This window comes from Streptococcus ratti FA-1 = DSM 20564, from assembly GCF_000286075.1.
In the GTDB taxonomy this organism is placed as follows: Bacteria; Bacillota; Bacilli; order Lactobacillales; family Streptococcaceae; genus Streptococcus; species Streptococcus ratti.
Window position 1 is genome coordinate 1 of record NZ_AJTZ01000002.1, and the last position, 57,671, is coordinate 57,671.

The window sequence follows — 57,671 nt, forward strand, 5'->3', positions numbered from 1 at the left end:
GTGAATCTATTGATTAGATTCTTTTTTAATACAGCCAAATTTTTTTATTATCATTTTGAATAGGTTAAATGATCGTAAACTCATGCTGCAAGGGTTCACGATCATTTTTTTTGCTCCTTGTCAACTGTAGTGGATGATGAAAAGCTATGCCCTGAAGAGAACACGATTGGTCTCTCCTTCTTGATGTTCAAGATTAAGAAAATGCGTTTCTTGAAGTTAGGGAAATTACGATGGCAAACCCTTGGCGCTTGATAGCCTTGATGAGTTTGTTGGTTGCTTTTCATTATAAGTCTTATGAGGCTTTTTGTGTATTCAAAAAGCCCTGTAACTTCTGGTGGGAATTCTGCCCACTACAGAAATTACAGAGCCAATTATTTTGCGTCAAAGGTATTTAAAGAATACAGTTAAAAGTTCAGTTATAGGTGCCGCAGATAGATCTTCTTCATTATCTGGGTTAGGATGGCAGAATGAGCAATGTACAGTTAGCCGTACTTTTTCTCATTTTTGTCTTTGTTTATCAATTTTTTCCTCATTAAATGTCTGTTCTCTTAGAGATTAGTGTCTAGCTCATGCGGCAGAAGAATCGTTTCTCTGCCGTTATTGTCAACTATTTGGACGATTTCCGGATAAAAAGGGTCATATTTAGCTGCATAATCAGACACAATAGCTGTCTGACTGTATTTATCATAATATCTGAAGCTCAGCTGGCCGTGATTATTGAGCAACCGAAAAGTTAATATATCATCTAGTATGAAGACATCCTTTAGATTATTATCAAGAATTTCCCAGAAAACATCAATTAATTCTGGCGGCAGGCTGGTAACAACTCCAAAGCTTGCATACCGCCCTTTTGTATTTGCAAATGCCATAATATGAAGCCTCCTTTTTGGTTCTATAAAAAGAAAGCACCTTGCAGTGCTTAGTGCTTTTTTGACAACCTTAACGATTCTTAAGTTCAAGATAACGTTTGTACCAAATATTGATATAGGATTGTGAAAAAGGTCCCTTACCATTGTTAATCCAATCAACTAAAATTTTAACATTTTCCTTTAAAATATAGTCGATGTCAGCAGAATAGCCCATTTTTTGTTTGTGTGTCTCATATTCATCAACGTCCAGAAGTTTTTTTTCGCCATCGGCAAAAACTTTAACATCTAAATCGTAATCGATATACTTTAACGCCTCCTGATCCAATACATGGGGACTGGCCAGGTTGCAATAGTAAGAAACGCCGTTATCTCGGATCATTGCAATGATATTAAACCAAAATTTTTTATGAAAATAAACAATAGCCGGTTCACGGGTTACCCAGCGTCTGCCATCGCTTTCAGTAACAAGGGTGTGGTCATTAACACCAATAACGGCATTTTCTGTTGTTTTTAGTACCATAGTGTCGCGCCAAGTTCGGTGCAAACTACCATCATGCTTATAACTTTGAATTGTAATAAAGTCGCCTTCTTTAGGTAATTTCATTGCCTTACCAACTTCCTACAATAAAGTTTGTCTTTTACAGTTTATCATAATTTTGCAAAAAAAGCACACTTTTCTGTAAGAAAGTCTACAAATACTCGCGCAGGGCACTTTTTATGGTATCAAAGTCAAAACCCTTGCGAGCTAAGGCTTGTGTCAGGCGCTGTCTTAGTTCGTAGCCATCATATTTTTTACTGTACTTGCGGTAATGTTTATCCAGCTCTTTGTAAATTAGTTCTTCTTCATTTTCAGAAAAGTCTTCCAACTGGAACTCCGCGATCGCTGCTTTAACTTCTTGATAAGAAAATCCCTTATTTGTTAATGTCTGGCTGAGCTTGTCTCTCAATGCTCTTTGAGGAAGTTTTCCTTGGTATCTTTTCGCGACTTTTTCAGCAGTTTTTCTGCAAACAGTTGAAAAATCCGTGTTTTCCAAAGCAGAATCAATAAGTTTCCGATCGATTCCTTTTTGCAGGAGCTTTTGTTTCAGCACATAAGGTCCCTTATCACCAGAATGAAGATTTTGCTGAATGACGATTTCTATATATTGCAGGTCATTAATCCATTTTTCATCTTTAAGTGTTTTAATGACTTTTGAAATAATATCTCTATCAAGATCATATTTTGTCAGGTAGTCCCTGATTTCTTTTTCTGTGCGCTGTTTAAAAGACAGATAATAAAGAGCCAGATTTTTACCGTAAGAAAACTGGGCAAAAGCTTTGATTTGTTCCAGATCTTTCGATGTGATTTCCTTATCTTTGCTCAGCATGAAACGGACAATGGTATCTTCTGTAACATAGAGTTTATCCCCTTCATCAATTTCAATCAGATAGAGTCTTTTTTTCTTTTCAATTTTGGTAATTTTCATGCCTTTATTATAGCAGAAAATGATAAAATAGTAGTATGAATTTACGTGTGAAACAAAAGATTCCCTTGAAGATCAAGAGAATGGGAATTAACGGCGAAGGGATTGGCTTTTATAAGAGAACTCTGGTTTTTGTTCCAGGTGCCTTAAAGGGTGAAGATATTTTTTGTCAGATAACCCGTGTCAAAGCTAATTTTGCGCAAGGCCGGCTGCTTGTCATCAATAAAAAGTCGAAATTTCGCATCAAACCTCAATGTCCAATCTATGAGGAATGCGGCGGCTGTCAGATCATGCATTTACGCTATGATAAACAATTGGAGTTTAAAGAAGATTTGCTCAGGCAGGCTTTGAAAAAATTTAAACCGCAGGGTTATGAAGCCTATGATATCCGGCCGACGATTGGAATGAATGAACCCAAGTATTACCGAGCAAAACTGCAGTTTCAAACGCGCAGGATTGGCGGTGTGACTAAGGCTGGTCTCTTTCAGGAGGGAAGCCACCGTTTAGTTGATATCAAAGACTGCTTGGTGCAGGATGAGCTGACGCAAAAAATTGTCAATTATGCCTGCCAGCTGTTGGATAAGTACAGCATTCCTATCTATGATGAACGCCGAAGTGCCGGCATTAGGACCATTATGGTTCGAAAGGCACAGGCGACAAAGCAGGTGCAGCTGATTTTTGTAACGAGCAAAGCGGTCAATCTGGCCCCAGTTATCAATGAGCTGACCGCAGATTTTTCAGAGATTAAGACCGTTGCGGTTAATTTTAACGCAAGTAAGTCCAGCAGTATTTATGGAGACAGAACAGAAATTCTTTGGGGGACAGATACTATAGCTGAAGAAGTTTTGGGTTATTCTTTTTCTCTGTCACCGCGCGCCTTTTATCAGCTCAATCCCACACAAACACAGGTTCTTTACAGCCAGGCGCTCAAAGCCCTTGATGCCCATGAAAATGATGAGCTGATTGATGCCTATTGCGGGGTTGGCACCATCGGTTTTGCTTTCGCAGAAAAAGTGAAATCAGTAAGAGGCATGGATATTATTCCTGAGGCCATTGCTGATGCTAAAGAAAATGCCAGACATATGGGATTTGATAAGACACATTATGAAACAGGCAAAGCAGAAGATATTATCCCTAAATGGTATAAAGAAGGCTATCGGGCAACAGCATTGATTGTTGATCCGCCGCGGACAGGGCTGGATAACAAACTTTTAGAAGTTATTAATCGATATCAGCCCGAAAAAATGGTTTATGTGTCTTGCAATGTATCAACACTGGCCAGAGACCTAGTCAAGCTGACTAGGAGCTACGACGTTGTCTACATTCAATCCGTTGATATGTTTCCGCACACAGCAAGGACCGAGGCGGTAGTGAAACTAATCAAACGTCAGAAAGATTTATCGTAAAGGAGAAAAGATGGCATCATCAATTAATTTAGTTTATATTAGTCTAAGCGGCAATACTCAGAGTTTTGTTAATCGATTAAAAACTTACTTGCAGTCAAAGACCGATATGCCTGTTAATACTGTTAATATTAAAGATTTGGTTAAAGATCAAGAAGATTTTTTTGCCATGACAGATTATTTTGTAGCTTTTCTGCCGACCTATCTTGAGGGAGGAAATGGTCTGGACAGCGGTGATGTGGAAATACTGACAACACCGCTGCGGGATTTTATTGCTTTTGCTGATAATTATCGCTATTGTTATGGTGTTGTCGGCTCCGGCAATAAGAATTTTAATAATCAATACTGTCTGACAGCTAAGCAGTATTCTCAAGCTTTTGGTTTTCCTATGCTGGATGATTTCGAACTGCGCGGTCTAACCGATGACGTCAAACGTATTGGTGAGAAGATTTTGAAATTGTATGCGGCTGTCTAAGCAAAAAGCTTTCCTTTCATTACTGGCTCAAAAAGTAAGATAGCAAATATCTGACTAAAAGAGCATGTACATTAAGGAAAGCTTTTTTTGTTTGCTTAGTACTAAGCAGCTTTTTTCTTTTTGAGGGCCATATAAAGAAAATCAAATGCTAAACCAATTAAGGCAAGAACGATGGCGACATAAAAGGTATTTGTAAAATTACCGTGATTGGCAGCCTGCATCTGCACAGCAACACGATGAGCAAAGAAGGCAGCTAAGGAATAACCGGTGAAAACAATACCGTAATTGACACCTTGATTAACTGGACCGTAGTTTTCCCTCACGATAGAAGGGGAAAACGCCCATAACACCGCCAAAACAAATACCAAGACTAATAATGTTGATGGCAAAGCCGGCTTGTCTGGCAACAATGATTAGAATCAGAAGCGACAGAGCAACAACAGTAAAATTGCTCCAGAATATCTGGACAAACATTAAATAAGAAGATTGAAGATGAATACAAAGATATTCAGGCATTATTATCTCAATTTTAGAATTAGAAAAATTGCCAAAAAGAATCAAAAAAACCGGCCTAAGAAAACTTAGGCTGGCTGAGTTTCATGCCACCACCGAGAATCGAACTCGGAACGGAGCATTACCATTGCTCTATTATACCATTTAACTATAGCGGCGACTTTTATATAATACTATAAAATATAAAAGAATGCAAGCTTGAAAGAAAAATAGCTGCTCTTCTTTCCTGCGAGCACTTTTTCTTTTATTTTTAGAAGGAAAGAGCTATAATATAGGAAATTTCCAAGGAGAAAGAATATGAAAGTTTTTGTCGCAGGAGCAACCGGACGTGTTGCCCAACACTTAATTCAGAATTTAGCTGAAAACCATTCTGTCTATGCAGCTGCCAGGAAACCTGAAAGGAACATTAAACATAAAAATATTACAGCGGTCCCTTTTGATCTTCATGATGATCTGTCTGTTTTGACTGAGCGTATCAAAGGTATGGATGCTGTTTATTTTACAGCGGGTTCCCGCGGTCAGGATCTGCTGCAGGTTGATGCCTTTGGAGCAGTCAAATTGGCTCAGGCTGCAGAAGGGGCAGGTATCAAGCGTTTTATTCTTCTGAGCTCTATTTTTGCCTTAGAGCCGGATAAGTGGCATTTGCCCGGTTTAGATAAGCTGACTAATTATAATATCGCTAAATTTTTTGCCGATCATTATGTGGTTCATCAGACAAGTCTGGATTATACTATTCTTCAGCCAGCCAGACTGACAGAAGAAGCTGCCAGTGGTAAAATAGCTCTAAATCCTGCTAAGCCCGGAACCAATAGTATTGCTGATGTAGCCCATGTTTTGGCAGCGGTTCTGGAACGTCCTAATACTTACGGCAAGGTCATCAAAATGTCTGCCGGCGATGAATTGATTGAAACGGCTCTTGAGCGTCTTTAATTTTTATCGATTTCTTGCTGTGTTTTGCTTGGCCACCTTGAATTCCTCTTATTTTTGAGATATAATGTCTACTGATTGAGTAATAGCTTTTATGCAGGAGGGAAAATGTCTTACGAACAAGAGTTTTTAAAGGATTTTGAAACTTGGGTCAATACACAGGTGATGGTCAATGAGATGGCCATGCAGGAAAGCCAGAAGGTTGTCCAAGAGGACAAGGATGAGCATGCAGCAGATGCCTACATTCGTTATGAGAGTAAGCTGGATGCTTATAAGTTTATTCAAGGGAAATTTGAAAACTATAAAAACGGCAAGGGCTTTCATGAAATGCCGGATGGTTTATTAGGTTCACGTGAGTATTGATTAGAAGAGGATAAAATGGCAAAGAAAAAGAATCGCAAAAAAGCACTGAAATTACAAATGAAGCGCCAAGGACTGCTGTCCAAGGCCAAAACAGCTGTTGAAGAGGCTGCCGCGACTATTGCAGAAACAGCCAAAACAGTGACAAAGGATGCCCAAAAAGCGCTTAAAAAACCAAGTTTAGAGGAATTTTCTGCACTTCCGGAATTAGCTGATATTCGGACAAATCTGGCAGAAACGCTGTACAATGAAGGAATTGTTTCAGTAGAGGGTTTTGCTGACTGGACTGAAAAAGATTTGCTTGCTCTTAAAGGAATCGGCCCTGCAACCGTCAAAAAACTGCAAGAAAACGGGGTTAGCCTAAAAGCTTAAGGGAGCTGTAAGCTAGTTGCTTTACAGCTAAAATTTTGCTAGAATAAAACCATTCAGAGGAATACTGAGCACTATCTGTTACAGGAAGCGGCCTTGCTGAGAAACCCGCACAGATATCAGTATGGGTTGCTGATGATGGTTATACGAAATATAAAGAGCAGCGGGTATGTGATTTAGAAATTTCACCAGCTTAGCAATTGCCGAGCTAAAGTGTTTTCTAGAACCCGAATGTGGGTGGTACCGCGGATTTAGAAATGAGTTCGTCCCTGTCGTTATGACGGGGGCGTTTTATTATGTTGCACCATATTGAAATCTATGTTTCAAATCTTGCGAAAAGTCGTGAGTTTTATAATTTTCTATTGCCCAAATTGGGTTATCATCTCTATCAGGAGTGGAATCAAGGATTTTCTTACCAAAAAGCAGAGCAATACCTTGTTTTTGTTCAAGTTGAAGATAAATATGCTGAACAGTCTTATCATCGGTGTCGGGTTGGTCTCAATCACCTTGCCTTTCATGGTGGAACAAGAGAAGAGGTGACATTACTAAAGAATGACTTACAAGCGTGTGGTATTTCGATGCTCTATGAAGACCGCTATCCCTATGCTGGAGGAGAGAGTCATTTTGCTTGCTACTTTGAAGATCCAGATAGGATTAAGATAGAAGTCATTGCAGAGCACTGACAGTAAAATAGTATTTGCAACAAACAAGGAGGACAGCCCATGATGAAGGTACTAGGACAATATGATGGCAAAAGGCTTCCAGATGTGGAAACTGACCGCTTGGTGCTGTGTCAGCGGACAGTAGCAGATGCAGCAGCTATCTTTGCTTATGCCAGCTTGCCCGAAGTTGCCTATCCAGCAGGTTTTCCGCCGGTCAAGACGGTTGAGGATGAAGTCTATTATTTGGAACATGTCCTGCCTAAAAGTCAGGCGGAGCAGCAACTGCCCTCTGGCTACGGCATAAGGCTAAAAGGAGAGGATAAGGTGATTGGTTCTGTGGACTTTAACCACCGTCATGCAGACGATGTCTTTGAGATCGGCTATACCCTGCATCCGGATTATTGGAAGCAGGGGCTTATGACCGAAGCGGTAACTGCCCTTGTGGAGCTGGCCTTCACGCTCCTTGACTTGCACAAGGTTGAAATTGCCTGCTTTGATTATAATCAGGCTAGCTGTCGCATTGCTGAAAAGCTTGGTTTCACCCTTGAAGCAGCTATTCGCGACCGTCGTGATGCCTTGGGAAATCGCTGCGCAGACTTACGCTATGGACTTTTGAAGTCAGAATGGGAGGCTCAGCATGGACGTGGATAAGGAACAGATTCTTACAAACACGCGCCAATTTGTAAAAGAAACTCTGACTGCTGAGGCCAGCGGCCACGATTGGTGGCATATTGTGCGCGTGGCTAAAACTGCTTTAACCATTGCAAGAGAAGAAAAAGCAAACCTCTTTATCTGTGAAATGGCTGCGCTCCTGCACGATATGGCCGACAGCAAGCTCTTTGATGAAAAAAAGTCTCTGGCTGAAGTGAGGAATTTTCTCAGCCAGCAAGGATTGAGCCAGGAGCAGATTGCAGATATTATAAGCATTATGACAGGCATTTCCTACAAGGGAGGTCACAACAGCGCTGACCTCAGTTTAGAAGGTAAGGTCGTCCAAGATGCCGACAGACTCGATGCTATCGGAGCTATCGGGATCGCGAGGACTTTTGCCTATTCTGGCAATAAAGGCAGACTGATTCATGACCCCAGCATGAAGCCGCGTGAGCACCTAACCCTAGAGGATTACCGCAAAGGCGAGGACACCGCCATCATGCACTTCTACGAAAAACTCCTCAAACTCAAAGATCTCATGAACACCGCTGAGGGCAAACGCCTAGCCCAAGGCCGCCACCGGTTCATGCAAACCTACCTCCAGCAGTTTTACGCCGAGTGGGAGGGGGAGAGGTAGGAACTCGTGCAAAATTTGCATGAAGTGAACTGTTCGGAAAAATCGAACAGTTGGGGGAGAAAATCACATAAACTGTTCATCTAAGAGATAATAGCAGTAAAAGCGATGCAGTAGAAAGGAGAGGAGATGAGTTTTTTGAGTAAGTTCTTTCGGAAAAAAATTAAACCAGTCAATCAACTCAGATATGATAAAGATGATTTATCAATAAGGCTATTTCTAGACGTTCCTTATTCTGAAAAAGATGAGGCAAAACAGCTAGGTGCTAAATGGCATCCACAAATGAAAAAATGGTACACTCAGTGTGAAAGAGAAGACTATGTTAGATTTTCAAAATGGCTATTGAAAAGAAGCGATGATGTTATTATTGCAACAGATTATCTATATATTATTGAGGGACATCAAGAATGCTGGAAATGTAAGCAATCTACTTTAGTCGTAGGACTAGGAATAGGTGAATATATTCATATCTTTGGGGATCTCTATAATGCAGAAATTGAAATTGTTGAAGATTCTGTGGGTGTAGGAGAAGAAGTGCACTTGGCTTGGACTGAGAAAGAATCTGATATACCTCCTAAATTATTGAATTATTTAAAAGAACATTATTTTGTCAAAATGATGTATTCTAAAACACTTGGGAAACACACTTTTGCTAACTATTGTCAGCACTGTAATGTTTTACAAGGAAATTGGTTTTTATTTTCTGAACCAGATAGCCCGTTGTCTACTTGTGTTGAAGGAGCTGAGCTAGAAAGCAGAATGAATAAGCTAAAAATAAGAATGATTCCAATTGAAGATGATTTGATTGTAAAATGGGACGTAGAATGGTGCAGTAACGATTTTGCCTATTTAAAATTTGGGAAAACAGAAGAACTAGTTCTATCAACAGTACCAAGTAATGATTGTGTTTCCTATGAAGAATTATATACTGTCGAATAAACAAAGGAGCAAAACTAATGTCAAAACAATTATCACCAAAATACAATCCAGCTGAGGTTGAAGCTGGGCGTTATCAGAAATGGCTTGATGAGGATGTTTTCAAGCCGTCAGGAGACAAGAAGGCGCACCCATATTCCATCGTGATTCCGCCGCCAAATGTGACAGGAAAACTGCACCTTGGTCATGCTTGGGACACGACTTTGCAGGATATTATTATCCGTCAAAAGCGCATGCAGGGCTTTGATACCCTCTGGCTGCCCGGTATGGATCATGCGGGGATTGCGACGCAGGCTAAGGTTGAAGCCCGCTTGGCTGAAGACGGGATTTCCCGCTATGACCTCGGCCGTGAAAAATTCCTCGATAAGGTCTGGGAATGGAAGGATGAATATGCGGCAACCATCAAGGAACAGTGGGGCAAGATGGGAATTTCCGTTGATTATTCGCGGGAACGTTTCACCCTTGATGAAGGCCTGTCCAAAGCGGTTCGCAAGGTTTTCGTGGAACTCTATAAAAAGGGCTGGATCTACCGCGGCGAATTTATCATCAACTGGGACCCTAAGGCCCGCACAGCTTTGTCTGACATCGAAGTCATCCACAAGGATGTGGAAGGTGCCTTCTATCACATGAATTATATGCTGGAAGATGGCTCGCGCGCTTTGGAAGTTGCGACCACTCGTCCAGAGACCATGTTTGGAGATACGGCTGTCGCTGTCAATCCAAACGATGAGCGCTACAAGGATCTGATTGGCAAAAATGTTATCCTGCCAATCGTCAACAAACCAATCCCAATCGTGGGCGACGAACACGCTGATCCAGAATTTGGAACGGGGGTCGTTAAAATCACGCCTGCCCATGATCCGAACGATTTCCTTGTAGGTCAACGCCACAATCTGCCTCAAGTCAATGTCATGAATGACGACGGAACCATGAACGAGCTGGCTGGTGAATTTGCAGGTATGGATCGTTTTGAGGCACGCAAGGCAACGGTTGCCAAATTAGAGGAAATCGGCGCTCTTGTGAGAATCGAAAAAATGACCCATTCAGTCGGTCACTCAGAACGTACCGGAGTCATGGTTGAACCTCGCCTGTCAACTCAATGGTTCGTTAAGATGGATGAGTTGGCTAAAAATGCCATTGCCAACCAAGACACAGATGACAAAGTGGACTTTTACCCGCCGCGTTTCAACGATACCTTCCTCCAATGGATGGAAAATGTTCACGACTGGGTTATCTCCCGTCAGCTCTGGTGGGGTCATCAAATTCCTGCTTGGTACAATGCCGATGGTGACATGTATGTCGGTGAAGAGGCACCAGAGGGCGACGGCTGGAAACAGGACGAAGATGTGCTTGATACTTGGTTCAGCTCTGCCCTCTGGCCATTCTCAACCATGGGCTGGCCGGACACGGACTCAGAAGATTTCAAATGTTACTTCCCAACCTCAACCCTTGTGACCGGTTACGACATCATCTTCTTCTGGGTGTCCCGCATGATTTTCCAATCCCTAGAATTCACTGGCCGCCGTCCTTTCAAGAATGTTCTGATTCACGGCCTTATTCGTGACGAGCAAGGCCGCAAGATGTCTAAATCGCTCGGTAATGGAATCGACCCCATGGATGTTGTCGATAAATACGGTGCTGACGCTCTGCGCTGGTTCCTCTCAAATGGCTCTGCGCCGGGTCAAGACGTGCGTTTCTCTTACGAAAAGATGGACGCTGCCTGGAATTTCATCAACAAGATTTGGAACATTTCCCGCTATATCCTCATGAACAATGAAGATCTTAGCCTTGACCAAGCGACTGCAAATGTTGACAAGGTCGCAGCAGGTACAGCTGGCAATGTGACGGATCGCTGGATTCTCCACAATCTCAATGAAACCATTGCCAAGGTCACTGAAAACTTCGACAAGTTCGAGTTTGGCGTGGCTGGTCATATCCTCTACAACTTCATCTGGGATGAATTTGCTGACTGGTATGTGGAGTTGACCAAGGAAGTGCTTTACAGCGACAATGAAGACGAAAAAGTCATCACGCGCTCTGTCCTCCTCTACACTTTGGACAAAATCCTGCGTCTCCTCCACCCTATCATGCCGTTTGTGACGGAAGAAATCTTCGGCCAAATCTCTGAAGGTACTATCGTGACAGCGGACTATCCGACGGTTAATCCTGCTTTTGAAAATGCCGCTGCGCATTCTGGCGTGGAAAGCCTCAAAGACCTGATCCGTGCTGTACGTAATGCGCGTGCAGAAGTCAACGTAGCCCCAAGCAAACCAATCACTATCCTTGTCAAAACAAGCGACAGCGAGCTTGAAAACTTCTTTAACAGCAATGTCAACTACATCAAACGCTTCACCAATCCAGAACATCTGGAAATCAGCTCTGCTATCGCCGCCCCAGAACTGGCCATGTCAAGCGTCATCACAGGTGCCGAAATCTTCCTGCCACTGGCAGACCTGCTTAACGTGGAAGAAGAACTGGCCCGCCTCAACAAAGAACTCGCCAAATGGCAAAAAGAACTGGACCTGGTGGCCCGCAAACTCAGCAACGAAAAATTCATCGCCAATGCCAAACCCGAAATCGTCCAAAAAGAGCGCGACAAACAAGCCGACTACCAAGCCAAATACGATGCCACAGTGGAGCGGATTAAAGAGATGGAGAGGTTGGTTAAGTAAGGTAAGATAAACAAAATGCCCAGCCTAGGAAGGTTGGGTTTTGTGGTATAATTAGGAAGAAATTTTTAATGAAATAGGTACTAATATGTTACAAAAAATTCAGTTTATAAACTATAAATGTTTCGAAGATTCTACGGTTGAATTTAAAGATGTTACAATTGCTGTAGGAAAAAATAATGCAGGGAAATCTACAATGATTGAAGGTTTGCGCTTGATAGCACTTGCGATTAGATACGGTTCAAGGCATAATTATGTAGATTTGCCGCTCTTTTTCCATCAGCGAAATAAAAAATCCAAAAAATTAAAATTGGATACATTAAAAATTGATTTACGAACAGTCTCCCATTTTTATAGAGAAGATTATATTTCACGAATTATCGCATATTTTGATAATGATTTGCGGATTGAAATTTATATTTCAGAGAATGAAGCGTATGCTTGTTACTATGAAAAGTCAGGTAAAAATATAAAATCTAAAGAAAAATTTTTATCAAGTGATTTTCCTAAAGTTGAAATATTACCACAAATAGGTTTAATAAAAGAGGAAGAGAAAGGCTTAGCGGATAGTACTATAGTAAATGGTAGAGATACTTATTTATCTAGTCGTCATTTTAGGAATGAAATACTATTTGAAAAAAAATTAAACAAGAATATTTATGATGAATTTTGTCAATTAGCCGAGAAAACATGGAACGGTTTAAAAATAAATGAATTAATCGAACCCTCCATCGGATTTAATGATGATACAATACCTCCGATTCAATTGATGGTAGAAGCAGATAGATTTACTTCTGAGATTGGTTTTATGGGGAGTGGATTACAAATGTGGCTTCAAATTATTTGGTTTATTTGTAAATCATTAGGATCTGATACGATAATATTGGATGAACCAGATGTATATATGCATCCTGATTTGCAGAGGAGCTTGGTAAAAATTGTAAAACAACGTTTTAAACAAGTTATTATTGCTTCTCATTCGGTAGAAATTCTTTCAGAGGTCAATCCAGAAAATGTTGTGATGATTGATAAGACGAGAAAATGGATGAAATTTTCTTCCGATGTCATTTCAGTTCAAAATGCATTGGAAGATTTGGGAAGTTCTCAAAATATAACCTTATTGAGAATTGCAAATGCTAAAAAGTGTATTTTTGTTGAGAATTCTAATGATTTGAAGCTTTTAAATAAAATCTATGAAAAATTTTATCCTGATAATAATGATTCATTACTTACACTTCCATTCGTAGAATTAAAAGGAGCAAGTAATCTTCCGCAAGCATTTGGACTTTCTAAATTATTTAAAAATGAAACAAATGGAGATATAAAAGCAATCTGTATTTTGGATAGAGATTATTTTCCACAAGAATATTTAGATAAGAAGTTAATTGACGCGACCAATGCCAGTTTAGATTTAAGGTTTTGGAAAAAGAAAGAGATTGAAAACTATTTTCTTATTCCAAATGTCTTATTTTCTATCTCAGGTATGAAAGATAAGAATGAATTCTTATCAACTCTTAATAAAAAAATTGATGAAAACTTTAGGGATGAAATTGCTGATTCATTGGCTAGTAAACTTCAGAGTATTAATCCAAAGTGGGATATATCTAAGGCTAATATGGAGGCTAGAAAAATCCGTGATGGATCGTGGAAATCATTAGATAATAAATTATCTATCGTTGGTGGTAAAGCTGTTTTAAAAATGTTAAGGTGTTGGTATCAAAAAGATTTTCAAAAATCTTGTTCGATTGACGATATAATTAGAAATTCAAAAGTAGAAGATTTTGATAGCGAAATTATTGAAGTTGTTGAATGGCTCAGAAATTAACTTTGAATAAGAGCAGTTCAGCTTATTTTTAACTTATCTTAGTAGTTGTTGCATCTATGATATATATCAAAGGTCTATGACTATTGTAAACCTCCTAACCAAGTCTAGTCGTAAGGCTGGACTTAGTTTTTTGGTATAATAAAAGGAAATCTTTGTGGGGTAAAACTTTGAGTAATACAATCTTAAAGCAACTGGAAGTTAAAGCGAATCGTATAAAAGAAGAAATATTAAAACATAATTTTTTTAAAATTAATAGGGAAGAAGCGATAATGTTTCTAATTTCTAGACTTGAAACATCGGTTAGAATTTCTGGTGGAAAATTATTTTCAAACTTTCAAAAGGATGATTTCTTCAGAGAAAATGAAAAATTGGTGAATATTATCCAAACTTCATTACCGTTTATATTTCGTAATTTAAAGGAAGAGTCGCAGGTAAATAATGTAAAGATAGAAGTTAATGAGCTGGTTTTATTAATTCAACAGATATATGATTATTTAGAGTTTAAAAAATATATTCAACTTTTTAAAAATAAAGTTGTAAATGTTGTTGTTAATAATCAAAAGATTCGTTTTGAGTATAAGAGTGATGTATGTAGAATAAATGAAATTTATAATGGTTATTGGCATATGAAGGAACAGCAGAATGCAATAGAAGGTGTTAGAAATCTTCAAGATATAACAGATAATATGTTTGATTTAACAGTTGATATTAATCTTGGTAATTTTACTTTAGAGAAATATAAAATATTCTGTAAAGGTATAGATATTCTTATGCAAGATGAGTATGCAAAAACTGTTATGATTGCTGGTGAGATTGGATATCTAAAATTTAAGAAAAAAGAATGGATTGCAAAGTTATCTCACTTGGTTCCTGAATTAGGTCAAGAAACAATAGGATATATTATTGATTTTTTGACATATGATTTTGAAGATATAAATAGTGATCCAATCCTATCGTATTTTATCCCAATAAAAGGTAATTTGATTTTGTCATTAAGCCTATTTAGCTCACAAAGATTGGATAAGAATATACTACGATTATTAAATCAAAAGAATCCTTCGCTTTATCAGAATGAACAAAAGAAATTAGAATTCCACCAAATTAATGAGCTGGAATCTCAGAAATTGAATATATACGATTTTGATACGGATAAAAATGGTAGTCCAGGTGAAGATTTAATAGTATATGATAAAGTGGCAAATGCAGTCCATGTTATTGAATTAAAGTATAAATTACCAGTGGATACAGTAAATGAGATTAGAAATCTATCGAATCTGTTAACAAAGGCTAATAAGCAAAATATAGTTGCTAGTGAATCTTTGACAGTTGATAATGTTTTTGAAAAGTATTTTGATAATAAATACAAGGGTTACAAACCAAATAAAATAATCTTTTTTTCTTTAACTAACTATTCAATAGATTATTTTTCAGATAACTCTATTATGTTAATTCAGCACTATGCTCAACTATTAAAAAAAGATAAGTGTTCAAAACGATTAGAAATGATTTTCAACGATAAATTTAGAGGTTTAAATTTGCAACCCAAAATCAAATTTAAAAAAATTAATTTATTTGGAAATAAAATTAAGATTCCATTCAATTATTCAGAATTTCCTCTCGGACAAGAGTTAAAATACTAGTACCGAGAATAGCAAGGTATTTGAATAGTGTTTTTAACATTTTCTCTGAACAAATAAAATTAAACTCTCCTCTCTAACATGTCTTCTATCTCAGGATGTAGTAAAATATAACTATAAGGTAAAAATTTTAAAAGGAATAATCTCATGGTTGTACCAACTTCAGTTCGTTTGTCGGATGAGTTAAATGAAAAGCTGACTTTGTGGACGAGTTCTTACAACATCAGCAAGTCCAAATTTATTGCGCAGGTTTTGGCAGAAAAATTGGAAGATCTTTATGATATTCAAGAAGCTGATTTGGCGATGCAGGAGTGGCTAGATGGCGATCAGGAAACTTATTCTCACGATGAGATGATGAAGCGCTATGGCTAAATATCAAGTTCGCTATGCTTCAACTTTTTTAAGGCTATGGATAAGTTGGATAGAGGAACGCAGAAGGTGATTGCCAAGTAGATTGATAAATATTTGGTAAATGTTGACTTTCCCAAAGCGCCAGGGAAATACCTAACAGGAAATCTTTCAGGTTATGTCCGTTTTTGTGTAGGTTCCTATCGCATTATTGCTCAGGTTGATGATGAAAATTTTATCATTATGAATGTTCCTGTGGCTATGCACTCAGCTGTTTATAAATTTAAAGAGAAAGACTGAAGTTAAGCTTTCTTTAAGAAATCTTTCAGTTCGTTTTAAGCTAGGATAGATACACTATACCTATCCTAGCAATAGGAACCCCAAAACTTTTCTTTTTCATAATCTCCTAAACAAGTCCAGCCATATGGTTGAGCTTGTTTTTTGGTATAATTAGGATTCATCCAATGTCGATGAGAAAATAATGGGAAACAGACGTTTAAGTTTACTGTATAATTTGCAGAATTTATACAATTCCCGCGATGTAGGAAGTGTGGATGATCAGCTTTCCGACTATTTAATTTATAATTATCAAGAGCTACGGAAAGACACTTTTGTCAACATTTAGATTACGATAATTTAAAGAATTTCCACTGCTGCAAGCCAAAAATCAACAAGAATTTCTGACTAATTTAGCTATGTCTGTAGTATAATAGAGGTAGTTAAAGTCGTCTGAAATTAAAATAAAAATAAACGACTGAAGAGTTTGATTTCTTCTATTATTTCAATTTCTTATCTATCTAATTTTTAAGGAGTTATTCAAAGGAAGGTAAGAGTATACTATTTTTATAAAGAACAGGGAGTTTTTAATGAAAAAGAAATTAGTAAAACTTGTTTTGAGTCTGCTGACTGTTTTTCTTTTGTCAGCTTGTCGTAGTAATAACACAGATCCGCAAGAGGCTTTTAGTCAAACGGAGGCAGAGCAGACTGAAAAAGAGACAAAAGAGCAAACCACTTCAAGCAGTTCCTCTAAGGAGGTTACTGAAGCGGAAGTGTCTGATGAGGAGCTCTATGCTTCCACTTTGGAAAAAGTGGCTGCTGATACTACAGAGGGTCATGCGACACTGTATAGCTTTTACGATATAGATAAAAATGGTAGCAGGGAGCTGTTGACAGGCCATATGGACAGTAATGGCAAGCCTGCTCTGCTGGCGATTTATTATCTTAAGAATGGTGTTTCCACCTATTTGTCGCGTTCTTATGTTGCTTCTGCTGGAGGTGATCGCGAAAGTACTGATATTTATGATGACGGTACAGTATATTTTGCTCAATGGTCGTCTGGTACGGGAGCTGGTACAGCTTATCTTTATCAACTGAAAGCAGATAATTCAGGCTATGATATCCTTAAAGAACAAGACTTTGACATGTCTGCGGGTGATGAAATCCCAACCTTTAAAGATGGCCGATCAGCAGTTGATATTTCACGACTCGATTGGAAGTCCTTCCAAGAAAAAACAAATGATACTAGTCAAAAAGATTTAAATATTGATGAAATTAATAGCGGTAATTTTCAATCCTTGGCTGGTATTTGGAAAAACGGCAAAGGCGAGACATTAGAAATTACTTCTGATGGTAAAGTAAACGGCACAATGACTTTACAAGGGGTTAAAGACTCTGGAAATAAGAGTGAGGTCCCATATGCCAGCTTAAGATCAGGAAATACAGGTGCAGCCTTGGCTTTATTTAAGATTGGCTTTAAGAATCCTCGAGGAGATCAATCAGATACAAGCAAACCTCGTATTTTAGTGACACAAAATGCTGGGAACTACCCGGCAGAAGAGTATTACTATCGCCAATAGAAAGTCCTAAAAAGGACTGCAATAATAGCTTATGCTGTCTGACATTTATCTTTTCAAAATAAGCAAGAGTATCTAACAAGCTGTCACGTTAAGCTATTTCACCATAAAAAATGAAGGTTTGAGACTTTTTGTTTCAGACCTTTGTTTGAACGCTTTTCATTATAGGTCATATGGTTTTTTTGTATACATTCAAAAAGCTCTATAATCTCTGCGGTGATTTTACCCATTACAGAAATTATAGAGCCAGTTTTTTGTGTGAGTACTGGGTCTGATCTCTGTTTGCGCTCATTTGAGGCAACGCTCAAAATTTGCATTGTGCAGTAATGCCTGTCTGTATTGGTTATTTTTGTTAGTAGGGCTGAGTATGTAGGGTGCAAGGATTCAAGAGGAAGGTTTATCTTCTCAATTTTATCTGCTCTGCTATTTAATCGGGTGGTTTGCTTTGCTTTTTGGTATAATAAAAGCATTGAAATGAGGAAACTATGGCACAAATAACGAAAAAAGCTTTGGAAGCGTCTCTGAAGAACCTGTTGCTGCAAAAGCCTTTACCCAAGATCACCATTCAGGATATTACCGACGACTGTGGGATTAGTCGGATGACTTTTTATTATCACTTCAAGGATATTTATGATTTGGTGGAGTGGTCTTGTGAGGAAGATGCGCAAAAGGCTCTTGGTGAAAATCGGCATTATGATAGCTGGGAGGAAGGGCTGCTGGATATTTTTAAAGCAGTCAGGGAAAATAAGCCTTTTATCCTCAATGTTTATCACTCGGTGAGTCGGGAGCAGATTGAAACCTATCTCTATCAGTTGACCTATCAGCTCATGATTGATGTGGTTGAGGAAAAGGCAGTTGGTTTACGCGTCAGCACTGAAGATAAGGACTTTATAGCAGACTTTTACAAGTATGCCCTAGTCGGGCTCATGTTGGATTGGATTAAAAAGGACATGAGAGAAGACCCTCAAGACTTGGTCAATCGTCTGGCCATCTTAGTGCATGGTAATATTGTGGCTGCTCTGCAACATTATGATACTAAAGGGAGATAGCTCTGCTTTTTATCAAATATGCTTAAATGATAAAAAAATTATCATTTAAGCTTTTTTGTTTATTGTTCTTAGGCAGGGAGGCTTTTACAATAGAGATAAGTAAAAAAGATGAGAGGTATCAAGATGTATTATTCTAGTGGTAATTATGAAGCTTTTGCTCGTCCTCAAAAGCCAGCTGGTGTTGATCACAAATCGGCCTATATTATTGGCTCTGGCCTAGCTGCTCTTTCAGCTGCTTGCTTCCTTGTCCGTGATGGGCAAATGCCTGGTAAGCAAGTCCATATCTTAGAAAAGGATCCGATTCCTGGCGGTGCCTGTGATGGTTATCAATACAGTGATATTGGTTATGTCATGCGGGGCGGCCGTGAGATGGACAATCATTTTGAATGCATGTGGGATCTTTTCCGCTCTATTCCTTCCATTGAAACGGATGGTGTCAGTGTCTTGGATGAATATTATTGGCTCAATAAAGCAGACCCTAACTACTCTCTCTGCCGTGCTACTGAAAAACAAGGTCAAGATGCTCATACAGATAAGAAGTTTGGCTTGTCTGACAAGGCAGCTATGGAAATTATGAAACTTTTCTTTACACCCGATGAAGATCTTTACAACAAACGGATCAATGAAGTCTTTGATGATGAAGTTTTTGATTCCAATTTCTGGCTTTATTGGCGAACCATGTTTGCTTTTGAAAATTGGCATTCTGCTCTGGAGATGAAACTTTATATCAAACGCTTTATCCACCATATCAGTGGTTTGCCTGATTTCACAGCTCTGCGCTTTACCCGCTACAATCAATACGAATCTATGATCTTGCCGATGGTCAAGTATCTGGAATCTTTTGGCGTTGTTTTCCATTACAATACCAAGGTGGTTAATGTCCTCTTTGACTGTCAAAAAGACAAGAAAGCCGCTAAAAAGATTGAAGTTATTCGTGATGGGCAAGAAGACAGCATTGGCCTGACTGAAAATGATTTGGTTTTCATCACCAATGGCGGCTGTGTTGAAAATTCAAGTTACGGCAGCCAAGATAAGCCGGCCAGCTTTAATAAGGAGATTCGTTCAGGCGGCGGCTGGGACATGTGGCGGAAGATTGCAGCTCAAGATGCTAGCTTTGGTCATCCAGACAAATTCTGCTATGATCCCGAGCAATCTAACTGGATGAGTGCCACAGTAACGACGATTGATGATAAGATACCAGCTTATATTCAAAAAATTTGCAAGCGAGATCCATTTTCAGGTAAGGTTGTTACAGGTGGAATTGTTACCGTTAAGGATTCAAGTTGGCTGATGAGCTGGACGGTTAACCGCCAACCACAGTTCAGAAATCAAGCTAAAAATGAATTAGTGGTCTGGGTTTATGGGCTATTTTCTGATAAGGAAGGCGACTATATCAAAAAACCAATGCGCGATTGCACTGGTCAGGAAATTTGTGCCGAGTGGCTTTATCATATGGGCGTACCAGTAGCAGACATTGACAATTTATCGCGTCACAGTGCCAAAACTGTTCCTTGTATGATGCCTTACATAACAGCATTCTTTATGCCACGTGAAAAGGGAGATCGCCCAAATGTCGTACCTGATGGCGCTCTTAACTTTGCCTTTTTAGGCCAATTTGCCGAAACACAGCGTGATACCATTTTTACTACAGAATACTCTATTCGGACAGGTATGGAAGCTGTTTACACCTTATTAGACATTGACCGTGGTGTCCCAGAAGTTTGGGGCAGCACCTATGATGTGCGCGACTTGCTTCATGCGACAGTTGCACTGCGTGATGGCAAGGCTATCACTGATATGAAGCTGAACTTTGTCGAAAAATTTATCCTGAAACAAGCCCTTCGTAAGACAGAAGGTACCGATATTGAAAAACTCTTGAAACGTTACCATGTCGTTTAAAAGGTAAGTACTTTAATCTAGTTGCTATACAAAAGCACCTACCTAAATTGAGAATAAAGTTTGAAAAAAGAAAGCCCTAAAAAATTAATCACTGTACTATCTGTAATAGCGAGTAATCAAAGATCTGAGGATAAAAAGTCTTGCCTCCTCTGCATATGTCTATTTGATACGATGAAACAACGGGCTGTTCGGTTGGTCAGCACAAAAAAATGTCACATGTGACATTTTTTTGTGTGTTTTTATTTTCTTGCACTATATTTTACGTTTATCAAATCAAAAAGCCAACATCTAAACGCAGGTTTTTGGCATATAAAGGTTATAAATTGTAAGTACCACGATGGCATATTGTATTATAAATTGTGAAATCTAACATGCAATCTTTCTGTCTTTATCAGTTGTTTTACAGATAAAAACTTAAAAATGCTTTTAAATACTTAAAAAATTTGCTATAATTAGTTGAAGGAGAAAGGAAAGCTATGTATCAGGAACAGAGATTGCAAAAAATTTTGGAAATGCTTGACAAACAAGGGCAGCTGTCTTCAAAGGAAGCCATGAAATTATTGGCTGTCTCACGCGATACGGTTCGCCGTGATTTCGCTCTTTTGACAGAGAGGAAACAGGTTTCGCGGACGCACGGCGGTATTTTACCTTTGCAGAAGTCCCAAACCATTTTGTCTTTTGAAGAACGCCTTAATAATTTGATGAAAGAAAAAAATGACATTGCGCAAAAGGCTTATCAATTGATTGCCGAGGGACAGTTATATTTCTTTGATGTTTCAACATCTGTTCTCAAGCTGGCTCAGCTTATTGATAAGGACATTACGGTTTATTCGCATTCTTTAGATAATGCTTTGGTCTTGGCTCAGCATGAAAGCGTTGATTTTCATCTTTTGGGGGGCAGATTCCATCGTAAAAATCGTTTTTATTATGCCTTAAATGAAGTGGATTTGCTGAAAGATATTCATTTTGATGTGGCTATTATTGGGGCTGCTGGTCTTAAGGATGGACAAGTTTCTTTTGAGGATGAAGCCGATACTTATTTAAAGAAGTTGGTGCTGGCTAATGCCAAGGTTAAGGTGCTGTTGGCAGAAGAGGATAAATTTAAAAAGCAATCCAATTACGTTTTAGCCAATATTGATGACTTTGATTACTTTATTACGGATAAAAAGCCAGGTAAAAAGATAGGTGCTGTTTTGTCTGATAAAGTTGACATTATTTTTTAAAGAGGTTTTGTGATGGTAGAGGCAATTAAACTGATTTTAAGTGATATTGATGGGACTATTTTAGACGACAAGCACCAGCTTGATTCTGATTTGAGTGGAACTGTGGCTGCTTTAAAGGTAAGGAACATTCCTTTTGTCCTGGCTTCAGCTAGGTCTCCTCATGGCATGTTTCCTATTGCTGAAGAACTTGACTTGGGAGACAGTCCTATTGCTTGTTACAATGGTGCTTTGATTGTTGAAGGGAAGAAAGATGATTATCGAATCCTCATTGAACACATCCTCAGTAAAACTGATGTTAAAAAAATAGTGGCTTTAATTAGAAAGCAGTTTCCGCATATTTCTATCAATCTTTATTCTGGCAGTAACTGGATTGTAGAGCAGATGGATCAATGGGTGCAGATTGAGGCTGCTATTACCAAAGAGAGTCCTGCTATTCGAAATTTAGATGCTCTGCTAAGAGATGATTCTATTCCCATTCATAAACTTCTTTTAATTGCTGAAGCTCATGATATTCAAGAGTTCTTTACTTACCTTAAACATGTAGATTTTGAAGATGCCTCTTTCTACCTTTCAAAAGACAACTACTTGGAGATTACTTCTCAGTCGGTGTCAAAAGAAAATGCTCTGCTTGAAATTGCAAAATATTACGGTATTTCCTTATCTCATACGATGGCTATTGGTGATAACTATAATGATATTCCCATGCTAAAGCTGGCAGGTTTGGGGGTTGCCATGGCAAATGCACCGCAGGCTGTTAAGGATGAAGCAGATATTGAAACGGCTTCTAATAATGATAATGGTGCTTCCAACATTATTGAAGATTATGTTTTAATTTAAATTAGATATCAAGCGGTGTTGGCTGCTTGATTTTTTGCTATAATAGGGCTAATAAGAAAGGAGTCTCCATGTCTCTTGAATCTGATTTTTTTAAGAAGAAACGAGTGAAATTTGAAACACTTCTTCCTTATGGTTTTTCAAAGGAAGGCGAAGAATATGTCTACAAAGAAAGCTTCATGAACGGTGATTTTGAGGCATACATTGAAATTTCTAAATCTGGGAAGGTATCCGGCCGTGTGATTGATACTGATATTGGTGATGATTATCTGGCCTTGCGGGCAGAGCATCAAACAGGCAGCTTTGTCGGTCAGGTCAGACAGGCTTATGCAGAAATTTTAAGTCGGATTGCAGGTGGCTGTTTTGAAACTCTGCCCTTTATCAAAAATCAAACCAATCGTTTGGCTCAATATATTTCGGACCAATACGGTGATCTTTATGACCACCCCTTTGCCAAGTATCCGGCTTTTTCTTCCTATCGGCATCCAGCTAATCACAAATGGTATGCGCTGATTATGACCATTGCACGCGCTAAGTTAGATTTGGGAAAGGAAGACTGGGAAAAAGAAGCGTTGGAACAGGAAGTAGAGGTTATTAATCTCAAGGTGAATCCTGCTGATCTATCTCAATTACTGTCTATTCCTGGAATCTATCCTTCCTACCATATGAATAAGAAATCTTGGATTTCTCTTGTTTTAGATGAGAAGGTTTCTGATGACATCCTTTTTTCTTTGCTGGACAATAGCAGAGCTTTGGTCAGCGGCAACAGTCTGGGAAATCCGGCTGGTCCTGATTTTTGGATTATTCCAGCTAATCTTAAATATTATGATATTGATGCCGAATTTGCTGCGCATAAAATCAATATATGGCCACAAAAAGCAAGTATTCAGACAGGGGATTACCTTTTCGTTTACATTACGGCGCCGACGCGGGCTCTTCGCTATGCCTGCAGGGTACTTGAGTCCGGGCTTCAGCAGCCTCATGCGAAGCGAAAACAAATGAAACTGGAGTTGCTTAAAAAATATGATGACAGCGACTTTCCTATTGACCGGCTTAAAGCGCACGGCGTTACCAATATCCGCGGACCGCGGCGGATGACTGCCAGTTTGATAGAGGACATCAAACCAAGTTTAAAAGACAGCTAATCCTGACAGCTGCTTACTTAGCAGCTGTCAGAAGGGCTGTTTATATATCAATAGTAAAGCCCAGCCTCCTATATTTGGAGGCCGGGCTTTTTAGTTGCAGGAGTTTTATTTTCTTAGATTCACTGATTTTTGGGACAGTAGCTTAGTTTTTTGCCGCAAGAAATGGCAAAAATATCTACTACCAATTAGCTGTTTTTCACTTTATACTAATAAGTAAGAAGGGAGTAAAAAATTGATGAAAGAACGTTCTGTCAGTATTTTAAACCGTATTTTAGTATCAACACTTCCCGTTCGCACAGATAGTCTGCAAAAAGAATTTAAGGTTAGTTCCAGAACCATTAGAAATGATATTTTAACCATTAATGATTTCTTAGCATCAATTCATCTACCGATTATTCAGAGCATCCGTTCGCAAGGGTTCTTTTTAAACCTGAGCGACGAAGAAGGAAAAGTTCTGCAAAGTGAGCTGTCAAATGAAGATAAGACAGATTATCTGGACAGAAAGGAGCGGATTTTAGATTTAATTTTGGATTTGGCCTTAGGAAAAGGTAAAGTTTTCCTGCATAGCAAAGAGACATTTTATGGGGTCTCTAAGTCGACCATTGATGAGGATATGCGGCAAATCAGGCAGGAGTTGGCCTTTTATCCTCTTGATATTATTAGCCATCCTAAAAGAGGTCTGCTGCTAGCAGGCAGCGAAGCTGCAATTCGTATCATGCTGTACAGCCTTCTCAGTCCGGAAATCACTAAAATCGGAAGGGCAGTCAGCTCTCATAAAAGCCGAATTATCAGCTACTACATTCCCAGTGAAACCATTTTAAAAATTAATGAGATTTTTGACCGCACCATTTTAACGGTTGAGGATGATATTCATAGAACACATTTTATCCTTTTTACCTGTATCTGGCTCTTAAGAGTCAAGCGCGGAGTCGAGGTCAGTCAGGAAGATCTCTCCAAAGATGCTGCGGCTAAAACAGCTGATGTTGACCATTATTTAAAAGCGGTCTGTCAGGAGTTTGCAATAGTCCCGTCAGCTTTAGAGAAGCAGTATATTCATTCGATTTTGCAGTCCTTTAATATCAAAAAGAATGACAGCCCGATTAACTGGATCCAGCTGCAGATACTAACGATTCAGCTCATTAATTTTGTTGAAGAGGAGACTAAGATTCCTTTTAACAGGAAAGACGGCGTATTACAGCAGGGGCTGTATCACCATATAGTCAGTATGGTTGCCAGAGTCAAAAATAATATTCAGCTGACCAATCCACTGACAGAAAGGATTAAGCAAAGTTACGGTAGTATTTATCAAGCCGTAGGTACATTTGCCCGTCAGCTGGAGAAAATGCTGGGTTGCAAAATTATTGATGATGAAATTGCTTTTTTAACGATTTATTTTTCAACTACTCTAAGCGAGATTAATCAGGACAATAAATATTGGTACCGAGCAGTTGTGGTCTGTAATCACGGCACAGCTACCGCCAAGCTTCTGGCTGAAAATCTCAAGGAATTTTTCAATATCGAAGTATTTGCTATTCTTAATTCCAGAGAGATAGATATTATTGATAAGCTGGATGTTGATTTAGTGTTTTCGACGGTAAACATTGCTTATCATAATAAGCCGGTCTTGGTTCTTGATTCTATTATTCAGGAGGATACCAAGCTGCGCATCAATCATTTTTTACAAACCAATCAAAAGGCTAGAAGAGTGACTCAGAAAAAAGAAGACTATACTAAAGTTTTTCTGGAGATTCTGCAGCTCATGGAGAAAAGCAGCAAGGTTGAAATTGATAAGGAGCTGTACGCAGCAATTGAAGGTATTTTTGCAAGAAATGGTCTGAGAATTAATAAGAGGGAGGTCCAACCAATGATTGAGGATATTTTAAAGGATGAACATATCCTAATTACTGATAAAAAATACAATTGGCGCGATGCTATCAAGTTTGTTTCTGCCCCCTTGTATAAGGATGGCATTGTCAATAAACACTACAGTGAAGCTATGATTGAAAGTGTGGAGAAATATGGTCCTTACATCATTATCGGTCCGCACTTGGCACTGGCTCACGCCAGACCGGAAGACGGAGCCAAACAGCTTGGGTTGAGTCTAGCCGTTTTTGAAGAACCTGTTGCATTTGGCGAAGAATCTAATGAGCAGGTTCAGGTCATCTTTTGCCTGTCAGCAGTGGACGCTTTTTCGCATTTAAATATTATGAAAAGCCTCGTTAATCTTATCAGAGCGACCAATAAGGTTGAACAGCTCTGTCAGGCAAGAGATGTTCAGTCTGTTAAAACTATTTTATTCCATTCAAAGGAGGAGTCGTGATGGGAAAACCAATCAATATTTTATTTGTCTGCGGTGCTGGCTTAGGCAGCAGTTTTGCAGCACAGATGGCAGCTGAGGATGTCCTGACTAAGTATCACATTGATGCAAAACTAGATCATGTGGATATTTCGACCGCTGCTTCGGTTCAGCCGGAGGTCATTATTACAGCTCAAAATTTCCAGAAACAGTTTGCTAATTTTGATATTGACACGTCTAAAACAGCAATCATTTATTTAAAAAATATTGTTTCCAGTCAGGAAATTGAGGAAAAACTCATTCCAGTTTTAAGAGAACGCAAGCTAATTTAAAGAAGGAGGATGACAATGAGTGTTATCAATTTTATTATTAACAATATTCTGACACAGGCCGCTGTCACCATTGCTCTCATTGCGATGCTGGGCTTGATTTTGCAGAAAAAATCAGCCGGTCAGGTAATCTCCGGAACCCTTAAAACCTTACTTGGTTTTCAGGTATTAAGTGCAGGTTCCAGTGTTATTGTAACGAGTTTAACTTATTTTGGAAAAATCTTTAAGACTGGCTTTCATACCCAGGGTATTGTTCCTTCGATTGAGGCAATCAATGGCCAGGCCATGAATGATTTGGGTCTTGGCAGTGATATTGCTCTGACCTTTTTAGCCATCTTTATTTTTAATATCATTTTTGCCCGCATTACTAAATGGAAATACATCTTTCTGACAGGTCAAGCTATTTTGTGGATGGCCACCATGACCACTGTTTTTGGTTATTTTGCAGGACTCAGAGGATTCCTGCTTATCCTTGTTGGCGGTATTGTCGGCGGGGCTTTTGCGGTGGCGATGCCGGCCATTGCCCAGCCCATTATTCGCAAGGTGACAGGTTCAAATGATATTGCTCTGGGACATTTTTGCACCATTGGTTATCTCTTTGAGGCAGGTGTTGCTAAAATATTTGGTGAAAAAGGCGATAAGAAAAAATCCATTGAAGACATTGAACTCCCTAAAGCTTTTGACTTCCTGCAAGATACTTACCTGTCGGTAATGGTTGTCATGGTCCCCTTGTTTATCATTACTGCCATCTTTGCAGGACCTAAGGCAGTGGATACGGGGACACAAAACTATATCATGTTTGCCTTTATGCAGGCTATCCAATTTGTTGTCGGTGTCTACATCCTTTTAGCCGGTGTACGCTTGCTCTTGGCTGAAATTGTTCCTGCCTTTCGCGGTATTGCCATGAAGCTGGTTCCGGATGCTATTCCGGCTCTGGATTGTCCCGTGCTCTTTCCTTATTCGCCCAATGCTGTGATTCTTGGTTTTATTACAACGACTATTGGCACTATAATTGCTATGATTATTTTGCCAATGCTAGGCTTAGCCATGATTTTGCCGGGCATGCTGACTAATTTCTTTGCAGGAGGTACTGCCGGTATCTTTGGCAATGCTGTCGGCGGTCGCCGCGGAGCCATTATCGGCGGTATTGCCCACGGCTTCTTTATCACCTTGCTGCCAGCTCTCTTGGTTACAGCTTTCAATCAGTTAGGCTTTGTCAATGCCACGGCAACTGATGTTGATACAGTTGTTGTCGCCCTGCTCTATGCTTGGCTGTTCAGTCCAATATTTAAAGCTATAGGAATCTGATAAAGGAGGTGATTGTGTGTTGCAATGGTTTAAGAAAAAAATAGCCAAAGATAAAAAATTTCTTACTGATCATGAAAAACCTCAGTTGACAGATGTAGAAAAGACGGCTCTCTTAGAGAAAATTAAAGAAGAGGAAGCGCTGATGCTTCAACAGCAGCAATCAGACAAGGAAAAAGCCCTGTCTTATGAAAAAATAGGCCTGTGTTATGCTGAACTGGATGACAGCGATGAGGCTATTGCTAGTTTGGAGAAGAGTTTGGAGACAAAATTATCCATGGGAGACGGCTATAAGAAGCTCATGAGTCTCTATAATGTTAAGCGGGCTCAAGCTGCCCGCAGTAAGGACAATGATGCTATTGATTACTATATGGCCAAGATGGATGAGATGCGAAATATCGCTAAAAAATTAACACTTTCCAAATAATAGACGAAGGAGGATGGATAATGTATAGCACTTTGAAAGAACTTACAGATAAGGCAGAGAAATTAAACATGACTATTGGCGCCTTTAACATGCACAACTTGGAAATGCTGCCGGATATGATGCGCGCTGCCAAGGAAGTGGGGGCTCCCATCATCATTCAGACCAGTGTTGATACAGCTAAATATATTGGTTACTCGGTTATTGCTGCAGTGGTCAAAGAATTGGCCAATCATTATATGATTGATGCGGCCCTGCATTTGGATCATGCTAGAGATTTGGATGCTATTCAGGATGCTATAGTGGCTGGCTATTCCAGCATCATGTTTGATGGTTCTAACTTATCCTTTAAAGAAAATATTTTAAAAACAAGATTAGTTGCCGACTATGCCCATGCCAGAGGAGTGAGCGTTGAAGGTGAACTGGGAACCATCGGAGGAACCGAAGAAGGTATTTCAGTTTCAGAAGACGACAAAATCTATACACGGCCTGAAGATGCCCTTACTTTTGTTCAAGAGACCAATGTTGATGCTTTAGCGGTAGCTATTGGAACAAATCATGGTCAATTCAAGTCTAAAACGGATGTCAAAATTCCTCTCTTGAAAGAAATTCATCAAGTAGTAGCTGTTCCCTTAGTTATCCATGGCGGAACAGGCGTAAAAGAAGCAGATTATCCTGAATTAATTAATAATGGTATTCGTAAATTTAATGTAGGTACTGACTTGCTGGTCAATTGGACACAGGAAGCTAAGGCAGCTTTTGGAGAAACTGCAGTTAATAAATCGCTGCGCTACAATGTCATTCCAGCCAATCAAAAAATTAAGGAAATTGTCAAACATAAAATGACTCTGTTTATGAATTTGGAGTCTCCTCTGCATGTGGAATAGAGCGATGAAAAAGTATCTTGTTTTATTAGCCGGTCCGCCGGCAACGGGAAAAAGCTATTTGGTGCGTTTGATACGAACAGCTCTGCCTCAAATCTATACTGTATCGCCTGATGAATTCAAAGAAGACATGGCTGAAAGTGTCGGCTTTGATAATTTGCAGGAAAAGGCAGCTTTAGAAAAATGGGTCTGGTCTTATTATTATCAGGCTTTGGAGCTTTACATGAGTGTCGGAAAACAGTTTATTGTGACAGAATATCCCTTTTCCTTTAAACAAAAAAAGCAGCTGCAGGATTTATCACAAAAGCATGATTATTCAGTTATCACAATCCGTTTGAAAGCAGACTTTGAAGTCCTTTGGCAAAGGCGTATGGCGCGTGACCTAGCCAATGACAGACATTTGAGCTTCATCATGACACATTTTCACCATGGGGATACACTTTCTAATCGCCGCTTAGCAGATGATCTTATTAGTAAAGAAGCCTTTAGACAAATTATTGAGGATCGGAAATATAATGACTTTTCCCTAGGAACTTTATATGAAATTGATGTCACCGATTTTACAAAAGTGGATTACAAGCCCTTGATTGATGAGCTGGTTAGGCTGTCGCATGATTAATTTTAAACTGGAGGTGGAAAAGAAGTAAAGAGAGTAAAATTTAAAAGCTGTTCTGGCTCAAGATGAGGCAACAGGAGTTCTGCAGGTATACCAGCTTAAGACAAGCGGTTTAAAACAGTCTGGAATATTTAAAAAAGTGATGGGAAATTGATTTTTGATTTCTCGTCATTTTTTGTTTATTTCATAATATCCTAAGTTTTCCGGCAAAATAGAATTACAGTCCCTCTTACTAAAAAATCTTACGGTTCTTCCTTGACAAATGATTTCCTTTTTAATATACTACACTATATAATAAGTAGTGTAGCACATTTAAAAGGAGGGATGTCCAATTAAACTGAATGACAGACAGTTAAAAATTATTGACATTGTTAAGGAAAATCAACCAATCACGGGAGAAAAGATAGGAGCTAAACTGAATGTCAGCAGGGCAACACTGCGGGTAGACCTGTCCATTTTGACTATGTTCCATATTCTGGATGCCAGGCCCAAGGTTGGCTATTTCTATTTGGGGAAAGGAGATTTTGATCTACAGCTTAGTGCAGTCAGTGATTTATCAGTCTCTGATGTCATGACCCTTCCCGTTATCGCGAAGCAGAATGATATGGTCTACGATTTAATTGTCAGATTGTTTTTGGAGGATTCTTCCAGCATTTATGTCTTAGATGATGAGGACTGCCTATGCGGACTAGTGTCTCGTAAGGATCTGTTAAAGGTTACCATGGGAGGTGCAGATGTCAGCCATTTACCCATCGCTGCGGTAATGACAAGAATGCCTAACATTTTGACAATCGAAGAAGAAACATTAGTTCCTCAGGCGGCTGCTCTTTTGGTCCGAAATAAAATTGACAGTTTGCCAGTTGTGCGAACCCAAGATGGCAGCAAAGGAAAGCTTAAAGTATTGGGAAAATTTTCAAAAACAATTGTTGCAAACTTATTTGTTGAAATCACACATCCTGAGTAAGTAGGAGGTCAAATGGCAGAAAATACGATTTTATATATTATATCAGATTCCTCTGGAGAGACGGCTCAGTCTATGGCGCAAGCTGGGATATGTCAGTTTCCCAGTCATAAAGACTGGGAGGTGAAACGGATTCCTTATGTTAATCATTTGGAAGCGCTAAAAGAGGCTTTAGCAGAAGCAAAATCCCGGCAGGCTATGGTCATGTTCAGTTTGGTAGATGAAAAGCTGGCTGATTTTGCCGGTCAGTACTGTCAAAATGAAATGCTCTGCTTTGTGGATTTGATGACTGACATGCTCAAACAAATGAGCCGGCAGGCAAAAGAAGCTCCTTTACGAGAAGCTGGAAAAATTCGTCAGCTGACTAAGTCGTATTTTAATCGCATAGAAGCTATTGAATTTGCCGTTAAATACGATGATGGAAAAGATCCGCGAGGTTTTCTAAAAGCTGATTTAGTGCTGCTGGGCGTCTCCAGAACATCAAAAACACCTTTGAGCATCTATTTGGCCAACCAACAGCTAAAGGTGGCAAACCTGCCTTTGCTCCCGGAAGTGCCTTTGCCTAAGGAAATTTTTGAAGTAGATCCTAAAAAACTTGTCGGACTGACCAGTTCGCCTGAACGCTTAAATAAAATGAGAAGTCAAAGGCTTAAGGCAATGGGCTTGGAGTCAACAGCTCACTATGCCCAGCAAAATCGTATTTTAGAGGAGTTAGATTATTTTTATAAAATAATGAAAGCGCTTAAGTGTCCGGTTATTAATACCGAGCACCGTTCTATTGAAGAGACGGCCGGATTAATCATAGCTAAGTTAAGCGATACAGATGCGAAGTAGATTGATTTGTTTTCAATCATTTTGGATTGAAATTGTCGCTTGTTTTAGAACTATAGGATAATGAAAGGAGTTCATATGTCAAAAAAATACGTCTACAGCTTTAATGAAGGCAGCAAGGACATGCGTGATCTGCTTGGAGGAAAGGGAGCTAATCTAGCAGAAATGACGCGGATTGGCCTGCCAGTTCCTCAAGGATTTACCATTACGACGGATGCCTGTAGAGACTATTACCAGCAAGATGAACAGATTAGTCAGGAAATGATAAGTCAAATTGATACCCAAATAGCTCAGCTGGAAAAAGAGCAGGGCAAAAAATTAGGAGATAATCAGAATCCCTTGCTGGTTTCTATACGTTCTGGAGCAGTGTTTTCGATGCCTGGAATGATGGATACGATCTTAAATCTAGGTCTGACAGATGACAGTCTTAAAGGTTTGGCTCTTGCGACAGGGAATGCATGGTTTGCCTATGACAGCTATCGCCGTTTTATTCAAATGTTTTCGGATGTAGCCATGGATATTCCCAAAGATAAATTTGAGGCTGTCCTTGATCGGCATAAAGAAGAGAATGGCTATCATGCGGATACCGAATTAACGCTTGAAAATCTGCAGGCAATTGTCCAGGAATTTAAAGCGATTTACCGGGAGGCCATCGGTCAGGATTTTCCGCAAAGTCCCAGAGAACAGTTATACTTGGCTATTGAGGCAGTCTTTAAATCTTGGAATAATCCCCGAGCCATTGTTTACCGCAATTTAAATGAAATAGATCATCATTTGGGAACAGCAGTAAATGTGCAGTCAATGGTTTTCGGCAATATGGGAGATACTTCGGGAACCGGCGTTGCCTTTACCAGAAATCCCGCAACAGGGGAGCATCGTTTATTTGGCGAATACCTTATTAATGCTCAGGGAGAAGATGTGGTAGCAGGCATTCGGACACCTCAAAGTATAGAAGTATTAAAAGAAGACATGCCAGCTATCTATCGGCAGTTTGCAGATCTTACACAGCGTTTGGAAAATCACTACAGAGACATGCAGGATATTGAATTTACGATTGAAAGGGGCAAACTTTATCTTCTGCAGACACGCAGCGGCAAGCGAACAGCCAAGGCTGCTATTCAGATAGTGACGGATTTGGCTGCCCAAGGACTGATTACTAAAGAAGAAGCCATAATGCGTGTTGAACCAAAGCAGTTAGAACAGTTACTGCATCCAACCTTTGATGAGAATTCCTTAAAACAAGCTAAGTTACTTGCTAAGGGCTTGCCAGCTTCTCCGGGAGCAGCAAGAGGAAAGGTCTGCTTTTCGGCAGAAGCAGCAACTAGGCTTACTAAAGAAGGAGAAGATGTTATTTTAGTGCGTCAGGAGACTTCCGCAGAAGATATCGAAGGGATGGCCAGCGCCAAAGGAATTCTGACTGCTCGTGGGGGCATGACCTCACACGCTGCCGTAGTTGCGCGCGGCATGGGGAAATGCTGTGTAGCAGGCTGCAGTGATTTAAGAGTTAATGAGATCAGCAAGACGATCACAGCTGGCGATTTATTGTTAAAAGAAGGCGACCCCCTCTCACTTGATGGCAGCAGCGGCAATGTTTATCTCGGTCTTGTGGATATGGAATCTGCTGACATCAGCGGCAGTTTTGAAACCTTTATGAAGTGGGTAGATGATGTTCGTGATATGGGGGTCCTTGCCAATGCAGACAATCCTAAAGATGCTCAAAAAGCAGTAGATTTTGGTGCAGAAGGCATAGGACTTTGCCGCACAGAGCATATGTTCTTTGACGAAGAAAGAATTCCGGCTGTCAGACAAATGATATTAGCCGATAATGTAGAAGACAGGCAAAGAGCACTGGAAAAAATTCTGCCCTTCCAAAGAGATGATTTTTATCAGCTGTTTAAAGTGATGGATAAAAAATCGGTAACGATTCGTTTGCTAGATCCTCCTTTGCATGAGTTCCTTCCCCATGACGAAGATACGCTGATCCGTCTAGCAGGAAAGTTGGAGCTGAGTCTTAGTGATATGCGGAAACGCGTGTCAGAACTGGCGGAATTTAATCCTATGCTTGGTCACAGAGGCTGCCGTTTAGCTGTTACCTATCCGGAAATCTTAATCATGCAGGTTAAGGCTATTGCCCAAGGCGCCAGTCTGGCTGTTAAAGAAGGGGCACAGGTCAAGGCTGAAATTATGATTCCTCTGGTGGGAACCGCTCAGGAATTAGCTTACTTAAGACCAATAGTTGACTCTGCTATGCAGGAAGAATGTGAGAAGACAAAGTGTTCAGTTGACTATAGAGTTGGAACGATGATAGAAATTCCGAGGGCTTGCATTACAGCTGATGAGATTGCGGCCTATGCTGATTTCTTCAGCTTTGGCACCAATGATTTAACACAACTAGGATTTGGCTATTCCCGAGATGATGCCGGCAAGTTTTTAGCAGAATATGTTGACAAGGGCATTCTTGAAAAAGATCCTTTCCAGGTGTTAGAACAAAAAGGAATTGGTCGATTAATGGAAATAGGCGTCAACTTGGGTAGACAAACAAAACCAAATCTTAAAATAGGCATTTGTGGAGAGCATGGTGGTGAACCCTCAAGTATTGCCTTTTGTTATGCGATTGGCTTAAATTATGTATCTTGTTCACCATTTCGTGTTCCCATTGCGAAATTAGCGGCAGCACAAGCTAAGATTAAAGAAGAAGGTAAGGCTGGTTTTGTAGACAAGTAAACTAAAGTTCGAGTGAGTTTAATATTTTTATTGACAGCTGACAAAGAAAGCTAGGATTTTTATCCCAGCTTTTTTCTTATTTTTGGTATAATGGAAGACATGAGAATTGTTTCCGGTAATTATGGTGGCCGTCCCTTAAAAACTTTGGAAGGCAAGACGACCCGTCCGACGTCAGACAAGGTTAGAGGTGCTGTTTTTAATATGATTGGCCCCTACTTTGATGGCGGCCGTATTTTAGATCTTTTTGCAGGCAGCGGCGGTCTTTCTATTGAAGCTGTTTCAAGAGGGATGACTGAGGCGGTCTTGGTAGAAAAAGACCGCAGGGCTCAGGCTGTTATTGAGGCCAATATCAGGATGACCAAAGAAGCAGATAAGTTCCAACTATTAAGAATGGATGCTGCGCGTGCTTTGACAAGTTTAAATGAACAGTTTGATTTGGTTTTTTTGGATCCGCCTTATGCAAAAGAGGAAATTGTAAAAACCATTGAGGAGCTCTGTCAGCGAAAACTCCTATCTGAGGAAGTAATGGTCGTCTGTGAAACAGATAAGGCGGTTGAGCTGCCGGAAGAAGTTGCAGAGTTAGGTATTTGGAAACAAAAAATTTATGGAATTTCTAAGGTAACAGTTTATGTCAGATAAAATTGGACTTTTTGCAGGTTCATTTGATCCTGTAACAAATGGGCATGTGGATATTATTCGTCGTGCTAGTAAACTTTTTGACAAACTCTATGTTGGTCTTTTTTATAATAAGAACAAGACGGGCTTGTTTGAGCCTGCCAGCAGGCAGAAAATGTTAAAAGAAGCGCTAGCTGATTTGAAAAATGTTGAGGTGATTGTGGCTCGGGATAGTTTGGCAGTTGATATTGCTAGGCAGCATGGTGTTACTCACTTGGTGCGAGGGCTGAGAAATGCCCAGGATTTGGAATATGAAGCTAATCTTGCTTTTTTTAACAGTCAATTGGCTCAAGAGATTGAGACTGTTTTTTTATTAACAGCCTTGGATTATCGCTATCTTAGTTCCAGCCGAATCAGAGAGCTTATCTATTTTAAGGCAGATATTAGCCCTTATGTCCCGCAAGCAGTTGTAAAAGAAGTGGAGCAAAAAAGTGAAAACAATCAAAAAATTTAAATGGTGGCTGATTAGCAGTCTGAGTATTATTTTGCTTTTGGTAGTCTTCTTTTTTCCTCTCCCTTACTATATGGAAAGGCCGGGCGGAGCTTATGACATTAGAACAGTCTTGACAGTCAATCATAAAGAAGATAAGGAAAAAGGCTCTTACAATTTTGTAGCTGTGTCTTTAAGCAAGGCAACACCGATACAAGTCCTCTATGCTTGGCTGACTCCTTTTACAGAGATTACCAGTGCCAAGGAAACAACAGGCGGAGTCAGCGATGCTGATTACATGCGTATTAACCAGTTCTATATGGAGACATCGCAAAACGGAGCTATTTATGAGGCGCTTACTCTAGCCAATAAAAAGGCCAGTTTGAATTATATGGGAGTCTATGTTCTGCAGGTCAGCAAAAATTCAACCTTCAAAGGCGTTTTAAATATTGCTGATACTGTAACTGGCGTCAACGGCAAAACCTTTCATAGTTCAAAAGAGTTGATTAAATATGTGTCTGGCTTAAAATTAGGCAGCAAGGTCAGTGTTCAATATACTTCTGAAAATAAGAAGAAAACAGCTAAGGGTAAAGTTATCAAGCTGTCAAATGGTAAAAATGGCATTGGAATTGGATTGGTGGATCATACCAAAGTCGTTTCTGATGACACTGTTGAATTTAGTACAAATGGTATTGGCGGTCCGAGCGCCGGTCTTATGTTTACCCTTGATATCTATGACCAATTAAACAAAGAGGATTTGCGTAAGGGGCGTGTTATTGCAGGAACGGGTACTATTGGAGAAAATGGAGAGGTTGGAGATATTGGCGGTGCTGGCATGAAGGTGGCATCAGCAGATAAAATTGATGCAGATATCTTTTTTGTCCCCAATAATCCTGTAGATAAGGCTGTTTTGAAAAATAATCCTAAGGCTGTCAACAATTATCAAGAAGCCAAGCAGGCTGCTAAAAAATTAGGAACTAAAATGAAAATTGTCCCTGTTAAAAATGTGCAGGATGCTATTGATTATTTAAGAAAACATCAGTAGACAGTCTGAAAGTACAGCTGTCTAAGTCTGCAAAAAAGATGAGCGGGAAATCATCGGTTTTTAAGAACTGACGGTGAGTCCCGCTCTTTTGTTTTCTCTTTTAATATCAGAGCTGAAAGTGCTAAAATAGAAGAATGAAAGAAAATCTTCGCATTCTGCATATCAATGATTTACATTCTCACTTTGAAGCTTATCCAAAGATTAAGCGCTTTTTTGATGAGCGTTCAAAAACAGCAAAAGAAGTTCTAAGATTGGATATTGGTGATAATGTGGATAAAAGTCATCCTCTGACAGATAGCACTGCTGGCAGAATTAATGTGGACTTGATGAATGCTTTAGGAATTGATTTTGCTACCATTGGCAATAATGAAGGTATTGGTCTGGCTAAAGATGAAATCAACCAGCTGTATGATGAAGTCGATTTTCAAGTTATTTTAGGAAATTTAAGAGATAAAAAAGGACGCCCTGCTTGGGCTCAGCCCTATATTATTTATGAGACCACGGCTGGAACAAAATTGGCACTTCTTGCCTATACTTTCCCCTATTATTTAACTTATAAACCTAATGGCTGGCAAGTTTTAGATGCTGTTGCCAGTCTCAAAAAAGATTTGGAAAAACCAGAGGTGCAGGCGGCAGATTTTCGCATTTTACTCAGCCATTTGGGGGTTCGTATAGATGAAAAAATAGCACATGAAATTCCTGAAATTGATTTAATTATTGGAGCTCATACGCATCATGTCTTTGAAGAGGGTGAGGTTATTAATGGAACTTATCTGGCTGCAGCAGGACGTTATGGCGATCATGTTGGACAAATTGATTTAGCCTTTGAAGACCACCGTTTGACTGATATCACTATTGAAGCAATATCAACCAGTGATCTTGATTATGAAAAAGGTGATAGGGATTTTGCTGTGGATCTTTTTGAGCAAGGAGAGCGTTTATTGGCAGCAGATGTTATCTGTAAACTTTCGCGAAAGCCGAACCTTGAAGAATGTGCAGAAATGGTCATGGAGGCCATGGTTCAATCAGCTGGGGCTGATTTGACTATTATTAATACAGGGCTAATAGTTGAACCGTTCTCTCCGACTGTCACCAAGGCCACTCTTCATAAGTCTTTGCCGCACCAAATGCGTTTAGTTACCCTCCAAGTCAATAAGGAGGAGTTGCTGGAAATTTGTCAGGATATTTTTGCGCAGGCTGATCTGCTGGCTAATCAGCAGATTCGCGGCATGGGTTTTCGCGGCAAGCAGTTTGGCAGAGTTGTAACGAGTGGTTTTACTTACAAAAATGGAAAAATAGTGTATAATAATAAGGTTACCAGTAAAAAAGATAAATTAAGTCTTGTTTTAGTTGATCAGTATTATTTTGCTCCTTATTTCAGCAGCATTAATTCACGTCAAGGCCAGCTGCTGTTTCCTGATTTGCTGAGACAGACAGTAGAAAAATATCTGAGAGGAGACCTATGAGAAAAGATATCTCTCCGGACATGTACAATTACAACAAATTTCCCGGGCCTCAGTTTATAACTTTTGACAATCATGTTAAGAGTGATGAGATAGACTTATTGATTTTAGAAAATGTCAAAAATGCTTTTAATGCGACGGTTTTCAGTCAGCGTTTTTCAGAAATTCTGCTGAAGTATGATTATATTGTCGGCGATTGGGGCAATGAGCAGCTGCGGCTCAAGGGATTTTACAAGGAAGAGTCTAAGTCTAAAAATAGGCAGCCTTATATCGGCTATTTAGATGATTACCTCAAGGAATACTGTAATTTTGGATGCGCCTACTTTGTTTTGGAAAATCCAAATCCCAAGGAAATCAAAGGCGAGGACAATGAGCCTCAAAGGCGTAAGCGCCGCGACAACCGTAAGAAAAAGCGTTTTAATAAAAATGAGAAAGTGAATCCTCAAGATAAGCTTCGCCGAGAAAAATCACAGACTCGACAAGCCATGAGAGAAATTCGTGATGCCAAGAAAAATTTTATTATTAGAAAAAAAGGAAATTAAATGAAATCATCTATCTACAGCTTAACCCGTGATGACCTAATTAATTGGGTAATTGAACACGGCGAAAAAAAGTTTCGTGCTACACAGATTTGGGACTGGCTTTATCGAAAACGCGTTCAGTCTTTTGAAGAAATGACCAATATTTCCAAAGACTTTATCGCTCTTTTAAATGAAAATTTTGTCGTCAATCCACTCAAACAGCGTATTGTCCAAGAATCTGCCGACGGGACTGTCAAATACCTCTTTGAACTGCCTGACGGCATGCTGATTGAAACGGTATTGATGCGCCAGCACTATGGCCTTTCGGTCTGCGTCACCACACAGGTTGGCTGCAATATTGGCTGTACCTTCTGCGCCAGCGGTTTGATTAAAAAACAACGTGATCTTAATAACGGTGAAATCACAGCGCAGATTATGCTGGTGCAAAAATATTTTGATGAACGCGGGCAAGGCGAGCGTGTCAGCCACGTTGTGGTCATGGGAATTGGTGAGCCTTTTGACAATTACGACAATGTGCTCAAATTCTTGCGGACCATCAATGATGACAACGGTCTTGCAATCGGTGCCCGCCATATTACGGTATCAACTTCAGGTTTGGCCCATAAAATTCGTGATTTTGCCAATGAAGGTGTCCAGGTCAATCTGGCTGTATCACTTCACGCACCTAATAACGAACTGCGCTCAAGCATTATGCGAATCAACCGTTCTTTCCCATTGGAAAAACTTTTTGCGGCAATTGAATACTATATCGAAACAACCAACCGCCGTGTCACTTTTGAGTATATTATGTTAAACGGTGTCAATGATCATCCTGAAAATGCTCAGGAACTGGCTGACTTGACTAAGAAAATCCGCAAGCTTTCTTATGTCAATCTCATTCCGTATAACCCTGTGACCGAGCACGATCAATACAGCCGTAGTCCTAAGGAGCGCGTGGATGCTTTTTATGATGTGCTTAAGAAAAATGGTGTGAACTGTGTGGTTCGGCAGGAACACGGAACTGATATTGATGCGGCTTGCGGTCAGCTGCGTTCTAATACCATGAAGCGCGACCGTCAAAAGTCTGTTGCTGAGGCTGCTCAATAATGTCAGGATTTTGGGAGAAAAGTGGCAACTTAACGCCTTTGGGTAAAAATACAGTCAGATGCTTGCTTTGTCTTTATGCACTTGCTGTCTGTGCTATGTGCTTTCTGCCGCAGCCTTTTAGGCAGGTAAAAACGCCGGGGATTGAGCATTATGGACGCCTTGTTGTTCTTTTGATTCCTTTTAATTCGCTTGTCAGTCTGGGAAAGATGAGAAGTTTATGGCAGCTCCTTTGGCTTGTAGGACAGAACATCAGCAATATTTTGCTGCTTTATCCCCTTGTTTTACTTTTGCTTTTGCTGAAAAAAGCACTCCGCAGTTTAAAAAGAACTGCGGTGCTTGGCTTTAGTATCAGTCTTTTTATCGAAGTCAGCCAGCTTCTTTTAGACTTCCTTTTCAATGTCAACCGTGTTTTTGAAATCGATGATCTATGGACCAATACCTTGGGCAGTATTCTGGCCTTTTACTCCTATCAGTGGCTGCAAAGAAAAATCAAGCAGCGAAACAGCAGTCAGCTTGCTTGACTTAGAGTAAACTCCAAGATTTATAATAGTAATGTGATTTTCCCTCATTGCGGGGGATTTTTCTTATGATGATTAAAAGAAAGGGCAAAGATGTCTGTTATTAAAAATTTATGGTGGTTTTTTAAACTGGAAAAGCGCCGCTATTTGATTGGAATACTGGCTCTTAGCCTAGTCAGTGTTCTCAACCTGATTCCGCCCAAGGTCATGGGGCATGTCATTGACCATATTACCCGTAAAAGTCTGACAAGAGAAACACTTTTGTGGGATCTTTTTTATCTGCTGTTGTCAGCTTTTGCCATGTATGGGCTGCGTTATGTCTGGCGCATTTATATTTTGGGGACATCCTACCGTTTGGGACAGATTATGCGTTCCCGTCTGTTCGATCATTTTACGAAGATGTCTCCTTCTTTTTATCAAAAATACCGGACAGGTGATTTGATGGCGCATGCAACAAATGATATTAACTCTCTGACACGTCTGGCTGGGGGCGGCGTCATGTCAGCCGTTGATGCTTCAATTACGGCTTTGGTCACCCTGATGACCATGTTTTTCAGTATTTCCTGGCAGATGACTTTGATTGCAGTGATTCCTCTGCCTCTGATGGCTTTTGCAACCAGCCGTCTGGGACGCAAGACACATGAGAGTTTCAAGCATTCTCAGGCAGCTTTTTCAGAGCTTAACAACAAGGTTCAAGAAAGTGTCTCAGGCATCAAGGTAACCAAATCGTTTGGCTATCAGGCAGATGAATTAGCTGCTTTTCAGGAAACAAATGAAATGACCTTTGCTAAAAACATGACGACCATGAAATATGATAGCATGTTTGATCCCTTAGTTCTCTTGTTTGTAGGGGCTTCTTATACCTTAACGCTTTTGGTCGGTGCTTTTTTTGTAAAAAATAATCAGGTGACAGTCGGAAGTCTAGTTACTTTTGTGACTTATTTGGATATGCTAGTCTGGCCCTTGATGGCGATTGGTTTTCTCTTTAATATTGTGCAGCGCGGTGCTGTTTCTTATGAACGGATTATGACCCTTTTGTCCCAGAAATCTGATATTAAAGATCCTGACAATCCTCTGCCTCATATTCAAAACGGTCGCTTAGAATATGCCATTGAACATTTTACCTATGATAATGAAGAGACCCTCAGCCATATCTACTTTACCTTGGAAAAAGGACAGACTTTGGGAATTGTCGGGCAGACAGGTTCAGGTAAAACCAGCCTGCTTAAGCTCCTTTTGCGTGAGTACGATGTCAATCAGGGCGCTGTCTACCTCAACGGTCATGACATTCGGGACTACCGTCTGACAGACCTGCGCAGTCTCATTGGCTATGTGCCGCAGGATCAAGTTCTCTTTGCCATGTCTATTTTAGAGAATATCCGCTTTGGCAATCCTCAGCTGAGCATGGCAGCAGTTGAAGAAGCTGCTAAGCTGTCTCAGGTTTACGATGATATTGCAGCCATGCCTCAGGGCTTTGAAACTATTATCGGTGAAAAGGGCGTCTCTTTATCAGGCGGACAAAAGCAGCGTATTGCTATGAGCCGTGCCATGATTTTAAATCCTGATATTCTCATTCTGGATGATTCCCTGTCAGCGGTGGATGCGAAGACTGAACATGCTATCATTGATAATCTCAAGCAGGTACGTAAGGATAAAACAACCCTCATAACAGCTCACCGGCTGAGTGCAGTCGTGCATGCTGATCTTATTCTGGTTTTGCAGGACGGTCAGATTATTGAGCGCGGCCGCCATGATGAACTTATTCAAACAGGGGGCTGGTATGCAAGAACCTATGAGGCTCAGCAATTAGAAATGAAAGGAGACCGTGATGAAGAATAACGAACACCAAGGCCGCGTTTTTCTGCGCTTGATGTCTTATCTAAAGCCTTATAAATGGCTGACCTTTTTTGCCTTGTTCTTTCTCCTTTCGACAACAGTGATTAAAAGTCTCGTGCCCTTGGTCGCCTCTTATTTTATTGACCATTTTCTGACAGATTTTAACCAAGCTGCTGCCTTTCTTTTACTGGGTTATTATCTCCTTTATGTTTTACAGACTATTTTACAGTATTTGGGAAACTTGCTTTTTGCCCGTGTTTCCTTCAGCGTTGTGCGCGACATTCGTAAGGACGCTTTTGCCAATATGGAGAAGCTGGGAATGTCTTACTTTGATAAGACACCGGCAGGCTCCATTGTATCGCGGCTGACTAATGATACAGAGAGTATCAGTGAAATGTTTTCAGGGATTCTGTCCAGTTTCATTTCTGCGATCTTTATTTTTAGCGTGACCCTCTATACCATGCTGATGCTCAATTATCGCCTGACTTTTCTCGTCATGCTCTTTCTTCCTTTTATTTTTATTTTGGTCAATCTCTATCGCAAAAAATCTGTCAGCGTCATAGCCAAAACTCGCAGTTTATTGAGTGATATCAATACCAATCTATCTGAAAGTATTGAAGGAATCAGTATTATTCAGGCTTTTGGTCAGGAAGAGCGTTTGAAATCGGAGTTCGAAACCATCAACGAAGAACATTTTAACTATGCCAATCGCTCAATGGCCTTGGACAGTCTTTTTCTGCGCCCAGCCATGTCTCTTTTGAAATTGCTGGCCTATGCTCTGCTGATGGCTTATTTTGGCTTTAACTGGCAGACAATAGGGATTTCAGCTGGTATGATGTATGCCTTTATCCAATATATTAACCGTCTTTTTGACCCCTTGATTGAAGTCACGCAAAATTTTTCGACCCTGCAAACGTCCATGGTTTCAGCCGGCCGTGTTTTTGATTTGATTGATGAGCGAGGCTATGAGCCCGTCCAAGATGAAAGCACTGCTGAAATTACTGCCGGAAATATTGAATTTAAAGATGTTTCTTTTTCTTATGACGGAGAAAATCAAATTTTAGACCGTATTTCATTTAAGGTCAATCAAGGACAAACGATTGCCTTTGTTGGTCCAACCGGTTCAGGGAAGTCATCTATTATCAATGTTTTTATGCGTTTCTATGAATTTCAAAAGGGGCAGGTTACCATTGACGGAACTGATATCAGAAAATACAGCCAGAAAGAATTACGAAAAAATGTCGGTCTGGTTCTGCAGGAACCTTTTCTTTACCACGGAACTATTAAGTCCAATATCAAGATGTACCAAGATGTAAGTGATGAAGACATTAAAGCGCCTGCTCAGTTTGTTGATGCAGATCAGTTTATCCAAAAACTGCCTCAGAAATATGATGAGCCCGTCAGCGAGCGCGGATCCAGCTTTTCAACCGGACAGCGACAGCTTTTAGCCTTTGCCAGAACAGTTGCCAGCGCTCCGAAAATTTTGATTCTAGATGAAGCGACAGCCAATATTGACTCAGAAACCGAGCAAACTGTTCAGAATTCATTGGCCAAAATGCGCCAAGGACGGACGACGATTGCCATTGCCCACAGGCTGTCAACTATTCAGGATGCAGACTGTATTTATGTCCTTGATAAGGGCAGGATTATTGAGTCAGGTACCCATGATGAACTCTTGGCCAAAGAAGGAACTTATCACAAAATGTATCAGCTGCAGGCAGGTATGATGGACTAGGGCAAGTCTGTTTGCAGGCTCTTTAGCGAAAAAAGAGTGGAAAAATTATCTGCTGGATAGGATTATCCTGCCTTGCGCACAGCTGGTTAGGATTGAGCAGCAAGGGTACCTTAAAACTAGGGCAGACACACATGATTGCTGAGCAATTATGGACATATACCCTAGTTTTTATATGAATAATCAGTAACTCAGGCTAAAAACCGTTTTTGTTTTCGGTCTGTTTGATAGCCACCTGCATCCTGATAAACATATCTCTCTTATTTTGATTGAGACGCGGATGTTCGTGGATAACCTCGCAGATATAATCGCCTGTAATATCATATCCCGTATTGATAATCATTTGATAAAAGAGATCCAGTTTTTCAATTTCTTCCTGAAAGGAAGTGCAGTAGGTCAAGGCATAAAGACTGGAAGGATAAGTCTTTATGGCAAAGTCAGCAGCTTCATCATTTGAAAACATAAACATTTGATGAGACAGCCAGTTTCTATTCTTGAAATCTTTCTGGGCAATAATCGAGCCGACGCGGGAAAAAATCGAATAGGAAAGCTTGCTTTTTTTCAGAGCCAATTTAAACTCTCGCAGGTGAAATTCATAGTCTTCATCAGTCATCTGATAAATATTCTGCTGCGTTTGATAAATAATCATTCTTCTGGCCGGCAGACTAAGAATTTCTAAATCATGGCAGTGCCTTTTATAATCATAAATCTGTGCACCGGTTTGGAAAGTATCTATCTCCTTTAAACGTTCTTCTAAGCGATGTTTTTCAGAGAGGAGATGCTGCCTATGCTCATTGATAAAATGATTGATTTCTGTCATATTTTCTTGAGTGGACAGGATAGCTCTTATTTCTTCTAGGGAAAAGTCAAGCTGGCGCAGATACTGGATCTCATCTACTATCTGCGACTGATTGATATGATAGTAGCGGTAGCCGGTCTCCTTATCAATAGAATAAGGACTTAGAAGCCCGATTTTATCATAATATCGCAAGGTCTGAATTGAGATGTTATTAATACGGGAGAAATCTCCGATTTTTAAAATGAGATTCATGATTTTTCTCCTTGACTCTATAGTTACTATAGATATTATAATATAGTTGTGAAAAAAATAACAATAAAAGGAGGACGGGCACATGCGAAATGCAAAAATTCGGGCTATCCAATATGGCTGTGGTAAGATGTCCAAGGTCATTCTTAAGAATCTCTTGGACCATGGTGTTGAAATTGTCGGAGCTATCGATACAAATCCAGCAGTGGTAGGACAGGATATTGGTGATTTTGCCGGTTTGGGTTATAAGACAGGTGTCATCATTTCTGATCAGGCTGATCAGGTCTTTCAAGACTGTGATGCGGATATTGCCATTGTAACCATCTTTTCTTACATGCCGGAAATGTATGTATTTTATGAAAAAGCCATCAAAAATGGAGTCAATGTTATTTCTACCTGCGAAGAGGCTATCTATCCTTGGACGACTTCCCCATCTGAAACTAACCGTTTGGATAAATTGGCCAAAGAATATGGTGTGACTATTATGGGTTCAGGCATGCAGGACATTTACTGGATTAATATGCCTTGTCTGGCAATGGCGGGAATGAACCGGATTAAAAAGGTTAAAGGAGCTGTCAGCTATAATGTTGAAGATTATGGTTTAGCTCTGGCTGAAGCTCATGGTGCTGGTTATGACATTGATCGTTTTGAGCGTGAAATTGCTTCTGCTGAAAGTTTACCGTCTTATATGTGGAATGCCGCTGAAGCTATCTGCTCTAAGATGAATTGGACGATCCAGTCTATTGGTCAAAAGAGTGTTCCTTATGTTTTGGAAGAAGATATTTATTCTGAAACCTTAGGGCGTACTATTCCGGCTGGACAGGTGACAGGCATGTCAGCGGTTACTCAAATAAAGACCCATCAAGGCATTGAATTGGAAGTTGAATGTATTGGTAAGGTTTATGGACCAGATGATGGGGATATGTGTGACTGGGAAATAAGCGGAGACCCTAATCTTACTTTTTCAGTTGCTAAACCCGATACTGTTGCCTTAACTTGCGCGACTATTGTCAATCGTATTCCAAGTGTCCTTGATGCCCCTGCCGGCTATGTGACTTCAGAAAAAGCACGTTTGTTAGCTTATCCGACTTATCCGCTTCATACTTATGTGGAAGGCTGGTCGTAAAAATTAATTTAAAAGAGAGCGGGATTCAAATGAGATTTGGCAGAAATCAATTTTTCCCGCTCTCTTTTTTTCGTGTTCCTATTGCTCTGCAACCTTAATAACAGGGTCAGCTGTGCTGTAATCTTTTAAATGATCCATTAGCTGAAGAAAGAGCGGATTGGTGTTGTGCTGGTCAATGGCAGCTTGGTTTTCCCATTCTTCAACCATGACAAATTGGTTGGGCAGATCCACAGCTTCATAAAGCTGGTACATATGGTTTCCATCCTCTGCGCGCGACGATTCAATCAGAGGCGTGACATCTGCTAAAAATGCTTGTCTTTTGTCAGCTTTAATAAAAAATACGGCATTGATTATTTTCATTGTAAGGCTCCTTTCTAAAGAGACTTAAGAGACGATTGTTTTCGCTTCCATTATATCATTTTAAAAGACAGATTGATATTTTAGTCTGAATAAAAAGAGAGCTTGAACGGTAACTATCTAGTTAATCTACCGTTTTAGCTCTCGCAATTGATTGCTTAATCTTAAAAGTTCACTGCACGATAAATATACTTAAACTAAGAAAGCAATTATCTCAATCAACCGCTGTGTCAACTTATTTCTAAAAAAGAAAGGCCTGAGACTTTTTTGTCACAGGCTTTTGCTGTTTAGTTTTTTACTTATTAGAAGCAGCGGAGAGTATATGGTTAAACTCAATTGGCAGCTAAGGCCGAGTTTGTCTGATCCTTAGCACTGTTATCGATTAGATTTTGGTAGAAGGCTGCAGTTGTTGTCTGTATATAAGGAATTAACCACAGATAGCCGATACCAGCTGTTAAATTAGCTAGGATAGCCCAGCCAAGGAAGCTTAACTGAAGAACAAAGTATTCCCATTTATGACCATCCATCAATTGACGGCTTTCAGTGATAGCCTGAGTGACGGTTACTGACTCGCCCTTTTCCAATTTATCTTTGAGGATATAATTCGTCATGCAATAACTGTAAGTTTTAATGATTCCAGGAATGACAAAGAGAAGTGACCATAGATATATAAAGATCAGCATGACCAGATTAGTAGGGAAGAACTTTCCAAAGCGTCCTTCTTTTAAAAGGTAAGTGCTGGCTTCAGTATAGGTTGGTCTTTTTCCTCTAAAAAAATCTAAAAATCCTAAAGTAATGCCAACAGTCACAATCAATGAAACGACCAACATGGCAAGACCAATAAGTATACAAAGGGGTACTCCTGTTAAGACAGCAGCTTCTTCACCGACAGCGACATCAAGTGATGCGACAAGTACAGCTACTATCAGCATACAGGCCCAAACAAGTGCTGAAATAGTGAGATTGGGCAGGGCATACAAGCCGACAGCATAGGCCCAGTTGTTCCGAAGGCGCTCTTTAGCCTGCATTTTTAATTGAGCTCTGGTTTTCGACATAGCAGAGAAACTCCTTAACAATTTAATATGAACTTAACTATAGCATATTTTGAGTGAGAAAACAATTTCATTATTCAAAGTAATAGGGTCTAAAAATTTTTTCATATGAAAATTCTGATTTTTTTGGAAATTCAGTAAAAAGTCGCTCAAAAAGGCTTGCATTTGTTTTTTAGAAAGTGTATAATCGTAAGCAAATCAGAAAAGTACCAGAATTTTATGTTTTCAGGGAGCTTGTGGTTATTGCGAACAAGCAGCAGAATTTTGGGAAGTGGGCTGATTTTCAATAAGGTGAAGATAAACAATATTCTTCAGGTGTGCACCCCTTACTGTGCGACTCCTTGTTGGAGGAGGCTGAGATGACGGGGAAAGACTATCCCGTTAACTGAGGTGGCACCGTGTTAGCTAGATGTAACGCCCTCATGCAGATTATTCTGTGTGAGGGCGTTTTGTATTTATGCAAATTTTTCTATGTAGGTGCAGTTATGACAAATATCCAGAGGCTGAGAAGCCAAATTGATCAGCTAGATTATCAATTACTTGTTCTATTAGCCCAGCGTCAGCAAATTGTCGAGCAGATTGGACGGTTAAAACCTGCTGGCAGTCATGCAGCTGTCACGGCTCCTGAGCGAGTCAAACAAGTTTTGCTAAGCAGACAGCAGCAGGCGAAGGAGCTGGGCTTATCACCAGATGTTGCGCTTGCTGTCTGGCAAGCTATGATTGAAAGCTTCACAGCTTTAGAGCTGAGTATCAATAGCAAAAATAGCAATCATAAAGGCAATAGAAAGTGAGACTAAAGATGAAAAAGATACTGAATGCTGATATTTTGACACCCATTCTTGCTTATATGCGCGTGCAGGGCGGGCACAAGGTGATTTTGGAATCTATCCCGCGTGAAAAAGAAAATGCTCGTTTTTCAATTGTAGCCTATAATCCTGTTTTTGAAATCAAATTTGAAGATGGACAGCTGATGGAGAATGGCAAAGTTATTGAAAGCGATCCTTTGGATTATCTCAGTCAGCTGACGGTCAAGTCACAGAAATCTCAGGATTTGCCTTTTAACGGCGGTGCCATTGGTTTTGTCGGCTATGACATGATTAGCCTCTATGAAACTATTGGCAAAATTCCTAAAGATACTATTGGGACACCAGATATGCAGTTTTTTGTCTATGAGTCTTACCTGATTTTCGACCATAAAAAAGAAAAAGTGGTTATTGTTGAAGATAATATTTACAGCGGCAGAAGCGAGGACGCTCAAGAGACTGCACTTGAAAAGGTTTTAGCTGATTTAAAGACACAGTCCGATGATGAATTTTCAGAACGTGACCTGCACCAGCTGACCTTTGAGAATCACTTAGAAGAAAGTGAGTTCAGGGATATGGTCACTAAGGCCAAACAGCTCATTCGTCAGGGAGACATGTTCCAGTGTGTGCTCAGTCAGCGCTTTTCAGCAGATATTACTGGTAAGCCGCTGGATTTCTATCGTAATTTGCGTATCACTAATCCTTCTAATTATCTTTACTTTTATGATTTTGGTGATTATCAGATTATAGGTGCCAGTCCTGAGAGTTTAGTGTCTGTCAAAAATAGGGTAGTCACCACCAATCCTATCGCGGGCACGCGCCCTCGGGGAAGAGACGAACAAGAAGACAGGACGCTGGCAGAGGACTTGCAGTCAGATGTCAAAGAGACTGCCGAACACCGGATGCTGGTGGATCTAGGACGCAATGATATTGGGAAAATTGCTAAAATTGGAACAGTCAAAGTTACCAAATACATGGAAGTCGAGTTTTTCCGCTATGTTATGCATTTGACAAGTGTGGTAAAGGGGCAGCTGTTATCAGAATTAAGTTCCATGGATGCTCTCAAATCAACACTTCCGGCGGGTACAGTATCAGGAGCACCGAAAATTCGCGCTATGAATCGTATTTATGAATTAGAAAAGGAAAAGCGCGGTATTTATGCAGGAGCCATCGGCTATCTGTCAGCAACCGGCGATATGGACTTTGCTATCGCTATTCGTACCATGGTTATCAAAAACCAAAAAGCTTATGTTCAAGCAGGTGCAGGTATTGTTTATGACAGTGTTCCTGAAAATGAATATTATGAGACCATTAACAAGGCCAAAGCCATGACTAGAATAGGAGAAGTTCTATGATTTTGCTAGTTGATAATTACGACTCTTTTACCTATAACTTAGCCCAGTACTTAGGACAGTTTGCTCATGTCAAAGTTCTTAGAAATGATGCAGCAGAGCTCTATAAAACGGCAGATGAAGCTCACGCACTTGTTCTGTCCCCGGGTCCCGGCTGGCCGGCTGATGCTGGAAAAATGGAGAGTTTAATTAAAGATTTTGCGGGGGAAAAGCCGATTTTAGGTATTTGCTTAGGTCATCAAGCCATTGCTGAAAGTTTTGGCGGCCGGCTGGGCTTGGCTCATCAGGTCATGCATGGCAAACAGAGCCAAATGACTGTCCATAAAGCTTGCCCGATTTTTAAAGGACTGCCTGAGACACTCGACATTATGCGCTACCATTCAATTGCAGTCGAAGAGATTCCAAAAGATTTTGAAATTGTGGCAAGAACCGCAGACGATGCAGAAATCATGGCTATTCAGCATAAGACGCTTCCTATCTATGGTTTACAGTATCATCCCGAATCAATCGGTACACCTCAAGGATTAAAGATGATTGAGAATTTTGCCAAGATAGCAGGAAGGATTTAGAAGGGAAATATCATGAAAGAAATCTTTGAAAAATTAGCTGTTCAAACAGATTTATCAGAAAGTCAGATGACAGCCGTTGCTGAAAAAATTTTAAAAGGCCAGCTGACAGAAGCACAGATTGCAGCATTTCTGATGGCTTTAAAAATCAAGGGTGAAACACCTGAAGAAATTTTAGGTTTGGTCAAGGCAATTAAAGAAAATGCTGTTTTGATTCCCAGTCAGGCAAAAAATGTCATGGATAACTGCGGTACGGGCGGTGACAAATCCTTTAGCTTTAATATTTCCACCACTTGCAGCTTTATCCTTGCTGGCGGCGGCATCCATGTCGCTAAGCATGGCAACCGCTCCATTTCTTCAAAGTCAGGTTCTGCTGATGTCTTGGAGGCCTTGGGGATTACCGTTGATCTGGCTCCGGAAAAGCTGGCACAAGTCTTAGATAAAACGGGCATTGCCTTTCTCTTCGCTCAGAAAATGCATCCGGCCATGCGCTATATTTCACCGGCCAGACAAGCACTGGGGATTCCAACTATTATGAATCTGATCGGTCCTTTAACCCATCCGATGGATCTGGAGACACAGCTCATGGGGCTCTATCAGGCTGATTTGCAGCGTGATCTGGCACAGGTCTTAAGGCTTCTTGGCCGCAGACGAGCTGTTGTTATCACAGGACCGGACAATATGGATGAAGCTGCGCTTTATGGCATCAATCACTATACACTGCTCAATGAGGGGGAAATTTCGCAAGGAAGTTTTAGCTTTAAGGATCTAGGATTGCCTGAGGTCAGGCTGGATGCCATTAAGGGCGGCGATGCTAAAGAAAATGCTCGGATTCTAATCAGTGTTTTAAAAAATGAACCCAGTCCCTACCTAGAAACAGCTGTCCTTAATGCAGGTCTTGGTTTTTTTGCTAATGGCAAAGCAGATACTCTGGCAGAAGGGATTGATCTGGCACGGGAGATTATTGCATCAGGGAAAGCCTACGCTAAGCTGCAAGCATTACAGGAGGCACAAGTTGACTAAAGAATTTTTACCTACTATTTTAAAACAAAAGCAAGAAGAAGTAGCTGGTCTAACTATGGAAGAGCTCAGACCGCTTCGCTCAACCTACAGTCTTTTTGACTTTTTTAAAGAGCATCAGGAGGAGCTGCAGATTATTGCTGAAGTCAAAAAAGCCAGCCCCAGTATGGGAGACATCAATCTTGATGTGGATATTGTCAAGCAGGCAGCACTCTATGAAGCTGCTGGTGCTGCAATGATTTCTGTTCTGACAGATGAGATTTTTTTCAAGGGGAGTATTGATTTTCTAGCTGAAATATCAAGCAGTGTCACTATTCCGACCTTGGCTAAGGATTTCATCATTGACGAAAAACAGATTGTCCGCAGCCGCAATGCTGGCGCAACAGTGATTTTGCTTATTGTTGCAGCTCTGCCCAAGCAGCGGCTCAAAGAACTCTATGATTTTGCGACTGGTTTAGGCCTAGAAGTGCTGGTGGAAACGCACAACTTGTCTGAATTAGAAATTGCTCACAAGATTGGAGCTCAGATTATTGGGGTGAACAATCGTAATTTAGTAACTTTTGAAGTTGATATCAATACAAGTCTGGAATTGTCAGCTCACTTTCGCGATGACCGTGTCTATGTGTCAGAGTCCGGTATTTTTAGCCGGCAGGACAGTGAGCTGCTTGCGCCGTATTTCAATGCTATTCTTGTTGGAACGGCTCTCATGCAAGCAGATAATGTCGCTGATAAGGTAAAGGAGTTGGCCATTGACAAAAGTTAAGATTTGCGGATTATCAACGCAAGAAGCAGTTACAGCTGCTGTTGATAGCGGAGCAGATTACATCGGTTTTGTTTTTGCTCCCAGCAAGCGTCAGATTAGCCTTGAGAAGGCTAACAAGTTAGCTAAAGACATTCCTGCGTCTGTTCAAACAGTCGGCGTCTTTGTCAGCCCGAGTTTGGAGGAGCTGGAAGGAGCCGTCAAAACAGTTCCGCTGGATCTTGTACAGGTGCATGGAGACTTTGATGAGGAGCTGATAAATCAGATTTCAGTGCCAATAATACGCGCGGTTCAGGTGACAAAAAAAGAGCCTATTTTATTAAGCAAAGCCAGATACTTGCTCTTTGATGCTCCGATGGCAGGCAGCGGTGAGACCTTTGACTGGCAGCTGCTTCGGGATAAGCATATTAAGCAGCCCTTCTTTATTGCCGGCGGTTTGAATGCAGACAATGTCAAGGAATGCATCCAACGTTTTTCTCCTTATGCTGTTGATGTGTCGTCTGGTGTAGAAACGAACGGTCACAAAGACAGTCAGAAGATTATCAAATTTATAGAAAGTGTGAAAAGATGACTTATAATCAGCCAAATGAAAAAGGATTTTACGGAAATTTCGGAGGACAGTTTATTCCAGAAACTCTGATGACAGCGGTTATTGAGCTGGACGAAGCTTATCACAAAGCTAAAGCAGACCCGAGTTTTCAAGAGGAATTAGCAGCTCTTCTTAAAGATTATGTGGGGCGGGAAACCCCCTTATATTTTGCTAAACGTCTGACAGATCATATTGGAGGCGCCAAGATTTATTTGAAACGCGAAGACCTCAATCATACTGGTGCTCATAAAATCAACAATGCTCTCGGTCAAGTGCTACTGGCAAAACGTATGGGAAAAAATAAAGTCATTGCCGAAACGGGTGCAGGTCAGCATGGAGTTGCCACGGCAACGGCCGCTGCGCTGTTTGATATGGAATGCACTATCTATATGGGGGAAGAGGATGTTAAACGCCAGGAACTCAATGTTTTTCGTATGGAATTACTTGGTGCCAAGGTTCATTCAGTGACAGACGGTTCGTGTGTGCTGAAAGATGCAGTTAATGCTGCACTGCGTTCATGGGTGGCTAATATTGATGATACACATTATATTATGGGATCGGCTCTAGGACCGGCTCCTTTCCCGGAAATTGTTCGGGATTTCCAATCTGTCATTGGTAAAGAAGCCAAAGGTCAGTACGCTGATATTTCGGGCGGTCAGCTGCCAGATGCGGTCCTAGCCTGCATCGGCGGAGGTTCAAATGCTATCGGCCTCTTTTATCCTTTTGTCAATGATAAGTCTGTAGCGATGTATGGAGCGGAAGCTTCTGGACTTGGACTTGATACCGATAAGCACGCAGCTACTTTTGCCAAAGGCCGTCCGGGAGTTCTTCACGGATCTCTCATGAATGTCCTTCAGGACGAACATGGTCAGATCATGGAAGCCTTCTCTATTTCAGCTGGACTTGACTATCCCGGTGTAGGACCTGAACATTCCTACTTCAATGAAATCGGCAGGGCAACCTATGATTCTATTACAGATGATGAAGCCTTGGAAGCCTTTAAACTGCTGTCGCGCTTAGAAGGAATTATTCCAGCACTTGAATCCAGTCATGCTATCGCATTAGCGCAAAAAGTTGCCAAAGAACTGGGACCGGATAAATCTATTATTGTCTGTCTGTCAGGCCGCGGAGACAAGGATGTTATGCAGGTCAAAGAACGTTTTGAGCAGGAAGGAAAATAAAATGATGGCAAAGACATTAACAGCACATTTACAGGCAATCAAAGAAGAAGGCAAAGGACTTTTTATTCCTTATATCATGGCGGGAGACCATCCCAAGGGTCTTGACGGTCTTTTTGAAACTATTTCTTTTCTGGAAGAACAAGGAGTATCAGCTATTGAAATAGGTATTCCTTGGTCTGATCCTGTAGCCGATGGTCCGGTTATTGAATTGGCCGGTCAGCGCAGCTTGGCCAAAGGAACTTCGCTGTCGGCTATTATCAGTCTGCTTCAAGAAAAAAGGACTGAGGTTCCGCTTGTCATTATGACTTATTTCAACCCTGTTTTTCAATATGGTGTTGAACGCTTTGTTGAGGAATTAAAAAAGACTTCAGTTAAGGGATTGATTATTCCTGATTTGCCTTATGAACAAAAGGATTTCATCGAACCTTATTTAGATAATGCAGATTTAGCCTTGGTTCCGCTGGTTAGTTTAACAACCGGTTTGGATCGTCAAAAAGAGCTGATTGAGAATGCTCAAGGATTTATCTATGCTGTAGCCATTAATGGTGTGACAGGTAAAGCTGGAAGCTACCGTGATGACTTGGATCAGCATTTAAAGCAGCTGAGCAGCTTTTCTTCCATTCCTGTGCTGACCGGTTTTGGTGTCTCTAGTTTTACTGATATTGAACGCTTTAATAAGGTTTCAGACGGTGTTATCGTAGGTTCCAAAATTGTTAAAGCTCTGCACGAAGGGAAAAAGCAGGAAATAGCAGATTTTATTAAATATGGCAGCCATTATCACAAATAAGAATACAAAGCGGAAAGAAGGTACTGATTGTGTTGACACTATGCTTAGCTTCCGCTTTTTGCATGGACTTCTAAAAGTTTAATAAACTAAAATAATGGAGGGCAATAAAACTAAGCGTCTCTCCCAAACGTAGAGGTCTGTGCTTCACTGCTTTTATTGCTGTTAAATCTAGATGATGTGACGCAATAAAATAAGAGAACTATAGGCTAGAAAAAGAAAGGGGACAAAAGGCAGTCTCTCCTTTTGTTTTTTGCGGAGCAAACAATAAGCGATTCCTGCTATGCTGGCAATTTGAATCAGCCATACTACTTCCTGAAAACTGAGTGATAAAGACAGCGTCGCCAGATAAAGAAAATCACCGCTGCCGATATTGATGTTTTTTAAAGCAGCAAAAATACCGAACAGAAAGAGGATGATGCTGATTAGATTCACAGGATAAAAGAGCAGCAGCAAAACAGTAAAGCCTAGCCATACAATAAAAGGATATGTCTGTTCTTTTAGGTCATAAAGTGATAAAAGAATTCCCATCAGGAGCAGCCATACTTGTGAGAGAGTTACTAAATGAAGTCCGAAACCTAGTCCAATGAGACCGCAGAAAAATTCTGTGAGGGCATATCTTAAAGGAATGGTGCAGCCGCAAAAGCGGCAGTGGCTTTTATTGAGCACTTGTGAAAATATAGGAATCAAATCCCGAACTGCTAAGTATCTGTGACAGTTATAGCAGTGGCTGCGCGGAGAGACAATTGATCTTTCTGGAAAACGGTCAAGAACCAACCCTAAAAAAGAACCCAGTGAAGCACCCAAGATAAAAAATAAAAAGAGTTTCATATCTAAATTATTCGTCAAAAAGGAGGCAAAATAGTTGCTTTTTAATTAGAATCATTCTAAAATATAAGTGTAAATAATTAATTTACAAGGAGGACTTACTATGACTAACACAAACACACTCGTTGAAAATATCTATGCATCTATCACGCATCAAGTTGAAAAGAAAGAAGCTTCAGGCAATGAAAAAACCAAAGCTGTACTCAATCAGGCTGTAGCTGACTTGTCAAAGGCAGCTTCCATTGTTCATCAAGTACATTGGTACATGCGCGGAGCTGGCTTTCTTTACCTCCATCCTAAAATGGATGAACTGATGGATGCCTTAAATGCCCATCTGGATGAAATCAGTGAACGCTTAATCACTATTGGTGGCAGTCCGTTTTCAACTTTGAAGGAATTTGATGAAAATTCTAAGCTGGAAGAAGAAGCAGGAAGCTGGGACAAAGCAATGGCTGACCATCTGAGCCGTCTTGTAGAAGTTTACAGCTATCTTTCTAATCTTTATCAAGTAGGTCTTGATGTGACCGATGAAGAAGGAGATGCTGTTTCTAACGATATCTTTACAGCTGCTCAGACTGACGCGCAAAAGACAGTCTGGATGCTGCAGGCTGAACTGGGTCAGGCACCGGGACTTTAAGCCGGCCATAGCTAGCTTGTAACGGTTTTAATCGGCAGCAGTCAGGTTAATCAGACTGATGTAGGTTAAAGAAGGGGGAGCAATTGTTTTGCTCTCCTTTTTCTTTTTGTGAGAAGAGGCAAACGTTTGCAAAAATATATTGAAAAGACAGGCTTTTTTTGGTAAAATTTGAGAGATGAAAACATTATATGATGTGCAGCAGCTGTTGAAACGGTTTGGCATTTATGTTTATTTGGGCAAGCGGCTTTACGACATTGAAATGATGAAAATTGAGCTTGAGAGGCTCTATGAAAACGGGCTGATTTCAAAAAATGACTACTTACAGGCTGAACTGGTTTTGCGCAGGGAGCACAGGATAGAAAAGGAAAAAGAAAATGAGTAAAAAGCTTTTGGGTATTGATCTTGGCGGAACGAGTGTTAAATTCGGTATTCTGACCTTGGATGGCCAAGTACAGGAAAAATGGGCGATTGAAACTAATATTTTAGAGGACGGCAAGCATATCGTTCCTGATATTATTGCTTCTATCAAACATCGTTTAGAGCTGTATGGCTTATCAAATGATGATTTTGCAGGTATTGGCATGGGCTCGCCGGGAGCAGTAGACCGCACTCAAAAGACTGTTACAGGAGCTTTTAATCTTAATTGGGCTGAGACACAGGAAGTTGGAGCAGCTATTGAAGCAGAACTGGGTATTCCTTTTGCGATTGATAATGACGCGAATGTTGCTGCTTTGGGTGAACGCTGGGTTGGCGCTGGTGATAATAACCCAGATGTTGTTTTTGTGACCTTAGGAACAGGTGTCGGCGGCGGCATCATTGCTGATGGCAGCCTTATTCATGGAGTTGCTGGAGCCGGAGGAGAAATCGGTCATATTATTGTTGAGCCGGAAGAAGGTTTTGACTGTACCTGCGGCAATAAGGGATGCCTTGAAACGGTTGCTTCAGCAACGGGAGTTGTTCGTCTAGGCCGTCTGCTGGCTGAAAACTATGAGGGACCGTCGGCCATTAAAGCTGCTATTGATAATGGCGACAGCGTGACAAGCAAGGATGTTTTTACTGCAGCGGCAGCCGGTGACAAATTTGCTGATTCTGTGGTTGAAAAGGTCGGATTTTACCTAGGACTTGCCACAGCCAATATCAGCAATATTTTGAATCCTGATTCTGTTATTGTTGGCGGCGGGGTATCTGCAGCCGGTGAATTTTTGCGATCACGCATCGAAAATTACTTCCAAAAATTTGCCTTTCCGCAAGTCAAAAAGTCCACTAAAATTAAAATTGCGGAACTGGGAAATGATGCCGGCATCATCGGAGCTGCCAGTCTTGCCCGTCAGTTTATTGAGGAATAAAGGAGTTATATGTCAACTGTAACGATTATTTTATGGATTATTGTTTTTGCCTTCCTTGCTTTCTTTGCGTGGAATTATATCCGTGTCCGCCGTGCGGCTAAGTATGTTTCTAATGCAGAATTTGAAAATATGATGAGAGGAGCGCAGGTTGTGGACTTACGCTCTCCTAGTGAATTCCGTCGCAAGCATATTTTAGGAGCACGCAATCTGCCGTCTGAACAATTTAAGGAATCTGTATCAGCTCTTCGCAAAGACAAACCAGTTCTACTTTATGATAATACCCGCGGACAGTTAGTTGCCCGCGCTGTTTTAACACTCAGAAAAGCGGGCTATAAAGATCTTTATGTCTTAAAAAATGGTCTTGATTACTGGAATGGGAAGGTGAAAGAACACGCCTGATTTTCTTGCGGCTTTATTATTATCAAACATGCTTTCGGGCATGTTTTTTCTTATTTTAAACGTTTACAGCTATCTTTCCTGCGCTTTTTCTCAAAAATTATGCTATAATTGGTAAGTTGAAATAAAATAATTGTAAGAGGAATCATGACAAAATTTAGAGAAGATATTCGAAATGTTGCTATTATTGCTCACGTTGACCACGGAAAAACAACTCTTGTTGATGAGCTTTTAAAGCAATCGCATACACTTGATGAACACAAACAGCTTGAAGAACGAGCAATGGATTCTAACGATCTTGAAAAAGAACGTGGGATTACTATCCTTGCTAAAAATACAGCTGTTGCTTACAACGGCACGCGAATCAATATTATGGATACACCGG

At 40.3% G+C, this 57,671-nt stretch carries 59 protein-coding genes, 1 tRNA gene and 2 pseudogenes (1 of these 62 running past the window's edge); 52 read left to right on the plus strand and 10 right to left on the minus strand.

All coding sequences use genetic code 11. From position 1 onward, the window contains the following. Positions 1-548: 548 nt before the first annotated feature. The 3 genes from SRA_RS00025 to recX all read right to left on the minus strand — a co-directional run bounded on the left by SRA_RS00025 (position 549) and on the right by recX (position 2,335). Entirely contained in the window at positions 549-869 is a 321-nt protein-coding gene (locus tag SRA_RS00025) for a DUF960 domain-containing protein (RefSeq protein ID WP_003086177.1), read from the minus strand. A gap of 70 nt (positions 870-939) precedes the next feature. Then, the gene (gene ntdP / locus SRA_RS00030) at positions 940-1,473 is read right to left on the minus strand and encodes a nucleoside tri-diphosphate phosphatase (protein ID WP_003086179.1); all 534 of its coding nucleotides are present in this window, start codon (positions 1,471-1,473) and stop codon (positions 940-942) included. 85 nt (positions 1,474-1,558) lie between these two features. Next, a complete protein-coding gene (gene recX, locus SRA_RS00035; protein WP_003086181.1) occupies positions 1,559-2,335 on the minus strand; it encodes a recombination regulator RecX in 777 nt (258 codons plus the stop codon). Positions 2,336-2,370: 35 nt separating this feature from the next. Between recX and rlmD the strand changes: the two genes are divergently transcribed. After that, complete coding sequence (rlmD, locus tag SRA_RS00040; RefSeq protein ID WP_003086183.1) at positions 2,371-3,738, plus strand: 23S rRNA (uracil(1939)-C(5))-methyltransferase RlmD; 1,368 nt, start codon at positions 2,371-2,373, stop codon at positions 3,736-3,738. A gap of 10 nt (positions 3,739-3,748) precedes the next feature. After that, on the plus strand, positions 3,749-4,210 hold the full coding sequence (nrdI, locus tag SRA_RS00045) for a class Ib ribonucleoside-diphosphate reductase assembly flavoprotein NrdI (protein ID WP_003086185.1): 462 nt from the start codon (positions 3,749-3,751) through the stop codon (positions 4,208-4,210). 101 nt (positions 4,211-4,311) lie between these two features. On the opposite strand, the pseudogene SRA_RS10425 reads toward nrdI, so the two are convergent. Beyond that, positions 4,312-4,657 (minus strand): annotated as a pseudogene (locus SRA_RS10425) (L-lactate MFS transporter); the annotation flags it as partial. 153 nt (positions 4,658-4,810) lie between these two features. After that, a tRNA-Thr gene (locus SRA_RS00060) sits at positions 4,811-4,881 on the minus strand. 139 nt (positions 4,882-5,020) lie between these two features. Here SRA_RS00060 and SRA_RS00065 point away from each other — a divergent pair. The 13 genes and pseudogenes from SRA_RS00065 to SRA_RS00125 all read left to right on the plus strand — a co-directional run bounded on the left by SRA_RS00065 (position 5,021) and on the right by SRA_RS00125 (position 17,597). After that, a complete protein-coding gene (locus SRA_RS00065) occupies positions 5,021-5,653 on the plus strand; it encodes an SDR family oxidoreductase (RefSeq protein ID WP_003086190.1) in 633 nt (210 codons plus the stop codon). A gap of 105 nt (positions 5,654-5,758) precedes the next feature. Continuing rightward, positions 5,759-6,013: a DUF1912 family protein gene (locus SRA_RS00070; RefSeq protein WP_003086192.1), complete on the plus strand. Its 255-nt coding sequence runs from the start codon at positions 5,759-5,761 to the stop codon at positions 6,011-6,013. A 15-nt stretch (positions 6,014-6,028) separates the two neighbouring features. Beyond that, positions 6,029-6,382 (plus strand): helix-hairpin-helix domain-containing protein, encoded by a 354-nt coding sequence (locus tag SRA_RS00075; RefSeq protein WP_003086196.1) that lies wholly within the window; start codon positions 6,029-6,031, stop codon positions 6,380-6,382. 293 nt (positions 6,383-6,675) lie between these two features. Further along, complete coding sequence (locus SRA_RS00080; protein ID WP_003086198.1) at positions 6,676-7,062, plus strand: VOC family protein; 387 nt, start codon at positions 6,676-6,678, stop codon at positions 7,060-7,062. 42 nt (positions 7,063-7,104) lie between these two features. Next, entirely contained in the window at positions 7,105-7,692 is a 588-nt protein-coding gene (locus SRA_RS00085) for a GNAT family N-acetyltransferase (RefSeq protein ID WP_162832734.1), read from the plus strand. Continuing rightward, entirely contained in the window at positions 7,685-8,329 is a 645-nt protein-coding gene (locus tag SRA_RS00090; protein ID WP_174267023.1) for an HD domain-containing protein, read from the plus strand. The genes SRA_RS00085 and SRA_RS00090 overlap by 8 nt, the downstream gene beginning before the upstream one ends. A gap of 126 nt (positions 8,330-8,455) precedes the next feature. Continuing rightward, the gene (locus SRA_RS00095; protein ID WP_003086202.1) at positions 8,456-9,265 is read left to right on the plus strand and encodes a DUF5710 domain-containing protein; all 810 of its coding nucleotides are present in this window, start codon (positions 8,456-8,458) and stop codon (positions 9,263-9,265) included. A 17-nt stretch (positions 9,266-9,282) separates the two neighbouring features. Beyond that, positions 9,283-11,934, plus strand: coding sequence for a valine--tRNA ligase (locus tag SRA_RS00100; protein ID WP_003086205.1), 2,652 nt, complete (start codon positions 9,283-9,285; stop codon positions 11,932-11,934). An 85-nt stretch (positions 11,935-12,019) separates the two neighbouring features. After that, positions 12,020-13,756 (plus strand): ATP-dependent nuclease, encoded by a 1,737-nt coding sequence (locus SRA_RS00105; RefSeq protein ID WP_003086206.1) that lies wholly within the window; start codon positions 12,020-12,022, stop codon positions 13,754-13,756. A 167-nt stretch (positions 13,757-13,923) separates the two neighbouring features. Then, complete coding sequence (locus SRA_RS00110) at positions 13,924-15,396, plus strand: hypothetical protein (protein ID WP_225310765.1); 1,473 nt, start codon at positions 13,924-13,926, stop codon at positions 15,394-15,396. A 144-nt stretch (positions 15,397-15,540) separates the two neighbouring features. Further along, on the plus strand, positions 15,541-15,765 hold the full coding sequence (gene relB, locus SRA_RS00115; RefSeq protein ID WP_003086209.1) for a type II toxin-antitoxin system RelB family antitoxin: 225 nt from the start codon (positions 15,541-15,543) through the stop codon (positions 15,763-15,765). Further along, positions 15,758-16,041: pseudogene (locus SRA_RS10505) on the plus strand (type II toxin-antitoxin system RelE family toxin). Before relB ends, SRA_RS10505 begins: the two are co-directional and overlap by 8 nt. 566 nt (positions 16,042-16,607) lie before the next feature. Further along, positions 16,608-17,597, plus strand: coding sequence for a DUF6287 domain-containing protein (locus tag SRA_RS00125; RefSeq protein WP_003086215.1), 990 nt, complete (start codon positions 16,608-16,610; stop codon positions 17,595-17,597). 98 nt (positions 17,598-17,695) lie between these two features. On the opposite strand, the gene SRA_RS10385 is transcribed toward SRA_RS00125, so the two are convergent. Further along, entirely contained in the window at positions 17,696-18,064 is a 369-nt protein-coding gene (locus SRA_RS10385) for a hypothetical protein (protein ID WP_174267021.1), read from the minus strand. Between the two features lie 15 nt (positions 18,065-18,079). Here SRA_RS10385 and SRA_RS00135 point away from each other — a divergent pair, with 15 nt between their 5' ends. The 23 genes from SRA_RS00135 (at position 18,080) to SRA_RS00245 (ending at position 43,444) form a co-directional block, all read left to right on the plus strand. Further along, the gene (locus SRA_RS00135; protein ID WP_003086220.1) at positions 18,080-18,643 is read left to right on the plus strand and encodes a TetR/AcrR family transcriptional regulator; all 564 of its coding nucleotides are present in this window, start codon (positions 18,080-18,082) and stop codon (positions 18,641-18,643) included. A gap of 123 nt (positions 18,644-18,766) precedes the next feature. Beyond that, positions 18,767-20,542, plus strand: coding sequence for an oleate hydratase (locus tag SRA_RS00140; protein WP_003086223.1), 1,776 nt, complete (start codon positions 18,767-18,769; stop codon positions 20,540-20,542). A 476-nt stretch (positions 20,543-21,018) separates the two neighbouring features. Further along, positions 21,019-21,765: a sugar-phosphate phosphatase transcriptional regulator SppR gene (sppR, locus tag SRA_RS00145; protein ID WP_003086225.1), complete on the plus strand. Its 747-nt coding sequence runs from the start codon at positions 21,019-21,021 to the stop codon at positions 21,763-21,765. Between the two features lie 12 nt (positions 21,766-21,777). Beyond that, a complete protein-coding gene (gene sppA / locus SRA_RS00150; protein ID WP_003086227.1) occupies positions 21,778-22,602 on the plus strand; it encodes a fructose-phosphate phosphohydrolase SppA in 825 nt (274 codons plus the stop codon). Between the two features lie 68 nt (positions 22,603-22,670). After that, positions 22,671-23,744, plus strand: coding sequence for an MmcQ/YjbR family DNA-binding protein (locus SRA_RS00155; RefSeq protein WP_003086229.1), 1,074 nt, complete (start codon positions 22,671-22,673; stop codon positions 23,742-23,744). Positions 23,745-23,979: 235 nt separating this feature from the next. Beyond that, the gene (locus SRA_RS00160) at positions 23,980-26,064 is read left to right on the plus strand and encodes a BglG family transcription antiterminator (RefSeq protein WP_003086230.1); all 2,085 of its coding nucleotides are present in this window, start codon (positions 23,980-23,982) and stop codon (positions 26,062-26,064) included. Continuing rightward, on the plus strand, positions 26,064-26,372 hold the full coding sequence (locus tag SRA_RS00165) for a PTS sugar transporter subunit IIB (protein WP_003086232.1): 309 nt from the start codon (positions 26,064-26,066) through the stop codon (positions 26,370-26,372). Before SRA_RS00160 ends, SRA_RS00165 begins: the two co-directional genes overlap by 1 nt. A gap of 15 nt (positions 26,373-26,387) precedes the next feature. Then, positions 26,388-27,677 (plus strand): PTS sugar transporter subunit IIC, encoded by a 1,290-nt coding sequence (locus tag SRA_RS00170; RefSeq protein WP_003086234.1) that lies wholly within the window; start codon positions 26,388-26,390, stop codon positions 27,675-27,677. Positions 27,678-27,693: 16 nt separating this feature from the next. After that, complete coding sequence (locus SRA_RS00175; RefSeq protein ID WP_003086237.1) at positions 27,694-28,101, plus strand: tetratricopeptide repeat protein; 408 nt, start codon at positions 27,694-27,696, stop codon at positions 28,099-28,101. A gap of 20 nt (positions 28,102-28,121) precedes the next feature. Continuing rightward, positions 28,122-28,985, plus strand: coding sequence for a class II fructose-bisphosphate aldolase (locus tag SRA_RS00180; protein WP_003086239.1), 864 nt, complete (start codon positions 28,122-28,124; stop codon positions 28,983-28,985). A 4-nt stretch (positions 28,986-28,989) separates the two neighbouring features. Further along, positions 28,990-29,601, plus strand: a complete 612-nt coding sequence (locus SRA_RS00185) for an AAA family ATPase (protein ID WP_037611153.1) — start codon at positions 28,990-28,992, stop codon at positions 29,599-29,601. 334 nt (positions 29,602-29,935) lie between these two features. Further along, complete coding sequence (locus SRA_RS00190) at positions 29,936-30,562, plus strand: helix-turn-helix transcriptional regulator (protein ID WP_496109292.1); 627 nt, start codon at positions 29,936-29,938, stop codon at positions 30,560-30,562. Positions 30,563-30,574: 12 nt separating this feature from the next. Then, positions 30,575-31,393 carry a pyruvate, water dikinase regulatory protein gene (locus SRA_RS00195; RefSeq protein WP_003086244.1) on the plus strand — a complete coding sequence of 273 codons (819 nt, stop codon included), beginning with the start codon at positions 30,575-30,577 and terminating at the stop codon, positions 31,391-31,393. A 75-nt stretch (positions 31,394-31,468) separates the two neighbouring features. Continuing rightward, complete coding sequence (gene ppdK / locus SRA_RS00200; RefSeq protein WP_003086246.1) at positions 31,469-34,114, plus strand: pyruvate, phosphate dikinase; 2,646 nt, start codon at positions 31,469-31,471, stop codon at positions 34,112-34,114. Positions 34,115-34,213: 99 nt separating this feature from the next. Further along, positions 34,214-34,753, plus strand: coding sequence for a 16S rRNA (guanine(966)-N(2))-methyltransferase RsmD (rsmD, locus tag SRA_RS00205; protein ID WP_003086248.1), 540 nt, complete (start codon positions 34,214-34,216; stop codon positions 34,751-34,753). Then, positions 34,743-35,243: a pantetheine-phosphate adenylyltransferase gene (gene coaD, locus SRA_RS00210; protein WP_003086251.1), complete on the plus strand. Its 501-nt coding sequence runs from the start codon at positions 34,743-34,745 to the stop codon at positions 35,241-35,243. The genes rsmD and coaD overlap by 11 nt, the downstream gene beginning before the upstream one ends. Next, the gene (locus SRA_RS00215) at positions 35,221-36,264 is read left to right on the plus strand and encodes a SepM family pheromone-processing serine protease (protein ID WP_003086253.1); all 1,044 of its coding nucleotides are present in this window, start codon (positions 35,221-35,223) and stop codon (positions 36,262-36,264) included. Before coaD ends, SRA_RS00215 begins: the two co-directional genes overlap by 23 nt. A 134-nt stretch (positions 36,265-36,398) precedes the next feature. Continuing rightward, entirely contained in the window at positions 36,399-37,730 is a 1,332-nt protein-coding gene (locus tag SRA_RS00220) for a bifunctional metallophosphatase/5'-nucleotidase (RefSeq protein ID WP_003086255.1), read from the plus strand. After that, entirely contained in the window at positions 37,727-38,269 is a 543-nt protein-coding gene (locus SRA_RS00225) for a YutD family protein (protein WP_003086257.1), read from the plus strand. The genes SRA_RS00220 and SRA_RS00225 overlap by 4 nt, the downstream gene beginning before the upstream one ends. Next, a complete protein-coding gene (rlmN, locus tag SRA_RS00230) occupies positions 38,270-39,355 on the plus strand; it encodes a dual-specificity RNA methyltransferase RlmN (protein WP_003086259.1) in 1,086 nt (361 codons plus the stop codon). After that, on the plus strand, positions 39,355-39,876 hold the full coding sequence (locus SRA_RS00235; protein ID WP_003086261.1) for a VanZ family protein: 522 nt from the start codon (positions 39,355-39,357) through the stop codon (positions 39,874-39,876). The genes rlmN and SRA_RS00235 overlap by 1 nt, the downstream gene beginning before the upstream one ends. A gap of 90 nt (positions 39,877-39,966) precedes the next feature. Beyond that, positions 39,967-41,712: an ABC transporter ATP-binding protein gene (locus tag SRA_RS00240; RefSeq protein WP_003086263.1), complete on the plus strand. Its 1,746-nt coding sequence runs from the start codon at positions 39,967-39,969 to the stop codon at positions 41,710-41,712. Beyond that, the gene (locus SRA_RS00245) at positions 41,702-43,444 is read left to right on the plus strand and encodes an ABC transporter ATP-binding protein (RefSeq protein ID WP_003086264.1); all 1,743 of its coding nucleotides are present in this window, start codon (positions 41,702-41,704) and stop codon (positions 43,442-43,444) included. Before SRA_RS00240 ends, SRA_RS00245 begins: the two co-directional genes overlap by 11 nt. A gap of 193 nt (positions 43,445-43,637) precedes the next feature. On the opposite strand, the gene SRA_RS00250 is transcribed toward SRA_RS00245, so the two are convergent. Beyond that, entirely contained in the window at positions 43,638-44,492 is an 855-nt protein-coding gene (locus tag SRA_RS00250) for a MerR family transcriptional regulator (RefSeq protein ID WP_003086265.1), read from the minus strand. A gap of 82 nt (positions 44,493-44,574) precedes the next feature. On the opposite strand from SRA_RS00250, the gene SRA_RS00255 reads away from it, so the two are divergent. Further along, positions 44,575-45,615, plus strand: a complete 1,041-nt coding sequence (locus SRA_RS00255) for an NAD(P)H-dependent amine dehydrogenase family protein (protein WP_003086266.1) — start codon at positions 44,575-44,577, stop codon at positions 45,613-45,615. A 78-nt stretch (positions 45,616-45,693) separates the two neighbouring features. Here SRA_RS00255 and SRA_RS00260 read toward each other — a convergent pair whose 3' ends face one another. Both SRA_RS00260 and SRA_RS00265 read right to left on the minus strand, forming a co-directional pair. Next, positions 45,694-45,975, minus strand: a complete 282-nt coding sequence (locus SRA_RS00260) for a putative quinol monooxygenase (RefSeq protein ID WP_003086268.1) — start codon at positions 45,973-45,975, stop codon at positions 45,694-45,696. Between the two features lie 329 nt (positions 45,976-46,304). Beyond that, positions 46,305-47,027 carry a DUF975 family protein gene (locus tag SRA_RS00265; RefSeq protein WP_003086269.1) on the minus strand — a complete coding sequence of 241 codons (723 nt, stop codon included), beginning with the start codon at positions 47,025-47,027 and terminating at the stop codon, positions 46,305-46,307. 482 nt (positions 47,028-47,509) lie between these two features. Here SRA_RS00265 and SRA_RS00270 point away from each other — a divergent pair, with 482 nt between their 5' ends. The 8 genes from SRA_RS00270 to trpA are packed head-to-tail and all read left to right on the plus strand — an operon-like array spanning position 47,510 to position 54,082. Beyond that, a complete protein-coding gene (locus tag SRA_RS00270) occupies positions 47,510-47,815 on the plus strand; it encodes a chorismate mutase (RefSeq protein WP_037611154.1) in 306 nt (101 codons plus the stop codon). An 8-nt stretch (positions 47,816-47,823) separates the two neighbouring features. Continuing rightward, the gene (gene trpE, locus SRA_RS00275) at positions 47,824-49,182 is read left to right on the plus strand and encodes an anthranilate synthase component I (RefSeq protein WP_003086274.1); all 1,359 of its coding nucleotides are present in this window, start codon (positions 47,824-47,826) and stop codon (positions 49,180-49,182) included. Next, complete coding sequence (locus tag SRA_RS00280) at positions 49,179-49,748, plus strand: aminodeoxychorismate/anthranilate synthase component II (RefSeq protein WP_003086276.1); 570 nt, start codon at positions 49,179-49,181, stop codon at positions 49,746-49,748. The genes trpE and SRA_RS00280 overlap by 4 nt, the downstream gene beginning before the upstream one ends. A gap of 12 nt (positions 49,749-49,760) precedes the next feature. Then, positions 49,761-50,768 (plus strand): anthranilate phosphoribosyltransferase, encoded by a 1,008-nt coding sequence (gene trpD / locus SRA_RS00285; protein ID WP_003086279.1) that lies wholly within the window; start codon positions 49,761-49,763, stop codon positions 50,766-50,768. Further along, complete coding sequence (gene trpC / locus SRA_RS00290) at positions 50,761-51,528, plus strand: indole-3-glycerol phosphate synthase TrpC (RefSeq protein ID WP_003086281.1); 768 nt, start codon at positions 50,761-50,763, stop codon at positions 51,526-51,528. The genes trpD and trpC overlap by 8 nt, the downstream gene beginning before the upstream one ends. Further along, positions 51,515-52,096 carry a phosphoribosylanthranilate isomerase gene (locus tag SRA_RS00295; RefSeq protein ID WP_003086282.1) on the plus strand — a complete coding sequence of 194 codons (582 nt, stop codon included), beginning with the start codon at positions 51,515-51,517 and terminating at the stop codon, positions 52,094-52,096. Before trpC ends, SRA_RS00295 begins: the two co-directional genes overlap by 14 nt. Next, on the plus strand, positions 52,093-53,295 hold the full coding sequence (gene trpB / locus SRA_RS00300) for a tryptophan synthase subunit beta (RefSeq protein WP_003086284.1): 1,203 nt from the start codon (positions 52,093-52,095) through the stop codon (positions 53,293-53,295). The genes SRA_RS00295 and trpB overlap by 4 nt, the downstream gene beginning before the upstream one ends. Before the next feature lie 4 nt (positions 53,296-53,299). Beyond that, positions 53,300-54,082: a tryptophan synthase subunit alpha gene (gene trpA / locus SRA_RS00305; protein WP_003086286.1), complete on the plus strand. Its 783-nt coding sequence runs from the start codon at positions 53,300-53,302 to the stop codon at positions 54,080-54,082. Between the two features lie 168 nt (positions 54,083-54,250). Here the strand turns inward: trpA and SRA_RS00310 are convergent, their stop codons facing one another. Then, a complete protein-coding gene (locus tag SRA_RS00310) occupies positions 54,251-54,910 on the minus strand; it encodes a prepilin peptidase (protein WP_003086289.1) in 660 nt (219 codons plus the stop codon). 100 nt (positions 54,911-55,010) lie between these two features. On the opposite strand from SRA_RS00310, the gene dpr reads away from it, so the two are divergent. From dpr to typA, 5 genes are all read left to right on the plus strand, one after another. Then, positions 55,011-55,544 (plus strand): DNA starvation/stationary phase protection protein, encoded by a 534-nt coding sequence (dpr, locus tag SRA_RS00315; protein WP_003086291.1) that lies wholly within the window; start codon positions 55,011-55,013, stop codon positions 55,542-55,544. A gap of 175 nt (positions 55,545-55,719) precedes the next feature. Then, positions 55,720-55,926 carry a YqgQ family protein gene (locus tag SRA_RS00320; protein WP_003086293.1) on the plus strand — a complete coding sequence of 69 codons (207 nt, stop codon included), beginning with the start codon at positions 55,720-55,722 and terminating at the stop codon, positions 55,924-55,926. Beyond that, entirely contained in the window at positions 55,919-56,890 is a 972-nt protein-coding gene (locus SRA_RS00325) for an ROK family glucokinase (RefSeq protein ID WP_003086295.1), read from the plus strand. Before SRA_RS00320 ends, SRA_RS00325 begins: the two co-directional genes overlap by 8 nt. Positions 56,891-56,899: 9 nt before the next feature. Continuing rightward, positions 56,900-57,289 carry a rhodanese-like domain-containing protein gene (locus SRA_RS00330; protein ID WP_003086297.1) on the plus strand — a complete coding sequence of 130 codons (390 nt, stop codon included), beginning with the start codon at positions 56,900-56,902 and terminating at the stop codon, positions 57,287-57,289. Between the two features lie 144 nt (positions 57,290-57,433). Further along, positions 57,434-57,671 carry the 5' portion of a translational GTPase TypA gene (typA, locus tag SRA_RS00335; RefSeq protein ID WP_003086298.1) on the plus strand. Its footprint extends 1,607 nt past the window's final position, so only the first 238 of its 1,845 coding nucleotides appear in the window; its start codon is at positions 57,434-57,436; its stop codon lies beyond the right edge, outside the window.

Bases quoted from the DNA above. Each gene is read 5' to 3' on its own strand.
- nrdI (WP_003086185.1), top strand. From the start codon at position 3,749: ATGGCATCATCAATTAATTTAGTTTATATTAGTCTAAGCGGCAATACT.
- SRA_RS00240 (WP_003086263.1), top strand. From the start codon at position 39,967: ATGTCTGTTATTAAAAATTTATGGTGGTTTTTTAAACTGGAAAAGCGC.
- SRA_RS00125 (WP_003086215.1), top strand. From the start codon at position 16,608: ATGAAAAAGAAATTAGTAAAACTTGTTTTGAGTCTGCTGACTGTTTTT.
- SRA_RS00260 (WP_003086268.1), bottom strand. From the start codon at position 45,975: ATGAAAATAATCAATGCCGTATTTTTTATTAAAGCTGACAAAAGACAA.
- SRA_RS00080 (WP_003086198.1), top strand. From the start codon at position 6,676: ATGTTGCACCATATTGAAATCTATGTTTCAAATCTTGCGAAAAGTCGT.
- SRA_RS00280 (WP_003086276.1), top strand. From the start codon at position 49,179: ATGATTTTGCTAGTTGATAATTACGACTCTTTTACCTATAACTTAGCC.
- coaD (WP_003086251.1), top strand. From the start codon at position 34,743: ATGTCAGATAAAATTGGACTTTTTGCAGGTTCATTTGATCCTGTAACA.
- SRA_RS00095 (WP_003086202.1), top strand. From the start codon at position 8,456: ATGAGTTTTTTGAGTAAGTTCTTTCGGAAAAAAATTAAACCAGTCAAT.
- SRA_RS00140 (WP_003086223.1), top strand. From the start codon at position 18,767: ATGTATTATTCTAGTGGTAATTATGAAGCTTTTGCTCGTCCTCAAAAG.
- trpE (WP_003086274.1), top strand. From the start codon at position 47,824: ATGAAAAAGATACTGAATGCTGATATTTTGACACCCATTCTTGCTTAT.
- SRA_RS00180 (WP_003086239.1), top strand. From the start codon at position 28,122: ATGTATAGCACTTTGAAAGAACTTACAGATAAGGCAGAGAAATTAAAC.
- dpr (WP_003086291.1), top strand. From the start codon at position 55,011: ATGACTAACACAAACACACTCGTTGAAAATATCTATGCATCTATCACG.
- sppR (WP_003086225.1), top strand. From the start codon at position 21,019: ATGTATCAGGAACAGAGATTGCAAAAAATTTTGGAAATGCTTGACAAA.
- SRA_RS00310 (WP_003086289.1), bottom strand. From the start codon at position 54,910: ATGAAACTCTTTTTATTTTTTATCTTGGGTGCTTCACTGGGTTCTTTT.
- SRA_RS00270 (WP_037611154.1), top strand. From the start codon at position 47,510: ATGACAAATATCCAGAGGCTGAGAAGCCAAATTGATCAGCTAGATTAT.
- SRA_RS00085 (WP_162832734.1), top strand. From the start codon at position 7,105: ATGAAGGTACTAGGACAATATGATGGCAAAAGGCTTCCAGATGTGGAA.
- SRA_RS00235 (WP_003086261.1), top strand. From the start codon at position 39,355: ATGTCAGGATTTTGGGAGAAAAGTGGCAACTTAACGCCTTTGGGTAAA.
- SRA_RS10385 (WP_174267021.1), bottom strand. From the start codon at position 18,064: ATGCTTTTATTATACCAAAAAGCAAAGCAAACCACCCGATTAAATAGC.
- SRA_RS00065 (WP_003086190.1), top strand. From the start codon at position 5,021: ATGAAAGTTTTTGTCGCAGGAGCAACCGGACGTGTTGCCCAACACTTA.
- rsmD (WP_003086248.1), top strand. From the start codon at position 34,214: ATGAGAATTGTTTCCGGTAATTATGGTGGCCGTCCCTTAAAAACTTTG.
- recX (WP_003086181.1), bottom strand. From the start codon at position 2,335: ATGAAAATTACCAAAATTGAAAAGAAAAAAAGACTCTATCTGATTGAA.
- SRA_RS00170 (WP_003086234.1), top strand. From the start codon at position 26,388: ATGAGTGTTATCAATTTTATTATTAACAATATTCTGACACAGGCCGCT.
- SRA_RS00100 (WP_003086205.1), top strand. From the start codon at position 9,283: ATGTCAAAACAATTATCACCAAAATACAATCCAGCTGAGGTTGAAGCT.
- SRA_RS00155 (WP_003086229.1), top strand. From the start codon at position 22,671: ATGTCTCTTGAATCTGATTTTTTTAAGAAGAAACGAGTGAAATTTGAA.
- SRA_RS00245 (WP_003086264.1), top strand. From the start codon at position 41,702: ATGAAGAATAACGAACACCAAGGCCGCGTTTTTCTGCGCTTGATGTCT.
- SRA_RS00185 (WP_037611153.1), top strand. From the start codon at position 28,990: ATGAAAAAGTATCTTGTTTTATTAGCCGGTCCGCCGGCAACGGGAAAA.
- SRA_RS00160 (WP_003086230.1), top strand. From the start codon at position 23,980: ATGAAAGAACGTTCTGTCAGTATTTTAAACCGTATTTTAGTATCAACA.
- SRA_RS00165 (WP_003086232.1), top strand. From the start codon at position 26,064: ATGGGAAAACCAATCAATATTTTATTTGTCTGCGGTGCTGGCTTAGGC.
- rlmN (WP_003086259.1), top strand. From the start codon at position 38,270: ATGAAATCATCTATCTACAGCTTAACCCGTGATGACCTAATTAATTGG.
- SRA_RS00070 (WP_003086192.1), top strand. From the start codon at position 5,759: ATGTCTTACGAACAAGAGTTTTTAAAGGATTTTGAAACTTGGGTCAAT.
- SRA_RS00105 (WP_003086206.1), top strand. From the start codon at position 12,020: ATGTTACAAAAAATTCAGTTTATAAACTATAAATGTTTCGAAGATTCT.
- trpA (WP_003086286.1), top strand. From the start codon at position 53,300: ATGGCAAAGACATTAACAGCACATTTACAGGCAATCAAAGAAGAAGGC.
- relB (WP_003086209.1), top strand. From the start codon at position 15,541: ATGGTTGTACCAACTTCAGTTCGTTTGTCGGATGAGTTAAATGAAAAG.
- SRA_RS00325 (WP_003086295.1), top strand. From the start codon at position 55,919: ATGAGTAAAAAGCTTTTGGGTATTGATCTTGGCGGAACGAGTGTTAAA.
- SRA_RS00255 (WP_003086266.1), top strand. From the start codon at position 44,575: ATGCGAAATGCAAAAATTCGGGCTATCCAATATGGCTGTGGTAAGATG.
- trpB (WP_003086284.1), top strand. From the start codon at position 52,093: ATGACTTATAATCAGCCAAATGAAAAAGGATTTTACGGAAATTTCGGA.
- ntdP (WP_003086179.1), bottom strand. From the start codon at position 1,473: ATGAAATTACCTAAAGAAGGCGACTTTATTACAATTCAAAGTTATAAG.
- SRA_RS00265 (WP_003086269.1), bottom strand. From the start codon at position 47,027: ATGTCGAAAACCAGAGCTCAATTAAAAATGCAGGCTAAAGAGCGCCTT.
- sppA (WP_003086227.1), top strand. From the start codon at position 21,778: ATGGTAGAGGCAATTAAACTGATTTTAAGTGATATTGATGGGACTATT.
- SRA_RS00135 (WP_003086220.1), top strand. From the start codon at position 18,080: ATGGCACAAATAACGAAAAAAGCTTTGGAAGCGTCTCTGAAGAACCTG.
- rlmD (WP_003086183.1), top strand. From the start codon at position 2,371: ATGAATTTACGTGTGAAACAAAAGATTCCCTTGAAGATCAAGAGAATG.
- SRA_RS00220 (WP_003086255.1), top strand. From the start codon at position 36,399: ATGAAAGAAAATCTTCGCATTCTGCATATCAATGATTTACATTCTCAC.
- ppdK (WP_003086246.1), top strand. From the start codon at position 31,469: ATGTCAAAAAAATACGTCTACAGCTTTAATGAAGGCAGCAAGGACATG.
- SRA_RS00250 (WP_003086265.1), bottom strand. From the start codon at position 44,492: ATGAATCTCATTTTAAAAATCGGAGATTTCTCCCGTATTAATAACATC.
- SRA_RS00320 (WP_003086293.1), top strand. From the start codon at position 55,720: ATGAAAACATTATATGATGTGCAGCAGCTGTTGAAACGGTTTGGCATT.
- SRA_RS00195 (WP_003086244.1), top strand. From the start codon at position 30,575: ATGGCAGAAAATACGATTTTATATATTATATCAGATTCCTCTGGAGAG.
- SRA_RS00225 (WP_003086257.1), top strand. From the start codon at position 37,727: ATGAGAAAAGATATCTCTCCGGACATGTACAATTACAACAAATTTCCC.
- trpD (WP_003086279.1), top strand. From the start codon at position 49,761: ATGAAAGAAATCTTTGAAAAATTAGCTGTTCAAACAGATTTATCAGAA.
- SRA_RS00330 (WP_003086297.1), top strand. From the start codon at position 56,900: ATGTCAACTGTAACGATTATTTTATGGATTATTGTTTTTGCCTTCCTT.
- SRA_RS00025 (WP_003086177.1), bottom strand. From the start codon at position 869: ATGGCATTTGCAAATACAAAAGGGCGGTATGCAAGCTTTGGAGTTGTT.
- SRA_RS00075 (WP_003086196.1), top strand. From the start codon at position 6,029: ATGGCAAAGAAAAAGAATCGCAAAAAAGCACTGAAATTACAAATGAAG.